Source organism: Pantoea sp. (genome assembly GCF_032114055.1).
Taxonomy (GTDB): Bacteria; Pseudomonadota; Gammaproteobacteria; order Enterobacterales; family Enterobacteriaceae; genus Pantoea.
In genome coordinates, this window is record NZ_DAMCTB010000005.1 from 61,491 (window position 1) to 118,437 (window position 56,947).

A 56,947-nucleotide genomic window follows, 5' to 3' on the forward strand; every position below is an offset into this window, starting at 1 on the left:
CTGTTGGCGGCAGGGCCGGAGATTGGTGTGAGATTGCCGTTGTGGAACCGGTGGTGGCTCGCCTCGTGTTACGTGCAGTGGCCGTTGTTGGCAGGGCCGGAGCAAAGGGCGTGATTGCCGCTGTGAGACAGGTGACGGCTCAGGGAGCCTGCACCTTACGCAAAGACGCAACCGCGCCATCCGTGGCGGGCTCAGCGCGGGCCCTCCCTGGCCCGCGATGCTTTGCTTCAGGTGCAGGCTCCCTTCGCATTACGCACAGTGGCTGTTGGCGGCAGGGCCGGAGATTGGTGTGAGATTGCCGTTGTGGAACCGGTGGTAGCTCCCTTCGCGTTACGTACAGTGGCGGTTGGTGGATGGGGCGGGAGCTTGCAGTGAGATTGCCGCTGCGGAACCGGTGGCCCCTCTGTTTTACGCAGGGCAGCCGTTTGCGGCGTATCAGGCCGGGGTCAGCGCAAATACCGGCTTACCGCGCGAGAAGGTCGCGACGACCGGCGAAATGCGCGCCACGGCTTCGGCTGAACAGCTTGCGGAAACCAGCATCATGCTTGCCTCATCACCCGGCGCAGGCCACTGCCGTTCTCCCTGCGCTGACAGCGGCAGCCTGTCGTCGGTTGCGATGGCCAGCGCCCGCGACAGCGAAAACTCATCCGATCCGCGATAGAGCTGCGCATAGAGATTCGCTTTTTCCAGCATGCTGCCAGTGCCAAATGGTGACCAGTGGTCGATCACGCTGTCGGTGCCGGTCATCACCTTGATCCCGGCCGCCTGCAGCTGCGGAATCGGCATCGTGAGTTTGCCGATGGGCAGCGTTGAGGCGACGCTGAACTGCTGCTCCGCCAGCCCCTCAATCATCTTATCCAGCGCAGCCCCCTCCAGGGTCGCCAGGGCAAAACCATGACTCAGCGTGACCCTGCCTTTCAACTGCGGATTCTTCGCCACGGTATCAATCATGTAGTGAATCGCCGCCACGCCCGCCGGAGATGTTTCATGCAGATGGATGTCGACGCCGCGCTGGTAGTCGAGCGCAATCTGAAACATCGCATCCAGCGACTTCTCCATCGCGCCGTCGACGTGAGTCGGGTCCAGCCCGCCGACATACCCGACGCCATGTTGCATCGCCTCGCACATCAGCCCATCGACCTGCGAGTGCAGCAGTCCATGCTGCGGAAACGCCACGATCTCGCAGGGAAAATCGGGATGTCGGGCCAGGGCCGCCTGCAGATGTTCCAGGCTCTGCAGGCCGCTGACCGGGTCGATGTTGCAGTGGCTGCGGGCGCGGGTGGTACCTTTCGCGTGCAGCAGGGCAATCAGGGCTTCGGCGCGCGCCTGGGAATGGGGCAGCAGTTGCGGGATCAGCACCTGTTCGCGTGCGATCATATCCATAATGGTTTTTCCCTGACGCGGACGCGGCGCCTGCCACGGACCGCCATAGAAGGTCTTATCCAGATGGATGTGCATATCCCGGGTTGCCGGCAGCAGCAGCGCATTCTGCGCATCCCAGGCGGACAGCGAACGATCCCCCTGGCCTGCGGCTGTCAGCTGGTCAATTTTGCCGTTGCGCACGCTGATGTCGTAAAGCCCGGTCCGGGTCGCCACAACCTCATTATCCTCGCGGATAAAGCCCTCCTCCAGTCGCACGTTGCACAGCAGATAGTGATCCTGGTGGGGCAGGGCGGCGGGCCGATCCGGGGGGGTAACGGGCAACGGGGCGGTGGCGGCGCTGGCCTGGCCGAGACCGGCTGCCAGCATGCCGCCAGCGGCGGTCCAGCGAACGCTTTGTCCAATAAAATCGCGGCGACTGCGTGAAGAGGTGATTGGCATCAGAGGCTCCTGCAGAGTGAATAAGGTTTTAATCTGACAAAAGCGGATTAACTCTGCTGCGCTATTTTTCACTGACGGCTATTCAATCTTTCACTGCCAGCGCAGCTGCCCGAACGCCACCAGCGACGCTGCCAGTTCGCGCTGCAGCGGATCCCGGGGTTGACGGCAGAAGAGGGCCAGTTCGAAGGTATCGATCACCGGCAGTCCCTGTTCACTCCCCAACACCCGATGCTGTGGCAGACGACAGCTGGCGGGGAGTAAGGTCAGGCCCAGCCCCTGCGCACTGGCCGCGGCCAGCGCAGCCAGACTGGCACTGCTGTAGCCAATGCGCCAGCTGCGTCCCAGGGTATCAAGTGTCTGACAGACCTCATCGCGGTACAGCCCCTGTTGAGGAAACAGCACCAGCGGCACCGGGGTCTGCTCAAAGCAGGGCCAGGCTGCGCTGTCGAGCCACAGCAGCGGCTCGGGACGCGACGCCAGCGGCCGCTCACCATAGGGCTGCTTGATCAGCATGATGTCCAGCTCTTCCCGCTGCCAGGCGCGGCGCAGTTCCACATTCATTCCGCTCATGACATCCAGCCGCAGTTGCGGATGGGCGCGACTGAAGTTCGCCAGCAGGTCAGCGGTCGGCGCGGCGAAATCTTCCGGCACGCCCAGGCGCAGGACACCGTCGCGCCACTGGTCACTCAGCACGTCATGCGCCTCTCCGTTCAGGGCAATAATCCGGCGGGCGTAGCCCAGCAGCTTCTCGCCCTCTTCGGTCAGTTGCACCTGATGCGAGGAGCGCACCAGCAGGGCTTTACCGACCATCTCCTCCAGTCGTCGCACCTGCTGGCTGACGGTGGATTGCGAGAGATGGACCCGGTCGGCCGCACGGGTAAAACTGGCCGTTTCACACACCGCCACAAAGCTGAGCAGCTGCTGTGGCGTAAACATAGGCTGACGATTCATTTTCCCACTACCTGGCAGAGTAATATTTCATTTCCAGATAGTAGCGACTGCTGTCAGTCTGGCAACGTTAAACGGTGTGGATTTCAGATGAACAGAGAGAATAATTTGCTACTGGCGGCGCTGGTTCTGGCTGGCCTGAATATGCGACCGCTGATGACCTCGGTCAGTCCGCTGCTGGAACAGCTGCGGCAGAGCATCGGCCTGTCCCCCATGGCGGCCTCGCTGCTGCCCGCGCTGCCGATGATGATGATGGGCGTGATGGCGCTGGTCAGTGCGCCGCTGATGCAGCGCTTCAGCGTGCGTAAACTGCTGACCGCCGGGTTAGGGCTGCTGTTGCTGGCGCTGGTGAGTCGCGGATTTCTCAGCGATGGATATGGGCTGGTGCTGAGTACCGTGCCGGGCGGGGCGGGCATTGGCATCGTGCAGATGGCGATGCCGGGATTGATTCGCCAGCGTTTTGGCCGTCGCAGCGCCGGAGTCACCGGACTCTGGGCGGCCGCGCTGATGGGCGGCGGCGGTATAGGTGCCGCCCTCTCGCCGTGGCTGAATAGCCAGCTTGGCTGGCAGGGCGCGCTGAGCAGCTGGGCGGTGCCGGTGATGCTGGCGATCCTGCTCTGGCTGTTTGTCCCCTCTGCACCGGTGGCCCGGGCAGAGAAAATAGCGCTGCCAGCGCTGTGGCGTAAAACCCGGGCCTGGACGCTGGCGTTGAGCTTTGGTCTGGTCAATGGCGGCTATGCCATCTGCGTGGCCTGGCTACCCGATTTTTACCATCAGCTCGGCTGGAGCGCCCAGGCGGGCGGAACCCTGCTCGGCATGATGATCGGCTGTCAGGTCAGCGGCGCGTTGCTGCTGCCGCTGCTGGCAAGAGGGCACGATCGCCGTCCGCTGCTGCTGCTGACGCTGGCGATGCAGTTCGGCGGGATGCTGGGCTTCCTATTTGCACCGCAGCTCGCGCCCTGGCTTTGGGCGGGTGTGGCTGGCTTCGGATTGGGCGGCGCGTTTCCGCTGGCGCTGGTGCTGGCGCTGGACCATCTGGAACAGCCGCAGGCCGGCGCGCGGCTGGTGGCATTCATGCAGGGTGTCGGGTTTATTATTGCGGGCAGCATGCCCTTTATCGCCGGGCAGCTTCATGCGCTCACCGGCACCTTCTCCAGCATCTGGCTGCTGCAGGCGGCGGTGACGCTGTTGCTGATTGCGCTGAATCTGCGATTCCATCCGCGCAGCTATCAGCCCGCCTTTCCGGAGGTGAATCGCTGATTTTGGTCGGACCAATCCCGATGATATTTTTTCCTGGTTCACACAACCGGAAAATAGGCGCAACTTCTGTTGCTAAGAGTTAACAATACATTAACTATCTGATGCCATAGGTCCCGGCGATGTCGCTTTGGTCTGACCAATCCGTCGGGAGCAGGGCATGCAGCGTCTGCTGCTGCGTTCCACGTCACCTCTCTTCCTCTGGAGATAATGGCATGCAGATCTGGCAACAAAACTACGATCCGCTGGGTAATATCTGGCTCTCAAGCCTGATCGCGCTGATCCCGATCCTCTTTTTCTTCTTTGCGCTGATTAAGCTTAAAATGAAAGGCTATCTGGCCGCCACCGCCACTGTGGTGCTGGCGCTGCTGGTGGCGCTCTTCCTCTATCAGATGCCTGCGGCACAGGCGCTGGCCGCCGTAGTGTATGGCTTTCTGTATGGGCTGTGGCCGATTGCCTGGATCATTGTCGCGGCGGTCTTCGTCTATAAGATCTCAGTTAAAACCGGCCAGTTCGATATTATCCGCGCCTCCATCCTGTCAATTACCCCCGATCAGCGTCTGCAGATGCTGATTGTCGGCTTCTCATTTGGTGCCTTTCTGGAAGGGGCCGCAGGCTTTGGTGCGCCGGTGGCGATTACCGCCGCGCTGCTGGTCGGGCTCGGTTTTAACCCGCTTTACGCCGCCGGTCTCTGCCTGATTGTGAACACCGCGCCGGTCGCCTTTGGCGCGATGGGTATCCCGATTATTGTGGCAGGACAGGTTACCGGACTGGACAGTTTTGCCATCGGCCAGATGGCCGGACGGCAGTTGCCGCTGCTGACCCTGATTGTGCTGTTCTGGATTATGGCGATTATGGATGGCTGGCGCGGCGTTAAAGAGACCTGGCCTGCGGTCATGGTCGCCGGAGGCTCCTTCGCTATTGCCCAGTTCCTCAGCTCTAACTTCCTCGGCCCGGAACTGCCCGACATTATCTCGTCGCTTGCCTCACTGATTTCGCTGACGCTGTTCCTGCGGGTCTGGAAGCCGGTGCGCATTTTCCGCTTCTCAGACGCAGAGGCGAAGCCGGACGCGTCACTGCAGTCCGTGAAAACGTACCGGCCAGGAGAGGTGATTCGCGCCTGGATGCCGTTCCTGTTTCTGACCGCCACCGTAACGCTCTGGAGCATTCCGCCCTTTAAGGCGCTGTTCGCCAAAGGCGGTGCGCTCTATGACTGGGTGCTGGCCGTGCCGGTGCCCATGCTGAATGAGCTGGTGGCGCGAATGCCGCCGGTCGTCGGCAGCGCCACCCCCTATCCGGCGATCTTTAAACTGGATTTGGTTTCTGCCACCGGCACCGCCATCCTGATTGCGGCGATCATCGCGATAATCTTCCTGCGCATGAAGCCCAGGGCGGCCCTGCAGACCTTCGGGGAGACGCTGAAAGAGCTGGCGCTGCCCGTTTACTCAATTGGCATGGTGCTGGCTTTTGCGTTTATCTCTAACTACTCCGGCCTGTCAGCTACGCTGGCACTGGCGCTGGCGCATACCGGGCACGCTTTTACCTTCTTTTCACCGTTCCTGGGCTGGCTGGGGGTCTTCCTGACCGGATCTGACACGTCATCGAATGCGCTGTTCGCCGCGCTGCAGGCCACCACCGCCCAGCAGATAGGGGTTCACGATGTGTTGCTGGTGGCCGCCAACACCACCGGTGGCGTGACCGGCAAGATGATCTCGCCACAATCCATCGCCATCGCCTGTGCGGCGGTCGGGCTGGTGGGTAAAGAGTCGGATCTGTTCCGCTTCACCGTGAAACACAGTCTGATTTTCACCTGCATGGTCGGGGTGATTACCACGCTGCAGGCATATCTCTTCCCCTGGATGATCCCATGACCGGTGTTGAGACCCTGGTAAAGCGCCTGCGCGCTTATATTACCGAACATCAGCTTGAGCCGGGCATGCGCCTGCCCGCCGAGCGACAGCTCTCTGCCGAGCTGGGCGTGGCGCGCTCCTCGCTCCGGGAAGCGATACAGCAGCTGATCAGCAGCGGGATGCTGGTCAGCCGCCGCGGCGGCGGCACCTGGATTCGTCAGCAGCTGGCGCCCTGGTCGGAACAGCGCATCGTTGAACCGATTCGTCAGCTGCTGCATGACGATCCCGACTACCGCTATGACATTCTGGAGGCGCGCCATGCCATCGAGGCCAGTACCGCCTGGCATGCGGCACTGCGCGCCACCGATGCTGATAAAGAGAAGCTGCAATACGCGTTTGATGCCACCCTGAAGCTGAAAGAGAGTGACGATCCCGATCTCGCGGCGCAGGCGGACGTCCGCTTCCATCTGGCGATTGCCGAGGCGTCGCACAACGTGGTGCTGCTGCAGACCATGCGGGGTTTTTTTGAACTGCTGCAGTCGTCGGTGATGCAGAGCCGTCAGCGCATGTATACCCAGCCTGCGATTTTTGCCCGCCTGACGGAACAGCACCAGGCACTGCTCGAAGCAATCCTCGCGGGCGATGCGGAAGCGGCCCGCCAGGCGGCGATGCAGCATCTGGGATTTGTCCACGCCACACTGAAAAATCTGCATGAAGATGAAGCGCGGCAGGCGCGCATCACCCGCCTGCCCGATAACGATACACGTACCCCAGAGGAATCTGACTGATGATTATTTCCGCTGCCAGTGACTATCGCGCTGCCGCGCAACGCATTCTGCCACCGTTCCTGTTTCACTATCTGGATGGTGGCGCCTATGCTGAGCACACGCTGCGTCGCAACGTAGAGGACCTTTCTGATGTGGCACTGCGCCAGCGTATTCTGAAGAACATGTCGGCGCTGAGTCTGGAAACCAGACTCTTCAACGAAACGCTGTCGATGCCGGTCGCGCTGGCGCCGGTCGGTCTGTGCGGCATGTATGCCCGCCGGGGTGAAGTCCAGGCGGCGCGTGCGGCCGATCGCAAAGGCATTCCCTTTACCCTGTCAACGGTGTCGGTCTGCCCGATCGAAGAGGTGGCTCCGCAGATCTCGCGGCCAATGTGGTTTCAGCTCTATGTACTGCGTGACCGCGGTTTCATGCGTAATGCGCTGGAGCGCGCCAAAGCCGCCGGCTGTACGACGCTGGTGTTTACCGTCGATATGCCGACGCCGGGCGCACGTTACCGCGATGCGCACTCCGGGATGAGCGGCCAGCATGCGGCGCTGCGGCGCTACTGGCAGGCGGTAACGCATCCGCAGTGGGCGCTGGATGTCGGGCTGCAGGGACGTCCTCACGATCTGGGGAATATCTCCACTTATCTGGGCAAGCCAACCGGGCTGGAAGATTATATCGGCTGGCTGGCAAACAACTTTGATCCCTCTATCTCGTGGCGCGATCTCGAGTGGATACGTGAGTTCTGGGAAGGGCCGATGGTGATCAAGGGCATTCTCGACCCGGAAGATGCGCGGGACGCGGTGCGTTTTGGCGCCGATGGCATTGTGGTTTCGAATCATGGCGGACGCCAGCTGGATGGGGTGCTCTCCTCGGCGCGTGCGCTGCCGGCGATTGCCGACGCCGTCAAAGGTGACATCACGATTCTGGCTGACAGCGGCATCCGCAGCGGGCTTGATGTGGTGCGGATGATCGCGCTGGGTGCGGACAGCGTGCTGCTGGGGCGGGCCTTTATCTATGCGCTGGCGACCCACGGCCAGCGCGGGGTGGAAAATCTGCTGAACCTGATTGAGAAAGAGATGCGCGTCGCCATGACGCTCACTGGCGCAAAATCAATCGGCGAGATCACCCGCGAATCGCTGGTGCAGGCGGAGGCGTTACTCAGCCCGCAGCTTGCGTCCTCACGTCCGCGCGCCGTGAGCTGAGTCTGCGAAAGTGAATGTATTGTCTATACTTAGTTTCTTAACCAACAGGAGGAATGACATGACCATTCATAAGAAAGGCTCGGCGCACTGGGAAGGTGACATCAAAGGTAAAGGCACGGTCAGCACCGAGAGCGGTGTACTGAGTCAGCAACCCTATGGTTTCAACACCCGTTTCGAGGGTGGCAAAGGCACCAACCCGGAAGAGCTGATTGGTGCAGCCCATGCGGCCTGCTTCTCAATGGCCCTGTCGCTGATGCTGGGTAATGAAGGCCATACGCCGCAGAGCATCGACACCACGGCTGACGTGTCACTGGACAAGAAAGGCGACGGCTTTGCCATCACCAAAGTGGCACTGACCAGTACCGTCTCTCTGCCAGGTATCGATGAGTCCACCTTCGACGAGATTATCAATAAGGCCAAAGCGGGCTGCCCGGTGTCTCAGTTGCTGAACGCGGAAATTACGCTGGATTACACCCTGAATAACTGACGGGGGCTGCGGGTCGCCTCAGGGCGGCCCGGGCGGCATTGACTGAATCACTGGTTCTGTCGGGAACCGGAACAGATGCGCCTTCGGGCGCATCTTTGCGTTCTGGCAGAGGGAAAACCGCATGGCGGATAACCAGGGGAAAAGGGGTGCCTGTTGGGCATCGCGACGACTGTGCCGGGCGGCCATCATTTGGAGCTGAAACCATGAAGGGCATGGGCCGGCAAACGCTGGGACGGCTACTGATGCGGATTATCGTGCTGGAAGCCGTTCACTTTCTGCTTACGGCTTCATGGCTGCCGTGGGGATAGCAGGTTCATACCCAGGCATCTTCACGTCGTCGGGTGCGCACATCGCTGCGTGCAATCCGGTGCGCCTTGCGCGGGTCGCCCACCACAAACTCAAAGGTTGGCGTGTAGTAAAAGGGTAACCAGCCGCCATAGCTGCTCTCCCACTCCCATCGGACGGGGCAGGGCCACAGAATGCCATCATATAAAAGATAATAAACCCAGCGTCCACCAGGACGACGGGGGCGTGATGTTTTCATGGGATTCACAACGGTAGTGGTTCGCAACAGCTTATATTTTGTACGCTAAAGCGTCAGCTTGCAATGTTGCCGTCCGCTTTATTGACGCTGGTCCTGAATCAGCGATGAACCTCACCACAGAGCAGGACCACATTTGGTCTGACTTTATGAATACGGTTCGCCATCGTTTCGCAGTCAATCCTGGTCGGATAAATGCGCTCCGAGACGGGCAGCGCATCACAGGCATCGTAACCGCATGCGCTCACTAACAACACAAATCCTATTAACATAGTTCCTCTCCTTTACACGGTCTGGTGGTCCGGACTGTGGCGCTTTTTATCCTTTTTTATCATCCAGTATAGACAAACGTGACGGGACAGCATGAACAGCGTGGGCGGTCGCCCGCCTGGCAGGGTAACAGCGGCTGGATTCAGGTGCGTCAGAAGCGAAGACGTCAGAGGTTAACCGGCAAAATACCAGGCAGGCAGCAGCGCGATCAGGTTGTTCAGCGTATGCAGGAAGATAGGCAGTGCCAGGCTGTTACTTCGCAACCGGGCGTAGCAGAGCAGCAGCGAAAAAAGTGTCAGGGCAAGCAGCGTCTGCCAGTGCACATACTGGGTATGCATAACGGCAAACAGCAGCGAGGTCAGGAGCATACAGGCGAAGCGGCTGCGGGGAGCCCACAGCAGAAAGCCCTGCAACAGGAAGCCGCGGAACAGGACCTCTTCAAACACTGGCGCCAGTAGCACGGCAGTCAGCAGCAGAATAAGCAGTGAATTACGCCCCTGTTGCGCCTGCATCACCAGCCATCCTTCCGGCTGCATGAACTGCATCTGGGCCGCCATCAGAACCAACAGCGCGCCCGTAAACAGCAACGTTTGCAGTGTGCAGAGTTCACCCAGTGGCAAATCGGTACGGCGCTGGCAGTAGAAGCGGTAGAGGGGATAGATAACAGCAAATTCAAACAGGCAGAGCACCGGCACCAGCAGGCCGTCATTACGCAGCACGCTGTAATTAGGAAACAGCGTGATCAGCATGGTAACCAGGTAATAGACCACAAAGCTGCCGACGTAAAACAGCGTCAGGGTCACTCTGTCGGAATTGGTGTTCATAGGCGACTCAGCCAGCGAAGGTTAGCGCATAGTAGCAACGCCCCCGATCGCTGTCGAGTCAGCCCGTAACAATCTTAAAGCGCTAAATTTTGACCGTGGACTAAACACCCGACCTGACCAGCCGATAACTGAGAGAACTTATTGCAGCAGCAGCCCTGTTGTCCTGCCAGCCGCCTGTTTTGAACCCTGTTTGTGTAGTGAGCACTTTTGATGACTTTTACTCCTCCGGCGCCGCCGTCAGCGCCATTCAGCCATGCCGCCGAAGATCGTACTGTCCGCTTTACGCGGCGCAGCCTGCGCACGCTTTCGCTGCTGCTGTTTGGCGTGCTGGTGCTCTCAATGCTGATGGTGTTGATGATTGCGCAGCGGCAGAACAGTATCTCGGTGGATCACGATCGGTTGCTGACGCAGCAGGCGTGGAAAAACCGGCAGGAGGCGATGATCACCGACATCCGGGACTATGCGTTCTGGGGCGAAGCCTGGCGCAATCTTCATGTCAGGGTCAATAAAGTCTGGGCGTATGATGAAGAGAACTTTGGCCCCGGCCTTTACCAGGAGTATCACTACGAAGGCGTGTTTGTGGTCGACGGTCAGGGCCGCACCACTTATACGGTGATCGATGGCAGACTCTCAGAGACGCCGCTGGAGGCCTGGCTGGGTAAAGAGGCGCAGTCGCTGATTGCCGCCAGCCGTCCGCTCAGCAACAAGGCAATTACACGGGATGTGCTGGTCAATCACACGCCCGCCATCGTGGTCGCCGCTCCTATCGGCAGTGGCAAGCTGGCCAATGTGCCGTCAGTAGCGGGACCGCCATCCGTGATGGTATTTGTGAATCTGTTCACGCCGGAAAAACTTCAGGCGCTGGGGGCGACGCTGGATGTGCGCAACCTGCGTTTGCCGGTCAGTGAAGAGGATGCGCTGCGTGAACCCCGTATGGTGCTGACGCGGCCAGACGGTGAGTCGATTGTGCTGCGCTGGACGCCAAAAATGCCGGGCTTTGGCCTGATCTGGTTTCTGCTGCCGCTGCTGGCACTGATGGCGCTCATTATCGGCATCATTACCCGGCGCGTCAGCCGTCACGCGCTCTCCAATGCCATCCTCTCTGACCGGCGCTTTGCGCTGCTGGCGATCAGTCAGCAGGAGCTGGCCAACAGTGAAGCGCGCTTTCGCGACCTCGCGGAAGCGGCATCAGACTGGATCTGGGAAACGGATGAAGAGGGCCGCCTGATCTATCTCTCGGCACGCTTCCACACCGTAACCGGGCACGACATCGCACACTGGCTGGGGCGTCACATCGATCAGCTGCTGACGCATCCGAGCCATTCGCTGGTCGCCTGGCTGCGACGTCAGGAGCAGGATGGGCAGACGATGCCGCTGCGCTGCCAGTTTATGTCTGCGCAGGGTCAACGACGTATTGGCCAGATGGTCGCGAAAACGATCTGGCATGACAGGCAACGCATCGGCTTTCGCGGCACGGTATCGGACATCACTCAGGGTATGGAAGCGGAGGCGCGCATTCAGTTTCTGTCGCGTCACGATGCCTTAACCGGCCTGTCGAACCGCATCCAGCTGCAGGAGTTTCTGGCGCTGCACCTGGAGCAGCCCGAGGGCATCATACCGCTGACGCTGATCACGCTCGATCTCGATCAGTTCAGGCCGATCAACGAAACCTGGGGCCATGCTACGGGGGACGAAGTTCTGAGTCAGGTGGCGCAGCGTCTCAGGCGCTGTATCGGTCCGCAGGAGCTGGTCGCGCGGTTGAGTGGCGATGAGTTTGTGCTGGTGCTGCGTGAAACAACTCGTGAGCGGGTTGACCAGCGGTGCGCAAATCTGGTGCATGAGATTCAGCAGCCGATCAGCTCGGGTCAGCATGTTCACTATCTCACTATCAGTATGGGGATCGCCCGCGTTCCGCAGGATGCCACCCATGCCGAAGTACTGCTGCGCATGGCTGATATCGCACTGAACGAGGCGCGTGAAGCGGGGCGTAATCAGTGGGTCTGGTATGACAATGAGATGGCCAGCCAGCGGGAAGATAAACGCGAGATGGCGCGAAGAATTGAAAAAGCCATGAAAAACAATGAATTTCGCCTGCACTATCAGCCCCGTTACCAGTTGATCTCTGGACAACTGGCCGGTGCCGAAGCGTTGATTCGCTGGCAGATTGCGCCTGATGAGTGGATCACGCCTGATCACTTTATTCCGCTGGCGGAAGAGAGTGGGCTGATTGCCAGCATCAGCGACTGGGTGCTGATGCGCGCCTGTGAAGACGCGCTGGGATGGGGCAGCGATCGCTACGTTTCCGTCAATATTTCACCGATGGAGTTCCGCACCAGCGATCTGGTTCAGCGGGTCGCAAATGCGCTGGCAAAAAGTGGTCTGCCGGCGACCCGACTGGAGCTGGAGATCACGGAGAACGTCACCTTTGAGCATCCGCAGCATGCGCTGGAAGTGATGCAGGGATTACGCTCACTGGGGGTGAGACTGACGGTCGATGATTTTGGAACGGGCTATGCGGCGCTGGGCTATCTGAAGACGTTTCCGTTTAATGGTCTTAAAATTGACCGCTCCTGGATGAAAGATTTCCCGGAGTCGCAACAGGCGCAGTCGGTGGTGGCAGGGATTATTGCGCTGGCACGCGCGTTTGCCCTGACGATCACCGCAGAGGGCATTGAGACAGAAGCGCAGCTGAATCAGCTAAAACAGCTTTCGTGTGAAGAGGGGCAAGGCTACTTCCTCGGTCGGCCAATGCCGCTGGCGGCATTCAGTACGCTTCTGGAAAGAACGGCACAGAATCAGGCTGAAACCGTTTAACGGACCTTGACCGCGACGGCAGTCATCAGCATTGCGCAGACAATAAAAATAACCAGTTCCATCATGTCCTCCTTATGGCTAAGACTATTCTTAAATAGTCTGGCTCCGCCATGCGCTTTTTTTTTGGCGCAACGTGCGATTAATCTTAAAAAATTGTGGTGGAGGTCATAAGGTTTGATACGGGAGGTCATAACTTTACCTTTCCGGGCTTCTGGCCGGCGGGCCCGTTTTGCTACGCTTAAGGGAAGTTTTACCCGTCCAACAGGAGAATGAACGTGAAATTTTATGGAAAAGGGCTGCTGGTAGCTGGCCTGTTTGCACTTACCGCCTGTCAGTCCGCTTCTCAGCCTGACACCGCGCGCGTGGCACAGGATCCTGAAACGGACCGCTGTGGTGCGTCTCAGTTTCAGAACTATGTGGGCAAACCCTTAACGGCACTGCAGGGCCAGCACTTTGAGCAGCAGGTGCGTCCTATTCCGTACAACGCCGCTGTCACTATGGACTTTAACCTCAGCCGGCTTAATTTCCTGGCCGACAAAAATGGCACTATCAGCTCAGTTTATTGTGGCTGACGGCAGCGCTGTCATCGAATTGTCATCACAGCAGGCGAGGATAGCAGGGCGTTTAAGAGACGTCCTCGTCACAATATAAATCGTGCTCGTCTTGTTTATTCCCGCTCCGGCGGGAATTTTTTTAGTGCCTTCGGGCCGGAACAGGAGCAGAGAAAATGAAACGCATTGTGGCACTGTTGCCCGCACTGTTACTCAGCAGCACACTGGTGCAGGCATCCAGTGCAGAGGCCTGGAAAAAGAGTCATGAAACCAGGGTGCAGGCGTGCATCAATGCCAGCCATCTGAGCAAAGTGCGGGTGGCGGGCGAGGCTATCGAGTATGACGACACGACGGGCTTCAGTGTTCTGCTGCTGGAGGGGCGCTACCCGCAGCGTCACATGCAGAATAAGCGTGGGCGGGAGCTGTGCCTGTTTCAGCGCAGCAGCGGGCGGGCCAGTGTTAGCGAAGCGGATAAATTGCGCTGGGTAAAGTAGCAGAAAGCATTATCCCTCTGGCTGCGTCCCGATCAGCTGAGTCAGCAGGGTGCCGTAACGTTGCAGCTGCATCTCGTCACCCTCTACTTTTAGCTTATCAATGACACGCGCGATAATGGCATTGTTGGTTGCGGGTTCTCCCGCTTCCATCAGTTCACGCAGAATGACGGCCAGCAGGTCAGCTTCAGGCGGTGTCCGCCAGTTCGGGCTGCTGAAATAGTCTCTGATAGCACGGCTGGCGCTGTCTGGTGCTGTACGCATTTCCCACCTCCGCTAAAACGGTGCCCTTTCGCCCTGATGCGAATATCCGGATATCTGTAAATAAGGCGGGTTCGCCTCAGCGTCGTCGGACGGTACCGTTTTTTGCGGAGGGCGTCGCGCCGATCAAGGAGATCGCCACACCGCCGTGGCTGGCGGTTTTTTAAACATAGAAGCGGCGCAGAGAGTTGTCAGTAACAAAATGACATATTTTTCCATATTGATGAGGTCGGGTTGAGAAACGGGGCCTTGAAGCAGCGTCTGTCAGTCGCCGGGCGGGAAAGCGGGACGGCGGATTGCGCTGAACTGTGTCTCAACCGGGCAGACAGGCGGCGTGAACCCGGGCCCGATGCCCGGCGGGCTGCTGGCTGGTCCGGAATGCAGACGGTGTTTATTGTTACCGCCGTTCTGCTGACGGTCAGTTTCCTGTTGACGCGGTTCCTGCTTAAAGAGACGGGCTACACGCCGGTGAGTAAAAAGCAAAAGGTGACGCTCAGCGGACGCGAGGTTTTCTGCTCGCGGGCTAACCTGAATGCCTCTGTTTTACCACCCGGGTGATCCAGAGGTGTAACGGCCCGGTGAGCCCCATCCTGACGCTGTCTGTCCACGAACGTTCTCCCGGCGCGGCGAATGTCGGCGGTGGGAGATTGCCGCTGGCTCTTCCTCTTCACCGCCCTGATGGTGCTGGTCAATGTGCTGTTTCTGAAGCGTGTCTACTGGCGTCCCGCGATCGGCAGGCGAATTGTCAGCTCAGCCTGCCAGCGCTGCTGCGTCAGCAAAAACTCCGGGCTGACGCTCGGACTCCAGGAGTCATCGCCACCGACTCCCATGTGACAGGCATCCAGATGCAGCCAGCAGCCCGCCTCCGGACGCAATAGGTGGCGATGGGAGGTCTCCCGCAGCTGCTCCAGGCTGAAGCGGCTCAGTGAGAACGCAAAGTCGCCGCTGACCTGCCAGCTACCGCTGTCCAGCTCACGGGTGCCGCCGCGCAGACCGTTTTCGCCCGGGAACACGTAGGGCGTGAAAAGCTGCTCCAGGGGCTGCTGCCAGCGGGAAAACTGCGCGGCCAGCTGGCGATCGGGATAGTTTTCATGCGGCCCCAGACCCAGCCAGCTTACCTGCTCCGGGATCTGCGCCAGCTGACAGCGCACGCCGATGCGCGCGGGCGGCGGTAATCCCCGTGACTGCTCAACTGCAAGCTGCAGCTGTAATTCACCCTGATCGTTGATCAGGTAACGTTTACGGCTGATAAAGGCGAGCCGGTCGCGGGCGTACCAGCCATGCTGCGTTTCAATCAACACTGACTGCGGCAGCGCATGGGCGGTCAGGGCAATCAGGCGGCTCTGCATCTGATCATAACCTGCTGCTTTCCAGCGCTCGACCCAGGCATGTGGATCGACCCGCTCCGCTTCACTGGTGCCGATATCGTTGTCCAGCGGCGCACGAATAAAGCAGTCCTGGAGAGGGGAAAGGAGCGTTGGCTGATCATCCGCCGTCCACTGCATCAGTTCACCGCTCTGGCGGGAAAAGTGCCAGCGCTGCTGCTGGTGAGTGACAACGATCTCATCGGCTGTCTCGTGCAGAACCGGCGCGTCACCTGCTTCCGGCAGCTGCGGCAGCGCCATCGCAGAGGGCAGCGCCCACTGATCCCAGGCGACACGCCAGTCAGCAGGACTCCACGCCGTCGGCTGAATCTGATAAACCGCGACATTAAGCCAGCATTCGCCCTGCAGCGCGGGCGGTGCTGGCAGCGTGATACGCTGCTGGCCCTGCGCGGCGATATCCAGCGGCACCTCTCCCTGCGCGACCACGTTCCCTGCCTGTTCGATACGCCAGCGCAGGACCTCGTTGCTGCTGTGGCGGAACAGGTATTCACTGCTGACCCTAAAGCTCAGTGGATCATCCGGATCGGCGGTAAACAGATAGAACTGCTGCGCGCGCTGCGCTTCATACAGCGCCGGGTGCGGTGTACGGTCGGCAAACACCAGCCCGTTCATGCAGAATTGACGGTCATTCGGTTTATCACCAAAGTCGCCGCCGTAGGCCTGCCACGGGTTGCCCTGATCGTCATAGCGGGTCAGGCTCTGGTCGACCCAGTCCCAGACGAAACCGCCCTGCAGGCGCGGAAACGCCCGGAAAGCCTGCCAGTACTTCGCGAAACCGCCGAAGCTGTTGCCCATGGCATGCGCATATTCACACAGGATCAGCGGACGGGTTTCGCCCGGCAGGCCAATCCACTTTTTCAGTGACCATTTCGGTACGGCCGGGAACGGCTGATCCTCATCCACCCTGGCGTACATCGGACAGATAATGTCCGTTGCAGCGGTGTCCGCACCGCCACCTTCATACTGAACCGGACGCGTGGGATCGCTGCTTTTCACCCAGCGGTAGAGCGCGTCGTGGGTGGCGCCATGCCCTGACTCATTGCCCAGCGACCAGATAATAATGCTGCAGTGGTTACGATCGCGCTGCACCATGCGCGTCACGCGTTCGCTATAGGCGGCGAACCAGCGCGGATCGTCGGAGAGCCGGTTCATCGGCTGCATGCCGTGCGTTTCGATATTGGCCTCATCCACTACATAGAGCCCGTACTGGTCACAGAGCCGGTACCAGAGCGGATGGTTAGGGTAGTGCGAACAGCGCACCGCATTGAAATTGTGCTGCTTCATCAGGGCGATGTCGCGGCGCATGTCCGCTTCCGTCACCACCTGACCCCGCTCCGGATGATGCTCATGACGGTTGGTGCCGCGGATCAGCAGCGGTTTGCCGTTCAGACAGAGCAGGCCGTTATCGATGCTGACCTGACGGAAGCCCACATCATAGGCTTCCACCTCCACCACCTGCTGATGCGCATCCAGCAGGGCCAGTGTGACGCGATAGAGATGAGGTGTTTCGGCGCTCCACAGCGCGGGCTGCTGCACAGGCAGGCTGAGCAGAGCGCGTTCGGGGTAGTGACCCCGCTCGTCGATAATGGCACTGCCCAGCGGCTGCTGACACTGCGCAATCTGCATTTCACCGCGCCACAGCGTAAGGCGCAGCTGGCAGCCTGAAGTGGCCGTTGCGGGCAGGGCAACCCGGACCCGGGCGCGCAGCTCAGCATGGGAAAATTCCGGGCTGAGCCGGGTTTCCAGCTGCACATCCGCCAGATGCACCTGCGGCTTATGCAGCAGCGTGACGTCGCGGAAGATGCCGCTCATCCGCCACATATCCTGATCTTCCAGATAACTGCCGTCACTCCAGCGCAGCACCATTACCGCCAGCCGGTTCTGGCCGGGCCGCAGCGCGCCGCTCAGGTCAAATTCAGCAGGCAGACGACTATCCTGCGAGTAGCCGATCCACTGGCCGTTGCACCAGAGGTGGAAGGCGGAGTTGACCCCGTCAAAGATGATGCGGGTCTGTCCGGAAACAAGCCACTCCGCATCCGGCACAAATGTGAGCGAGTAACATCCGGTCGGATTGTCCGCTGGCACAAACGGCGGAGTGACCGGAATCGGATACTGTACGTTGGTATAGATGGGCGCATCAAAGCCGTGCATCTGCCAGTTGGCCGGAACGGGCAGGGTAGTGGCGTCCGGCAGATCCTGCAGCAGCCAGCTGGCGGGCACCGCCTCAGGCTGCGCAAAGTAACTGAATCCCCACTCTCCGTTGAGGTTGCGCAGTGAGGCAGACGGGCGGTCATCGCGGGCGGCCATTTCATCCCGCCAGCTGGCAAACGGCGGGTGAGCATCCAGCCGATGCAGTGAGGTGACTACCGGGTTTTCCCAGTCGCGCCGGGAGAGAATGTCGCTGAGAGCTGCATGAGAGCGTGTCATGGGCGTATCCTGTAAATGTAATACGCTCACAATGCGCAAAATTGCGCAGGCTGTAAAGCGTCCACCGTCCCGATTCAGACAAATAATGTTCCTGTAAAAGCCGGCGGATTGTGATGATTGTGTCTGCTTACTGCGGGTAAACCGTTAAGTCTGGTCAGCAGAGATGAATAGCGGCCGAATGCGGAGAAATCTCACTTGTTGCCATGCGGGCGGCTTCATACACTCTGCCCGATTTTATCACTCTGAGGTGACTATGATTCGAATCGTTAAGCTGGCTGCCATTATGGCATTGGTCGCGACGTTAAGCGGCTGCCTCTTCCCGCCGCCGGGCGGAGGGGGCGGAGGTGGCTGGGGCGGACCGGGCGGCGGGCCAGGCCGCGGATTTACCCATCCCCGTTAAGCTGAGTTTCTGTTGCCGAAGCCCTGAGCAGCCGCGCGGTCAGTCCGCAAAACGTTTCGCCCGCAGGGACAGCCTTAACCGGCTGAGAAAAATGCAGAGATGCGGCCTAACTCTCTGAAAAAGGGGCTGTTACCCTCTGTTTTTTTAGCCAGCGTGATGATAATTTCAGCGTTCCATCCTCGCTGAGGCAACGGTATGAAAAACCTGATTGCTGAGTTACTGGTTAAGCTGGCTGAAAAAGAGGCAACAGCCAAAGAGCAGGTGGCGCAGATCGAGGCGCTGGAAATTGTCGTTACCGCCCTGCTTCGCAAGCTGGATCCGCAGCAGCATCGCGAGATTACGACCACCATCAATACCGCCATGGCCCATGTAGCCGATGATGACGATAATGCGCAGCTGCTGCGCGATTATATCGATAAGTTGCTGCGCCATCCGCGCCAGTAACCCGTCCGGCGTCCGCCGGGAATGGGATCTTCACGTCACTTTGACATGAAACATTTTCCGCTCTGCTTATTCACTGCCAGAATAAAAGGGAACAACCCACGCTGGAGATAACAGGATGAAAGTCGGTGTAATGGCAATAATGATGGCCGGTCTGCTGGTGAGTGGCGTAGCGGGTGCGGCAGAAAAAACGCCACAGCAGGAGAAGATGGCCCTCTGTAATCAGCAGGCAAAATCACAGGATCTCAAAGGGGATGCGCGCAAAACCTTTATGAGCGAATGCCTGAAGAAAGAGAGCAAGCTCTCACAGATGTCACCGCAGCAGATGAAAATGAAAAACTGCAACGGTGAGGCCGGTGAGAAAAAGTTAACGGGCGATGCACGTAAAACCTTTATGAGCCAGTGCCTGAAAAAGAGCTGATTGTTCCCCGGCCACCGTGGTGGCCGTTTCTCCGCAGCCTCTCATCCTGTTTAAATTTCTTTATTAAACAAGAGATTAAAATTCTGACAAACATTCTGCAGCAGCCTTCCCGCTTCCTTTGCCACACTTACTGTTTGTGAGGGTTTACGCAGAACGCTGTTCTGCCACGCCGCCCCCATCCAAACCGTTAAAGGAGCCCTGCCGTGAATTATCAATTTATCGTCGACCTGAACGATCTGCCCCAGCGACAGCCGGTTAAAAAAACGCTTGGCGAAGTGGATCTGCTACTGATCCGCGACGGTGATCGCGTCCGCGCTTACCAGGCGAAATGTCCGCACGCGGGCGCCCCGCTGGAGCAGGGAGCGATCTGTGGTGACCGGCTGGTCTGTCCGTGGCACAAAGCTGCCTTTCATCTGGCCGATGGTAAAATGTGTGAACCGCTGGCGCTGGCCGATCTCAAACAGTATCCGCTGCGAATCGAAGAGGGGCGGGTGCTGGTTAATCCAAAAGCGATGTCGCCTGCGGCGCCGATTGGCAGCGGCGCTGCCGCGCCGGTCTATGTGGTGCTCGGCGGCGGCGCAGCGGGCAGCGCGGCACTGTGGCGTCTGCGTCACGACGGCTTTAAAGGCCGGCTCATTCTGGTTGAGCGCGAAGCCGACGCGCCCTACGACCGCACTGCACTGACGAAATTTGTGCCCTCTGGCAAAATGGCGATCGACGAGGTACCCCAGCTGCTGAAAGCCGATGTGCTGGATCACGTTGAACGCATTCAGGCCCGGGTGAGTCAGCTTGATGCACAGCAGAAACGGCTGATCCTGGACAATGGCGCGACGCTGAACTTTGACAGGCTGCTGATCGCCAGCGGCGCCGCGCCGGTGCTGCCTGAGCTTCCGGGCCGCGATCTGGCGGGCGTCCATCTGCTGCGCAGTAAAGCGCAGACGGATGCGCTGCTGAAAGCGGTGGATGCTACCCACAAGATTGTGATCATTGGCAACAGTTTTATCGGCACCGAACTGGCGTCGGCGCTGCGTAATCGTGATATTGATGTCACCGTGGTTGCCCGTCAGGCACTGCCGTTTGCAAAACAGTTCGGCGATCAGATTGGCCGCTATTTTTATCAACTGCATGAGCAAAACGGCGTGAAGTGGGTGCAGGGCGAGATCGAAGCCCTGGAGGGTGAGCAGCAGGTCAGTGGCGTCCGGCTCAAAGGCGGCCGGCAGATCGCGGCCAGCGTGGTGCTGTTTGCCACCGGCGTCAAACCGGTCACTGACTTTATCCACGATCTGCCGCTGGCTGAGGATGGCAGCCTGCAGACGGATGAACAGTTGCGGGTCGCTGACGCAATCTGGGCAGCCGGAGACATCGCCACGTATCCATCAGCGCAGGGGCCACTGCGCATCGAGCACTATCGTGTAGCACATCAGCAGGGACAAACCGCCGCCTGGAATATGCTGGATCAGGGCATCGCATACGATCGCGTGCCGTTTTTCTGGACCGCCCAGTATGGCACCCGTTATGAGTATCTGGGTCATGCCAAAGAGTGGGATAATTTTCAGCTGCTCGGCTCGCTGGAGGATAAAAAGTTTGTGGCATTATATGGACAGCAGGGGAAACTGGCCGCGATCTGCTCGTGCGGCCTCTACACGCTGACGGCTGAACTGATTGAACGGATGCAGCAGCCAATGACGCTTGAGGAAGCGGCGGCGCTCTGCCAGCCACACCTCAGTTAAACCAGAGGCAGGGCGACGGTGCGAGCCGGATCGTCCTGCGTTATTTCTCTGCCTGTCAGTTGCGGCTCAGCGCCTCGGACTTCGCCATGCAGTGCTGCATCGCTTCAATGACCGCCGAACGCATCCCTTTCTGTTCCAGCACGTTGACCGCCTCAATGGTCGTACCGCCAGGCGAGCAGACCATATCCTTGAGTTCGGCAGGGTGCTTGCCGGTGGTCAGCACCATCTCGGCTGCGCCTTTCACCGCCTGCGCCGCAAACTGGTAGGCCTGGGCGCGTGGCATGCCGCCAGAAACGGCCGCATCCGCCATCGCTTCAATAAACATAAACACATAAGCCGGTGCAGAGCCGCTGACGCCGACGACGGCGTGAATCAGATATTCATCCACGACGGCCGCTTTGCCAAAGCACTCAAAGATCGCCACAATCTCGTCAGTTTCTGCCTGTTCGACCAGCACATTCGGCGTCACTGACGTCATGCCCTGGCTGACCAGCGAGGGAGTATTGGGCATCGCCCTGACAATTTTACGGTCATAACCCAGCACCGACGAAAGCGAGTCGAGCGTGACACCTGCCGCAATCGACACCACCATCGCCTCTTTTTTCAGGCTACCGGACAGCTCTTTCAGGACTTTCAGAATCACATTCGGCTTCACCGCGCCGAACAGAATATCCACTTCACGCGCCAGCGCATCTGCGCTCTCCGCCGCACGGATACCATACTGCTCCGCCAGCGCCTGATTCGTTTCAGCTTTGCGATCAAAAATCAAAATATCTGACGGGGTGACTTTTCCGCTTTTCACCAGTCCGCCGATGATGGCCTTCGCCATGTTTCCGCCGCCGATAAACCCGATTTTTTTTGTCAGCATCGCTATCTCCTTAAGACAGTCGTCATTTTGTTATCAGGCAGCTTACTTCAGCCAGCCTGAATAACAAGTCAGCGTCACGTCCGGGAAATGCAGCGCAAATAAAATTTGCCATTTACACTTAACCCGGCAAGATCTGAATCTTCTCTGACTGTAAGGAATTAAGATGTCTATCTGGGTCGATGCGGATGCCTGTCCGAATGTGATTAAAGAGGTGCTCTATCGTGCGGCGGACCGCACCGCGACCACGGTCACCTTTGTGGCGAATCAGTTCCTGCGCGTACCGCCATCGCCTTATCTGCGCACGTTGCAGGTGCCTGCCGGGTTTGATGTCGCGGACAACGAGATCGTCAGACGTGTGCAGCCTGGCGATCTGGTGATCACTGCGGATATTCCGCTGGCGGCGGAGGTCATCGGGAAGGGGGCGGCGGCGCTTAACCCGCGCGGCGAACGTTACTCACCGGCGACGATTCGTGAACGCCTGACCATGCGCGATTTTATGGATACCCTGCGGTCAAGCGGCGTGCAGACCGGCGGCCCCGCGACCATGAGTCCGCGTGACCGCCAGCAGTTTGCAAATGAGCTGGATAGCTGGCTCACCCAGCAGAAGCGGGGCAATTAAACGAAGCTGTCGTCGTCGTCGAAATCGCCGCCGCCAAAATCGTTGAGATCGCCGTTGCTGGCATAATCCGTGTCCCAGCCGCTGTTCTGATCCAGGAAGCTGCTGTCGTTGCCGCCGCTGAAACTATCGGCCTGATCATCGCCACCGTTAAAGGTGTTGAGGTTATCGTTGATTTCGGGCAGCGGCGGTTCGTTGATAATGTTGACGATCTCCTCTGGCTGCGAGTGGTGGAACATGCTGGTCAGCATATCCGCCATCACCACGCCGCCCGCGACGCCCACGGCCGTCTGCAGAGCGCCGCCCAGGAAGCCGGTGCCGCGCGGTGCGGCGGCCTGCGCAGGCGCATACTGCTGCTGAGCCGGTTGCTGCGGTGCACTGTTCCACGGCGACTGCTGCTGTTGCTGAGCAGGCTGCTGCTGGCGTGAACCGCTGCCAAACAGGCCCGACAGAAAGCCGCCGCTGCTCTGCGCAGGCTGTTGCTGTTGCTGCTGCTGCAGCTGAGTGACCTGGCTTTCCAGCGCGGATATTTTCTCATTCAGCTTTTTCAACGCCGCTTCCTGAATCAGGATCGCCTGCGCCATGTAGTAAGGCGCGCCAGGCTGGGTCTGAAGATGCTGGTTTATCAGTTGTTCCGCCGCGGCATCCCGCGCCACGGTCTGGCTTTCAGCCTGTTTCAGACGGCTGAACAGCCCTTCGATCAGTTGTTGTTCTTCGCGTTGCATGATGACTCTCCTGTGGCGATGGTTAACAGTATATGTGGGCGCGAGTAAGAAAAGTAAAATCGGGGCGGTAAGCAAATATTGCCAGTTTCATTTCACCCCGGTTTTGCGCCGTTTTTACCGCCCGTTTCGGGGGGTGATGCACAAAGTGTGCATGGGTTTCGCCTTGAAAAGATAGAGATTATCGCTGTTAAGGGGACGAAAATGCGTAAATCGTGCCTGATGGGTGGAGGCCATATTCATTTCCAGTTATCATGCGTCGCATTAATCAGCTCACCATGCAGCCGCATCGCGCGGTCAGGCGGAGGAACGGCCCTGATGTCACTACCCATCTTTTTGATTGGCGCTCGCGGTTGCGGCAAAACCACGGTCGGCCACGCGTTGTCGCAGGCGCTGGGCTATGCCTTCACGGATACCGATCACCATCTGCAACTCAGCACGCAGCGCAGCGTGGCGGAGATTGTGGCGGAGGAAGGCTGGGAAGGGTTTCGCGCCCGTGAAACGCAGTCGCTGCAGGCCGTCACCGCACCGCGCACCGTCATCGCCACCGGTGGCGGGATGGTGCTGGCTGAAGAGAACTGCCGCTTTATGCAGGAGCAGGGGCAGGTTATCTGGCTCAGCGCATCGCCGGAGATCCTGGCTGAGCGGCTGGAGAGCGAGCCTGAAGCGGCTCAGCGTCCGACCCTGACCGGGCGGCCCATCGCAGATGAGATGAGTGATGTGCTGCGTGAACGCGCGCATCTCTATCAGGCCGCGGCGCATCATCAGGTGGATGCCATGCAGTCACCTGAACGCGTGGTGGAGGCGATTCTGCTTTCGCTCTCTATGGCACGTGCCAGCTGACCTCAGATTATTCCCGCTTCCGTCCCGCTTCAGACACCATTGTCTATACTGATCCTATGGCAGGCAGCAGCCTGTCCTGTGGAATGTTATTCAGACAAGAGGGACACAGTATGCCGACAAGACCACCCTATCCGCGTGAAGCGAAAATCGTGCCTGTTGAGAAGGGCCCTGAAGGAAAGAAAGTCACGTTTTATGAACTGCGTGCCGATCACCCCAAACCCAATTCGTTAATCAGTGAGCATGAGACGGAAGAAGAAGCGCGTGATGCCAAAGAGCGCTATGAAGACGTCGAAAAAGAGTAAATGCTGATGCTGGCAGGGACGCCGGCCTGTTATCCCGCCGCGACTCGCTCGCCGGGGCAGATCTGACCGCTGCCTGACCTCGCTTTTCATTCATCTCTCTGCTTATTCCATTCTGTTCCTTCACGCCACGCTCCGCTCAGAATTGCTATTAGCTCACCGCGCATCCCGGCGCAACAGATCACAAACGGCCATGATTTCGCGTGACAGATCAGCGGGTTCCCTTCTACACTGCCAGACACACAACATGTGCTCTGGAGAACGGTTATGCTCAACGTAAGTGAGTATTTTGACGGAAAAGTTAAGTCTATCGGTTTTGATAGTGCGAGCACGGGCCGTGCCAGCGTGGGCGTGATGGCGGAAGGTGAATACACCTTCGGAACCGGCCAGCCGGAAGAGATGACCGTGGTCAGCGGGTCGCTTAAGGTGCTGCTGCCTGGCGAAACGGAGTGGAAATGGTTTGAAGCGGGGTCAGTGTTTAACGTGCCCGGCCACAGCGAATTTCATCTGCAGGTTGGTGAACCCAGTGCCTATCTCTGCCGTTACCTGAAAAATTAAAAATAGGGCCGCTCAGCGGCCCTTTTAGTTGGCGGTAAACTGATTCAGGCCGCCATGAATCAGCATCGCGTACAGATAACCCGGCCAGAAGAGAGAAGCGATTCGCCGCCCGAAAACGACGCTGCGTGTTGAAACAGCGCAACGTCAGACCCGTTCACGGTCGCACCTCAGAGATGAGGGGCGTCATTGCACAGATCAGGCTGTCCTGAAGGGGATGTTATCGTCTTGCCGGACTTACCCGATTTTCTATGCGGGCAGGCTCGCAGGGCCAGTGCAGGCACACAGCCCGCACTGAACAGGGATTAACGCTGGGCTTCGCCGCCCAGTGCTTCCACCAGATTGCTGGTCAGAGCCGCCAGTTCGCTGGTCATCAGAATAAAGTCCGCATCAAAGCGCTGCGCAAAATCTTCGCGGTCGATATCGTCGTTCTGGTCGCGCAGCGTATCGCTGAACTTCAGGCGCTTCACCGAACCATCGTCGGCCAGCACGAACTGAATACGCTCCTGCCAGTCGAGGGCCAGTTTGGTCACGACTTTGCCCGCTTCAATGTGGTTGGCGATCTCATCGCACACCAGATCCTGTTTCTTACAGCGGATTACGCCGCCATCTTCCAGCAGGGCTTTCAGCTCCGCTTCATCCATCAGCGCAAAACCGGCGGGCAGATCGCCCGAGCGTACCCATTCGGTCAGGGTCAGCTCAATCGGATTTTCCAGCGTCAGGGGCACAACCGGCAGGGAACCCAGGCTTTTACGCAGCAGCGCCAGCGTATCTTCCGCTTTTTTCGCGCTGGCACAGTCCACCATAATCAGGTTATTAACGGTGTCAATCCACATAAAGGTCTGGCTGAAGCGGCTGAAGGCGCGCGGCAGCAGGCTGTGCAGCACTTCATCTTTCAGCGAATCTTTTTCAGTCTTCTTCAGCTTACGGCTCTGCTCCGCTTCCAGCTTGTCGATTTTCGCTTCCAGCGCCTGTTTCACCACCGGCGAGGGCAGGATTTTCTCTTCTTTGCGGGCGCAGATAACGATCTGACCCTTGTTTTCATGGGTCAGGGCGTCGCTGCGGTTGCCCATCGGCGGGACCCAGCCCATCTTGCTCATATCCTGACTGCCACAGGGTGAAAACGTGAAAGCGTCGAGCTGTTTTTCCATCTCATCTGCGGACAACGGAATGTCACGATTCAGACGATAAACCATCATATTTTTAAACCACAACATCGGGATTCCTTACCGTAGCGCGATCGGGCGCACAAGTCTGCGAGAGTCAGCGCGCATGATAACGAAACATGGGCGTGGTTTCATTGCCTTTCCGGCAGACCCCTTTTACTGTATTTCTCACCTGACTCATCAACGAGGAATTCACCTTGCGTATAGGCATCGATCTCGGCGGCACCAAGACAGAAGTCATCGCGTTGTCGGATAAGGGAGAAGAGCAGTTCCGACACCGGGTGAATACCCCGCGTGATGATTATCAGGCAACCGTTCAGACGATTGTCGATCTGGTTATCCTGGCCGAGCAGAAAACCGGCAAAACCGGCACGGTCGGCATCGGGATCCCTGGCTCGCTCTCGCCCTACACAAAACGGGTAAAAAATGCCAACTCGACCTGGCTGAACGGTCAGCCGCTGGATAAGGATCTGGCCCGGATGCTGAACCGGGAGGTGCGCATCGCCAACGACGCCAACTGCCTGGCGGTATCGGAAGCCGTCGACGGGGCCGGGGCTGGCAGATCGGTGGTGTTCGCCGTGATCATCGGCACCGGATCGGGCGCAGGCGTCGCGATCAACGGGGAGTCACGTATCGGGGGCAACGGCAACGCCGGTGAATGGGGCCACAATCCGCTGCCGTGGATGGATGAGGATGAACTGCGCTATCGTCAGGAGGTGCCCTGTTACTGCGGTCAGCAGGGCTGCATAGAAACCTTCGTGTCCGGCACCGGCTTTGGCGTCGACTACCAGCGGCTGAGCGGGGTTCAGCGTAAAGGGGCGGAGATCGTTGCGCTGCTGGCGCAGCAGGATCCGATCGCCGAGCTGGCGATGAGCCGTTATGAGATCCGGCTGGCGAAATCGCTGGCGCATGTGGTGAACCTGATCGATCCCGATATCATCGTGCTGGGTGGTGGCATGAGCAATGTGGATCGTCTCTACCAGACTGTGCCGCTGTTGATGAAAAAGTGGGTTTTTGGCGGCGAGTGTGAAACGCCGGTTTGTAAGGCGCAGCATGGCGACTCCAGTGGCGTGCGCGGTGCGGCATGGCTCTGGCCGCTGAACAGCTGATACCCGGCTTGCTGCAGAGGATCCAGCGCCTGGCTCCAGGCGCTGGATCGTTTATCTCTGTTGCGCTACCCTGGCGTGGCTATTCGCCCACCAGCATACTGTCCTGCGGGGCCCGATCGCGCTGCGTTTTGGTCGCCAGAAAGTAGAGCCAGCCCGCCAGCATAATGGCGACAAATAGCGCGCCAATCACCGGATTAAACCACAGCATCGCCAGCAGGCAGAGCACCGACAACAGCAGGGCGATGCCCGGCACCACCGGATAGCCGGGGGCGCGAAAACTGCGGACCATCTCTGGTGCACTGCGGCGCAGTTTAAACAGGCTCAGCATACTCATGATATACATCACAATGGCGCCAAATACTGCCAGGGTAATCATCGCCGCCGTCAGCGTCATTCCCTGCAGATTAATCACGCCGTCACTGTAGATCGCCGCAATACCTACCACGCCGCCGAGAATAATAGCCCGGTGTGGCGTGCGGAAACGCGACAGTTTTGCCAGCGAAGGGGGCAGATAGCCCGCGCGTGCCAGGGCGAAAAACTGCCGTGAGTAGCCGAGGATGATGCCGTGGAAGCTGGCAATCAGGCCAAACAGGCCGATCCAGACCAGTGTATGCATCCAGGCCGAATGTTCGCCGACAATCATTTTCATCGCCTGCGGCAGCGGATCGTTGATATCGGAGAGTCTGCGCCAGTCACCTGCGCCGCCCGCCAGCAGCATGACGCCAATCGCCAGCACCACCAGCGTCAGAATGCCGCTGATCCAGGCGCGTGGGATGGTCCGCTTCGGATCTTTCGCCTCTTCAGCCGCCATTGCCGCGCCTTCAATGGCGAGGAAAAACCAGATGGCAAAGGGAATCGCAGCAAAGATGCCGGAGAAAGCGGGCAGACCGAAACTGTCGCTGCCTGCCCAGCCATGTGCGGTGAAGTTGGCCAGGCTGAAGCCGGGTGAGACGACGCCCATGAACACCAGCAGCTCCAGCACCGCCAGCACGGTCACCACCAGCTCAAACATCGCGGCCAGCTTCACGCCGAGAATATTCAGCGTCATAAACAGCAGATAGGCGCCCACCGCTGCGGTTTTTGGGTTGAGCGCGGGGTACTGCACGTTGAGATAGGCGCCGATAGCCATGGCAATTGCAGGGGGCGCAAAAACAAACTCAATCAGCGTCGCCAGACCGGCGATCAGCCCGCCAGTTTCGCCAAAGGCGCGGCGACTGTAGGCAAAAGGGCCGCCCGCATGGGGAATCGCGGTAGTCAGTTCGGTGAAGCTGAAAATAAAGCAAATATAGAGTGTGGCGATCAGCAGGGTGGTCACCAGAAATCCCAGCGTGCCTGCAACGGCCCAGCCATAGCTCCAGCCAAAGTATTCGCCTGAGATCACCAGGCCAACTGCAATTCCCCACAGATGCAGCGTGCCCAGCGTGGGCTTGAGTCTGTCTGTCATACCGTTATCCCCGTTGTTGTCACTCTTACATGGCGCTACACCGCCATGACGCTAAAGCAGTGATAATGCCGAAGCCCTGCGCGCCGCGACTTGACACGGGCGCAGTGATTTCTGTCCTGCGCGGTCAACTCAGCGGCGGCAACCGGGCCGGCTGCACGCTGCGGTCAACTTTGTCTCTTCTGCAGTCAAGCAGTGATACGTCCGGCGACGCATGCTGAGAAAACGCAAGTGACCAGGAGCCGGAATGATGAGCGCTAAACAATATGACAATCTGACAGATTCCCAACTTACCCTGATGGCACAACAGGCGCTGGCCTGCTATCCCGCTGCGCTGCAGGGCACGCTCAGCCTGCTGTGTCGTTCAGAGAATGCCACTTTTCTGCTGCGGGCCGCTGGCCGGCGTTATGCACTGAGGCTGCACCGCGGCGATTATCATCAGAAAGCGGATATCGTCAGCGAACTGCTGTGGCTCGATGCGCTACGCGAAACCGGCATCATGGTGCCGGAAGCGGTGCCGGACAACACGGGCGAAAAGGTCCTGACGCTACGGCTGCCGGAGGGCGGCGAGCGGTACGTCGTGCTGTTTCACTGGATTGAGGGGGAGATGCCCACCACCGACGTCGATCCCCGCGCGTTTCAGCAGCTCGGGCAGATTACCGCACGGCTGCATCAGCACAGTAAACAGTGGCAGCCGCCTGCGGGTTTCTGCCGCATTATCTGGGATCACGACACCATGACCAGCGCCCGCAGCCACTGGGGACGCTGGCAGGATGCGCCCCATCTCAATCCCGCCGATCACGGCGTGGTAGAAGAGGCCATCGCGCAGGTGGGATCGGCGCTGGCACAGTTTGGCAAAGGATCGGATCGCTACGGTTTGATCCACGCCGATCTTCGGCTGACCAATTTGCTGCTGCACAAAGGAGAGACGCGGGTGATCGACTTTGACGACTGCGGGCTGGGCTGGTATCTGCACGATCTGGCGGCCGCGATCAGTTTTGTTGAGCACCATCCGCGCGCGCCAGAGTGGATCGGGCACTGGATCCGCGGTTATGAGCAGGTGGCGCATATCAGCGATGCGGAGATGGCGCTGCTGCCGGCGCTGCTGATCCAGCGCCGTATCCAGCTCACCGCCTGGGTAGGATCGCATGCGGAAACGGAGATGGCGCGCAGCCTCGGGCCTGAGTGGGCCAGCCACTCGGTGCGCCTCTGCCGCCGTTATCTGGATGGCCGCACGCTGCCGGTCGGCGACTGATGCACCAGCGGTGGGCATGACTGCGCCGCTGCAGTGCCGGTTATCAGGCTTCTGCGCTCACCGGCCCGCCCGCAGGCCGCGTTCAGGGCCGAGGGGACCTGGTATGGAACTTGCTCAAAGATCAGTGAGGGTGATCCACCTGAATCTGACAGAGGCGACCATGAATCCGACACTGATAAAACCCGATGCGTTTGCTGCCTGCTCTGCCGCGACAGGGGCAGGCAATCACGGTGTGCTGGCTGCGGCGGCGACCGGATTAAGCGAGTTTATTCATACGCAGGGTGGCGATGCCGATCGCATCTTCGGCATCAGCGGCATCGATCCGGAACGGCTGGCCAGCCCGACGCTGAGCCTGGGGCTGGTGAACTACTGTCGGGTGCTGGAAGAGGCGGCGCGTCACTCCGGATCTGATAACTTCGGTTTGCACTACGGCAGGCAGTTTAAACCGCAGTCATTAGGCCTGATTGGCTACATCGGTCTCTGTTCGGACACGCTGGAACAGGCGCTGCAAAACGTGGTGGCCGCGTTTCCCTGGCATCAGCATGACACGCTGACCCGGCTGGTGGATAAGGGCGAGTGCTGGCGGCTCGACTATCAGGTGCGGCACGGCGCGATCCTCTCCCGCCGTCAGGATGCAGAGCTGACGCTGGGCATGTTTATGAACCTGATCCGCCACGTCGCGGGCCGCCATTGGGCCCCGCGTGAGGTACATTTTGAGCATCCGCGCCCCGGCCAGTGGCACGATCACGGCAAAGTGTTTGATGCGCCGGTCTGGTTCGATCAGCCGTTTAACTCACTGGTGATCCCAAAGCGCGATCTGCGGCGCGCCATGCCGGAAAGCGATCCGATTCTGTTGATGGTGATGCAGGATGCGATCCGGCGACTCAACCGTGGCACGCCGCAGCAGAGCATGATCGAGCAGGCGCGATCGCAGGTTAACTTATCGCTGATGCAGGGCGAGCCGGTGCTGGAGGAGGTGGCCGATAAACTCGGCCTGTCGAGCTGGTCACTCCAGCGGCGACTGCGTGAGGAGGGCAGCAGCTTCAGCGCGCTGGTGGACCAGGTGCGCTGCGAAATGGCCACGCACTATCTGCAGCAGAAACAGTTGCCCATCTCGGAGATGGCCCTGCTGCTGGGCTATTCCGAAGTCAGCGCCTTTTCCCGCGCCTTTCGCCGCTGGTTTGGCATCAGTCCGCGTCAGTGGCGGCAGGAGGGATTGGCCAGCTAACCCTAAGGCGCAAAGCCGAACCACGCCGGCTGATCCGGCTGCGGTGGGGGCGGCAGATCGCGGCTCTGTGCCACCAGCTGCCAGGCGCGCAGGCAAAGCGCCTCGTTGCCTTCGGTTTGCGTCACCGCATAACGTCCACTCTGCTGCCACTCCATCCGGACCAGACATTGCTGGCCCGCATAGCGCGCCGCATCGCTGAACTGCCGGTTCAGGATCGGCTGCATCTGATGAGTCCAGTGACAGGATTTGCTGTCAGGGTTCTGAGCGATATCGCAGAGATTTGCCACGCTATTCTTTTGTGTGACAGCGCCTTGCTGACAGGCGCTGAGGGTCACGGCAATCATCACCCCAGGCAACATTCTGCTCATTACATTCATTAACGTCATTCAAATAGCCCAATTCCCTTAAAGATCCGGCGGTCTGCTGCGGACAGTCTACAGACCGGCCTGATGAATGCTATGGCATTCCTCCGACTGTCGGCAAAACCGGAATTTACCGCCCCGCAGCGGATGAGGTTTTATTTAATTCATGGATTAGAAATCCAGAAAAAAATATGCCTGTGCTGCACTCTCACTGTTAACCGCGTCGCTGGTCAGCGGCTGTGCCACCAAATCTTCGCAGACTATCCAGGCACCACAACCCGATTAAGGCAACGCCCAGGCGGTCAGCGCGACCACGGGTGCGCCCGCGCCTGTTACCCCTGTGGCAGCTCCAGCTGGCTGTAACCCAGTCCGTTCATTTTGCGGACTTTAATCTGCACCGGAATACGCTCTTTCATCGCCTCGACGTGGCTGATCACCCCGATCGTTTTGCCGCTGGCGTTGAGCGCATCCAGCGCATCCAGTGCGGTGTCCAGTGTGCGGGCATCCAGTGTGCCAAACCCCTCATCAAGAAACAGCGATTCAATGCGTGTTTTATGGCTGACCAGATCGGACAGCGCCAGCGCCAGCGCCAGGCTGACCAGGAAACTTTCGCCACCCGACAGGGTGCGGGTATCGCGCGCCGCATCCGCCTGCCAGGTATCAACCACATCCAGCTCCAGCTGATCCTGGGCCCGGCGCTGCAGCAGATAGCGACCATGCAGCCGGTCAAGCTGGCGGTTCGCCAGCGCCACCAGGTGATCCAGCGTTAATCCCTGAGCGAAACGCCGGAACTTATCACCGCTGGCGGAGCCAATCAGGTCGTTGAGCAGGCTCCACTGCGCCAGCGCCGCGCCTTCCTGTTCAATCTGCACCATCAGGCTCTGCTGTCGGGCACGAAGGCTGGCATCGCTCTCCAGCTGCTGCTGAATCTGGCCCTGCTGACTGGCGTTGTCGCGCAGGGCCAGCCGTAACTGCTCCAGCTGCTCTGCCAGCGCCGCAGCCGATTCCGGCATCGCGGCGGGTCTGGCCTCCTGATGGGTGGCCAGCCGCTGATCCAGATCCGCCAGACGGGCCTGCTGCTGCTGATAGTGCTGGTCAAGCTGCTGCAGCTGCTGGCGCAGTTGCCGGACCGTCTGCTCATCCAGCAGTGCCGCGCGCAGTTGCCCTTCATCCGCGAAGCCGGCGTGCCCGAGGGCCTGATGCAGGGCAGTGTCCGCCTCCGCTCGCTGTTGACTGAGACGCTGACGCTGCGTTTCCAGTGCCGAGCACTCACCCTGCAGGCGACTGACCTCCGCCTGGGCCTGCTGCAGGGCGGTCAGCTGCTGCGCCAGCTGCTCATCGCACTGCTGAACCTGCGCCTGCAGCTGCTGACGCGCATGCGCGACATCGCGATCGCCAAACAGCGCCTGACGTTGCTGCCGCATCTCACTGAGCTGCGTCTGACTCTGCTGCTGCTGTTGCAGACGGGCCGCGAGCTGCTGCTGTTCCTGCTCCGCCTGCTGCTGCAGGGCGGCGAGCTGAGTTTCCCCTTTAAGCAGTTGCGGCTGGAGGTTAGCGAGCAGTTGCTCACTTTCCTGCCATCGCTGCCAGCGACGCTGCTGCGTCGCCAGCCACGTTTCACGATCGGCGGCGGCGGGCAGAGCCAGATCGTGGGCGCTGAACTGCTGTGCCAGGCGGCTCTGCAGCGCCTGCCACGCCTCCTGCTCCTGCTGCTGGCGCTGTTGCAGCGCCTCCAGCGACTGCTGCAGGCTGGCCAGCGACTGCTGCGCGAGCTGTTCAGCCTGCTGATGCTGCTGCCAGGCCTGCGCCTGCTGAAGATAGTGATCTTTCGCGGCCTGACGTGCCTGTTCGGCGGCCTCCTGCGCCTGGCGCTGCTGCTCAAGCTGGCTTTCCCGTTCGCTTTGCTGCTGCTGCCACGCGGCCAGCGCCTCGCCATCAGCAACCGGGAAGGTGAGTGCCAGCTCACGGCTCAGCGCCTGCCATTGCTGCTCAAGCCGATCGAGCTGTTGCTGCGTCTGTGCGATCTCCTCGCGCAGGGTCTGCTGCTGCAGCGCGGACTGCTTTAGCTGCTCCCCTCTGGCCGTGCCCGCTTCGCGCAGGGCTTCGGTCTGCTGCTGCAGCGCGGCCCAACGCTGCTGGTTAGCACTTACTTCCAGCGAACGGTAGGCCTCGACAGCGGGATGCGTACAGGAGCCGCAGAGCGGACAGGGCTGATCGGCCGTGAGGCGGGCGCGGTAATCGCTGAGATCGGCGATCTGCTGCTCCAGCGCACAGATTTTTTCAACATCATCCAGCTGCTGCTTTTCGCGTTTCCACGTCTCGCGCAGGGCCTGCAACTCCGCCTCGCTCTGCTGATGCGCTTTTTCCAGTGCGCTCAGGCGCTGCTGGCGCTGGCCGAGCTGCTGGTGCAGTGGCTGCCACTGCGTGGCGAGCAGCAGCAGTTGCTGACGCGCCGGGCGGTTGTGCTGCAGCTGGTTCAGCGCCTCGCGCAGCGCCGCGGGTGGATGCTGCTCCTGAAGCGAAGTCAGTACTTGCTCTGCTTGCGTCAGCGCCGCACGAGCCTGTTGCTCCGCCTGCTGACGCGGCAGCGCCTGCTCTGCCTGCTGCTGTTGCTGCGCCTGCTGCGCGGCGATCTGCTGTTGCTGCTGTTCAGCCTGCTGTGCCAGGCTCGCCAGCGTCGCCTCACGCTGAGCCAGCAGCGCGAAGTTCTCCTGCCAGACGGGCAGGGAGGCGCCCCACTGCGCCAGGTCGGCCAGCTGCAGCCGTAACTGATGCTGTTCAGCCAGCGCCTGCTGCCAGTCGGCGACCTGACGCGTCTGCGCCGCCAGAGTCAGCTGCGTCTGATTCAGATGCTGCTGCTGGCGGCTGTTCTCCTGCTGCTGTTCTGAGAGCTGCTGCTGGCGTGTCGCGATCTGCTGATCCAGCGGCAGCACCTGATCGGTCAGCAGACTTTCCTGCTGCTGCTGTTCCTGCAGCGCCTGCTGGCGCGCAGTCTGGATGGCGGCGTAGTGCTGCTGATGCTGCTGCTGCCGTTGCTGCGCCTGCTCTGCGGCCGCCGTGAGCTGCTGACAGCGGCTCTCCGCCTGCTGCTGGTCGCTGTGCAGCGTGTCGCGCTGCTGCAGGATGCCGCGCAGTTTTTCTGCCGGTTCGCTGCGGGCCAGCCGCTGACGGTCACTCTCTGCCGCCTCTGAGGCCGCCTGCGCCTGCTGAACCGCGGCCTGCGCCTGCTCACGTTCCTGCTGAAGCTGCTGCGTCTGCTGCAGCCACTGCTGCTGCTGCTGCGCCTGCTGATAGTGTGTGCTGAGCCGCTGTTCGGCGTCGGTCAGATCGGCAAGCTGCTGCTGTAGCGCCGTACGCGCCTCGTCATCCAGCAGTGCCATCGCGCCCGCCTGAGTGCGCAGCAGATCCAGCCGGGTCTTCGCCTCTTTGTGGCGCTCGTAGATTGCGGTGGAGATCAGGCCGTAAACCTCGGTGCCGGTCAGCTCCTCCAGCAGTTCGGCGCGTTCGCTGGCTTTCGCGTTGAGAAAGGCGGCGAACTGTCCCTGAGAGAGCATCATCGAACGGGTAAAGCGTTCGAAATCGAGTCCGGAAAGGGTTTCGATCAGCTTTAGCTTGTCACCGACTTTATCGGCAACAATCACGTTGTCGGCGCAGCGCGCCAGCTCCACGCGCGGTGCCTGCAGCTTGCCGTCGGCGGTGCCGCGTGCGCGATTCTGGCTCCAGAAAGCGCGCCAGGCTTCACCTTTAATCTCAAACTCCACTTCGGCCAGGCATTCCGCGCAGTCGCGGGTCATCAGCGCATTCTGGCTCTGGGATATCGCCCCCAGGCGTGGCGTCTGGTGATAGAGCGCCAGGCAGATGGCGTCCAGCAGGGTGGTTTTACCGGCGCCGGTAGCACCGGTAATGGCGAACAGACCGTTGCTGGCAAAGGGTTCGGCACGAAAGTCGATGAACCATTCACCGCGCAGGGCATTGAGGTTTTTAAACCGGAGCGTGAGGATTTTCATTGCGTCTCTTCCATGGCGGCCAGCGTCTGGCGGAACAGGGTGGTCATCTCGTCGATCTGCGTCTCATCCAGCGCCTCATCCAGCGCCAGGCGGCGGGCGAAGACCTCCTCTACCTTCAGCTCATTCAGGGTTTCATTGTCGAGCCGCGCCAGGCTCTGCTGCCGCTGTTCACGACTGCGGCGCAGCAGCAGAACCTCCACCGGCAGCGCGGCGGTCAGGCTCTCGACCTGCCGCTGCAGGTCACTGAGGTACTCCTGGGTGGTGACTTCAATATCGAGCCAGGTGGGCTTCGCCTGCGGAACCGAACTGAAGGCGTTGAGCTGGTCGGCAATCTGCGCCAGCGATCCTTTCAGCATCTGCATCGGCTGCGTCTGTGGCACCACCAGCGGCGTGACAGCGTGCAGGCCGCTGGCCGTCAGCTCCAGCAGAAAGACGCTTTTTTCACTGCCCAGCTCATCAAAACTCAGCGGAATCGGCGAGCCGCTGTAGCGAATATGTTCGCTGCCTGCGACGCGCTGGGCGCGATGGATATGGCCCAGCGCGATATAGTCAGCCGCCGGGAAGGCGCTGGCGGGGAAGGCGTCCAGCGTACCGATATAGATGTCGCGCACCGAATCACTCTGGCTGACGCCGACGGTGGTGAGATGGCCGGTCGCGATGATCGGCAGCGCATGGCCCAGCGCCTGAGCGGCCGCGAAACGCTGCTGATAGTGATCGGCGATTGCCTCCAGCAGCGAGGTCTGCTTGTCCCGGCCCGACTGGCCCGCCCGGCTGCGCAGGATATCGCGCGGACGCAGATAGGGAATGGCGCACAGCAGCGCGCCCGGTTCGCCCTGGCGGGTCGTGAGCAGCAGCACGTCGTCGTTCTCCTGCGGCGTGGCGATCACCCGGGTATTCAGGCAGGCGAGCAGTTCACGCGACTCATTCAGCGTCGCGACAGAATCGTGGTTGCCCGCCAGCACGACCAGCTGGCAGCCCGTGGGCTGCAGCGCCACCACGAAGCGGTTAAACATCTCGCGGGCATAGCTGGGCGGGGTTCCGGTGTCAAACAGATCGCCCGCAATAATCAGCGCATCCACCTGATGCTGTTCAATCTGAATCAGCAGCCAGTCGAGAAACGCCTGATGTTCCGCCGCCCGGCTTTTGTTGTAGAAGAACTGCCCCAGATGCCAGTCCGCAGTATGAATAATGCGCATGATAACTCCCTGCCGTTGTGATTCGCCCGGCGATTATACGGGCTCTGCGGCCAAAGCAAAAAAATGTCGTGGTCCTGTCATAAATGATTTTTCAGGAGGTTACAGGCAGGTTATGTTTTTCATAAAAGTGTCACAAATCTGACGCATAATGGCGCCGCGAATCTCAGTGACAGCCGTCATAATCTGCAGGAGTAATAATGGCTAAGCGCATTCTGGTTGTGGAGGATGAAGCCCCCATCCGCGAAATGTTGTGTTTTGTTCTGGAGCAGAACGACTATCAGCCGATTGAGGCGGAAGATTATGACAGCGCCGTGGGCAAGCTGATTGAACCCTGGCCCGACCTGATTTTACTGGACTGGATGTTACCCGGCGGCAGTGGTATTCAGTTTATCAAACACCTGAAACGTGAAGCGATGACGCGTGATATCCCGGTAATGATGCTCACCGCGCGCGGCGAAGAGGAAGATCGGGTACGCGGGCTGGAAGTCGGCGCCGATGATTACATCACCAAGCCTTTCTCACCGAAAGAGCTGATGGCGCGCATTAAAGCGGTGATGCGGCGTATTTCGCCCATGGCCGTGGAAGAGGTGATTGAAATACAGGGGCTGAGTCTGGATCCCTCCTCACATCGCGTGATGTCTGAAACCACGCCGCTGGAAATGGGCCCCACCGAATATAAGCTGCTGCACTTCTTTATGACCCACCCGGAACGGGTTTACAGCCGTGAACAGCTGCTCAACCATGTCTGGGGAACCAATGTCTATGTGGAAGATCGCACGGTCGATGTTCATATTCGCCGTTTACGTAAAGCGCTGGAACTCTCCGGCCACGATCGCATGGTACAAACCGTTCGTGGAACAGGGTATCGTTTCTCTGCCCGCTACTGAACGGAGCTGTTACCGTGCTGGAACGCCTCTCCTGGAAGAGATTACTCGCAGAACTGCTGCTGGCCTGCCTGCCAGGGCTGCTGCTGGGCTTGCTGTTAGGCGGTCTGCCCTGGTGGTTGCTGCTGAGCGTGCTGACGGTGCTGTTGTGGCATTTTCACAATCTGATGCGGCTGTCGCACTGGCTGTGGCTTGACCGTACCATGACGCCGCCCACCGGGCGTGCCAGCTGGGAGCCGCTGTTTTATGGCCTCTATCAGATGCAGCTGCGTAACCGGCGGCGGCGGCGTGAACTGGGTCATCTGATTAAGCGCTTCCGCAGCGGGGCCGAATCGTTGCCGGATGCGGTGATTCTGACCACCGAAGAGGGAACCATTTTCTGGTGTAATGGACTGGCGCAGCAGCATCTTGGCCTGCGCTGGCCGGAAGATAATGGCCAGAATATTCTCAACCTCCTGCGTTATCCGGAATTCTCCCGCTATCTCCGCCAGCGCGATTTTGACAAACCGCTGACGCTGGTGCTCAACAACAAACTGCACATGGAATTTCGCGTGATGCCTTACAGCGAAGGGCAGTGGCTGCTGGTGGCGCGCGACGTCACGCAGATGCATCAGCTGGAAGGGGCTCGGCGCAACTTCTTCGCCAACGTCAGCCATGAGCTGCGCACACCGCTCACGGTGCTGCAGGGCTATCTTGAAATGATGAATGACGCGGTGATGAGCGAGCCTTCGCGCAGTAAAGCGCTGCATACCATGTCGGAGCAGACGCGACGGATGGACAGTCTGGTTAAGCAGCTGCTGACGCTGTCGCGCATTGAGGCCGCGCCGGCCATCGATCTGAAAGAGAAGGTGGATGTGCCGGTGATGCTGAAACTGCTGCAGCATGAGGCGGCAACGCTGAGCGGCGGGCGGCACGAGATCCGTTTCCATACCGATCCTCATCTTAAGGTGTTTGGCAACGATGAGCAGCTGCGCAGCGCCATCTCCAACCTGGTTTACAACGCCGTCAATCACACGCCAGCGGGCACGCGAATTGATATCAGCTGGCTGCGCAGCAAGCAGGGGGCAACCCTGCGGGTGTGCGACAACGGGCCGGGTATCGCCCCCGAGCATATTCCGCGGCTGACCGAGCGTTTCTATCGCGTCGATAAAGCGCGCTCCCGGGCCACCGGCGGCAGCGGGCTGGGGCTGGCGATTGTGAAACATGCGCTGAGCCACCACAACGCGCGGCTCGACATCACCAGCGTACCGCACAGCGAAACCTGTTTTACTTTTACGCTGCCAGCAAGGTTGATTGTCAGCGGCGTGATGCAGGAGAATGCCGTTCATTAATCGCTGCCGGATCTCCCTGATGCGCTTCCTTCTTTTACTGATTGTGACTCTGCTGCCGGGTCTGGCGGTGGCCCAGCCCGGCGCGCTTGCGGGTAACCTGAGCAGTGTGGGCTCTGATACGCTCGGCTATCTGATGACGCTGTGGAGCGAAGATTTCAGCCGTCAGGTGCCAGGCGTAAACGTGCAGGTACAGGCTTCCGGCTCTTCGACCGCGCCGACCGCGCTGGCGGCGGGGGCGGCGCAGCTCGGTCCGATGAGCCGCCCGATGCAGGCTGATGAACGTCAGGCCTTTGAGGCGCGCTACGGCTATCCGCCGCTGGCCGTACCGGTGGCGATGGATGCGCTGGTGGTGGTCGTCAATCAGCGCAATCCGCTGCAGCAGATTGCGCCGCGTCAGCTTGACGCCATCTTCTCGGTGACGCGCCTGTGTGGCGCGCGCAATGTGCCGCTGCGCTGGGGCGACCTCGGCCTGACCGGGGCGCAGTGGCGCAGCCGCCCCATCCAGCGCTATGGCCGCAACTCTGCCTCGGGCACCTGGGGATTCTTCAAGCAGCAGGCACTCTGCCGGGGCGATTTTCGCAGCGACGTCGCGGAGTTTCCCGGCTCGGCTGCGGTGGTGCAGGCCGTCGCCGGCAATGCACGCAGCATCGGCTACGCCAGTTTCGGCTTTCACCTCAGTGGCGTAAAAATGCTGGCGGTGACCAGTGAGCAGGGGCAGGCAATCGTCCCGGATGCCGATGCCATCCGCAGCGGCCGCTACCCCTGGGCGCGTCCGCTCTATCTCTACGTCAATAAAGCGCCCGGTAAACCGCTGCCGCCGCTGGTGGCGGCCTTTCTGCAGCAGGTGCTTTCGGCGCAGGGACAGCGGCGCGTCAGCGAGGCCGGTTATCTGCCGCTGTCGGAAAGCCAGATCGCCCAGGCCCAGGCTTCCCTAAAATAACTCCGAACATGAATTAATTTCATCATCACTGAATTTTCTTCAGTTGCAGCCGCGCCGTGGGCGTGCCACTCTGTGTTCAGACATTTAGCCATCCAGATGGCTATTTATATCAGAATGCAACTATTTCCTGCCGTCATTACCGGCAGGCGAGAAAGGAGTGATCATGCAAAGAGAAACTGCCCCGTTCCGTGCCGACACCGTCGGCAGCTTCCTGCGACCTGCCGCCATTAAACAGGCGCGCGAGCAGTTTGCAGCTGGTGAGATCGATGCCGCTGCGCTGCATGAGGTTGAAGATGCGGCAATTCGTGATGTGGTCGCGAAACAGCGTGAAAATGGCCTGAAGGTGGTCACAGATGGGGAGTTTCGTCGCGGCTGGTGGCATTTCGACTTCTTCTATGGCCTGCAGGGCGTTGAGCGTTATGAGGCGGAGCAGGGCATTCAGTTCAATGGCGTGCAGACCAAAGCGCATGGCGTGAAAGTGGTCAGCAAACTGGGCTTCCCGGCCGACCACCCGATGCTCGATCATTTCCGCTTCCTGCAGAGCATTGCCGGTGATGCGGTGCCGAAGATGACCATTCCCAGCCCCAGCGTGCTGCACTTCCGTGGCGGCCGCAAAGTTATCGACGCGGAGGTTTATCCGGATCTGGCCGACTATTTCAGCGATCTGGCGCAGACCTATAAAGCGGCTATCCAGGCGTTTTATGATGCGGGCTGCCGCTATCTGCAGCTGGATGACACCGTCTGGGCTTACCTCTGTTCTGACGATCAGAAACGCGATATCCGGGCGCGCGGTGACGATCCGGACCAGCTGGCGCAGACTTATGCTCAGGTACTGAACACCGCACTGGAAGATAAACCTGCCGATCTGACCGTCGGCCTGCATGTCTGTCGCGGCAATTTCCGCTCCACCTGGATTTCAGAGGGCGGCTACGGACCGGTAGCGGAGATCCTGTTCGGCAGCGTCAACGTGGATGCTTTCTTCCTGGAGTATGACAACGCCCGCTCCGGCGGCTTCGAGCCACTGCGGTTTATCAGGCCCGGCCATCAGCAGGTGGTGCTGGGACTGATCACCACCAAAGTGGGTGAACTGGAGGATCCGGCGCAGGTGAGAATCCGGCTGGAGGAAGCAGCGCAATATGTCAGTCTGGATCAGATCTGCCTGAGCCCGCAGTGTGGTTTTGCCTCCACGGAAGAGGGCAATAGCCTGAGTGAAGCTGAGCAATGGCAGAAGATCCGTTTAGTGGTCGATATCGCAAAACAGGTCTGGTAAGCCTGTAACGTTGTGCAGACAGGCGCGTAAAACGCGCCTTTTGTGTATCTGAACGGTCATTTATGCGGAGATTTCTCACGCCCTGATGACTTTTCAGGCACATCATCTTGTGTGCCTGCTGCAAAAATTAACGCTATCCTCTGCCTTTTGGAAAAAGGGCGGGATAACCTTCTGGTTTTCCGATCCCGTATTGCCTTTCACCGCTATAAACGTTTTACTTAGCGCCGTTGTCGATCCACCCCTCTGTAAACAGAATAACAGCAGATTAAACTACCTGCGCGCCAGCCCGTGACGGACACAGTGCTGTGACATTGTCAGTCGTCGCGGTTCAGACGCAGCGAGGGGGACAACACGAACTCAACTTCCACCGCAACATCAGTGACAGGCCGTATGACACATCGTTTAACTTCGAAGGACATTCTCGCGCTGGGCTTTATGACATTTGCCCTGTTCGTTGGCGCGGGTAACATCATTTTCCCGCCTATGGTGGGTATTCAGTCTGGTGAACACGTCTGGACTGCCGCACTTGGCTTCCTGCTCACCGCCGTCGGCCTGCCCGTGATGACCGTCATCGCGCTGGCGCGTGTGGGCGGCGGCGTCGATGCGCTCAGCACCCCGATTGGCAAAGTGGCGGGCATCGTACTGGCGACCGTCTGCTATCTGGCTGTCGGCCCGCTGTTTGCCACCCCACGCACCGCCACCGTCTCGTTTGAGATGGGCATTGCGCCGCTGACCGGTGAAGGCCCGCTGCCGCTGTTTATCTACAGCCTGATCTACTTCGTGCTGGTCATTGGCGTGTCGCTCTATCCCGGCAAACTGCTGGATACCGTGGGCCACTTCCTGGCGCCGCTGAAAATCATCGCCCTGACTGTGCTCGGAGTAGCCGCGCTGCTCTGGCCGGCAGGTGGAACCATTACCGCGACCGCCGATTATCAGCGTGCAGCTTTCTCCAGCGGTTTCGTTAATGGCTATCTGACTATGGATACCCTGGGCGCACTGGTCTTCGGCATCGTGATTGTGAACGCGGCCCGTTCACGTGGCGTGGAAAATGCGGCGCTGCTGACCCGCTATACCGTGCTGGCTGGCCTGATCGCCGGTCTGGGCCTGACGCTGGTCTACCTCTGCCTGTTCAAACTGGGCGCAGGCAGTGGCGCACTGGTGGATCAAAACGCCAATGGCGCCGCGATTCTGCACGCTTATGTTCAGCACACCTTCGGCAACATGGGCAGCTTCTTCCTGGCCGCGCTGATCTTCGTCGCCTGTATGGTGACCGCCGTGGGCCTGACCTGTGCCTGTGCGGAATTTTTTGCGCAATACTTGCCATTGTCGTATAAAACGCTGGTGTTTATTCTGGGTCTGTTCTCTATGGTGGTGTCGAACCTCGGCCTGAGCCACCTGATTCAGATCTCTATCCCGGTACTGACGGCGATCTATCCGCCCTGTATCGTGCTGGTTGTGCTGAGTTTCACCCTGAACTGGTGGAACAAAAGCAGCCGGATTATCGCACCGGCGATGCTGGTCAGCCTGCTGTTTGGCATTGTTGATGCGATTAAAACCACCGGGTTTAAAGATATGCTGCCCGCTTTCAGTCAGCATCTGCCGCTGGCCGACCAGGGTCTTGCCTGGCTGCCGCCATCACTGGTGATGCTGCTGATTGCCGCTGTTGTCGACCGGGTAAAGGGACCTGAACAGGTTGCCGTTCACTCGTAACAGAGAGCGCTGATTCTTCTTTAACCACGGGCTTGCCCGTGGTTTTTTCATTTCACAGGTACAGGTTGTTATGCAAGAAACCAATAAGCTCAAACGCGGACTGAGCACGCGCCATATCCGCTTTATGGCACTGGGATCGGCGATTGGCACCGGGCTGTTTTACGGTTCCGCTGATGCGATAAAAATGGCCGGACCGAGCGTGCTGCTCGCCTACATCATCGGCGGGGCCGTGGCTTACATCATCATGCGCGCACTGGGTGAGATGTCGGTGAATAATCCTCAGGCCAGCTCTTTCTCCCGCTACGCCCAGGACTACCTGGGGCCGATGGCGGGCTATATCACCGGCTGGACCTACTGTTTCGAAATCCTGATTGTGGCGATAGCGGATGTTACCGCCTTCGGCATCTATATGGGCGTCTGGTTCCCGGAGGTGCCGCACTGGATTTGGGTGCTGAGCGTGGTGCTGATCATCGGCGCGGTCAACCTGATGAGCGTGAAGGTGTTCGGCGAAGTGGAGTTCTGGTTCTCTTTCTTCAAGGTCGCCACCATCATCGTGATGATTCTGGCCGGTTTTGGCATGATCATCTGGGGGATTGGCAATGGCGGTCAGCCGACCGGCATCCACAATCTCTGGAGTAACGGCGGCTTCTTTGCGCACGGCGTGGTGGGTATGCTGCTGTCGCTGCAGATGGTGATGTTTGCCTATGGCGGCATTGAGATTATCGGGATCACCGCCGGTGAAGCGAAAGATCCGGAGAAGTCGATTCCGCGTGCGATTAACTCCGTACCCTGGCGCATCCTGGTGTTCTACGTCGGTACGCTGTTTGTGATTATGTCGATTTATCCGTGGAATCAGGTTGGCACCGCAGGGAGCCCGTTTGTGCTGACCTTCCAGCATCTGGGGATCGCGGCCGCGGCCTCTATCCTCAACTTCGTGGTGCTGACGGCCTCGCTCTCGGCCATTAACAGCGATGTGTTTGGCGTGGGCCGTATGCTGCACGGTATGGCACAGCAGGGCCATGCGCCGAAGATCTTTATGAAAGTCTCTTCGCGCGGCATTCCATGGGTGACGGTGGTGGTGATGATGTTTGCCATGCTGATCGCGGTCTACCTTAACTACCTGATGCCGGAAAAAGTGTTCCTGGTGATCGCCTCCCTGGCAACCTTTGCAACGGTGTGGGTCTGGATCATGATTCTGCTGTCGCAGATAGCGTTTCGCCGCAAAATCGGCAAAGAGGCGGCCAGCAAACTGCACTTCGCTCTGCCTGGCGGCAGCTGGACCGCAGGCGTCGGCGTTGCCTTCCTCTGTTTTATTATTGCGCTGATTGGCTACTTCCCCGACACCCGCATTTCGCTCTATGTGGGGCTGGTGTGGATCCTGCTGCTGCTGGCAGGCTACAGACTGGTGCGTAAGCCTCGTTAATCTTCCGTTCTGCTCTCCCGGCCCCGGGGGAGCAGAACCAATTATTTCCCGCCTCTGCTTTATCCTCTGTTATTTGTGTGATCCCCGGCACAGCATTCCGTTTCGCCGCCGATGCGGCATGTCGCTGAAATAATATTGCGTGGTGTTCTGCGATTTATTTTCGCGACGGCGGGCGGAAGGGGTTATTTCATTAAGCGGTTATTATCACAGACGAAAAATGCGGAGAGCCGGACAGGCGTGACCACGCAACAGCGCGCAGCGGGCGGGCAGTGAACAGCAAGTGTGCGGACATGGAAAATAAAAAACGGCGAAACCAGTCGCCGAAAGAATCAAAGAATTACAGGAAAAAATAATTATAAAGGGATGATTGACGTAACTATCGTAAAACAAAAAAGAGGGGGCTGATAGCCAGCGCGTTTTAAATAAGAAAAGGTCGGAATGGCGTTAATTAACGGTAATTAACATTATTCAGGCCGCCGGAAAGCTTCGGCCTGAATTTGATTAGCCACAGACTCAGGGCAATATAACCGAAACCGGCAGCGTAGCGCGGTTATCCAGGTTTTTGCGCAGCTGATTCAGCGTGGATTGATAAGGGCAGAGCAGGCCCACCTCTGTGACCCTGCAGTCGGGCTGATGCCACTCCTGACGTAACAGCGGATGTTTTTCATCAACCGGCTGCAGCTGACGGATCGCATCCAGACTCTGCGCCTGAAAATAGAGGCGCAAAAACCGTTCGCCGCTGCGGGTGTCGCGCCAGCGCTCCAGCACCAGACTGCTGCCGGGTGGAATGTTGCCGCGTGCATAACCGGCGAGCTGCCAGCTAAAGCCCATCAGGGTGCGTACCATTGCGATATTAGTGTCGTGCCCGACCAGAATGAACCAGCGGGCAGACGAACGTTCATCGGCGATCGTCTCCAGCAGAGCGTTAAGCAGGATTGAGCCGCGACGCTGAGCCAGATAGAGGAGGTCATTGCTGAGATCGTAGTTAGCGGTCAGCAAGGGCAGCAGCGCGGTGATCTGCGCGGCGGAAGTAATATGCCCCCAGGCGAGCTGATCGAACGGCAGATTTTCGCTGTAACCCAGCCGCAGTGTCTCCACCATGCTCGCCATCGCGCTCAGCCCATAAACGTAACTCCCGCCGCTGCGGGTCTGTCGGAGCGCCCAGGGCTGATCGAAGAAGGTGCAGGCACTGGCGGGCGGGCAGACGGCGGCTTTCAGCTGCTGAATCGCGGGTTGCAGCTGCTGCTGCAGCTGCGCCAGATCGCCCGCTTTCTGCTGTTTAGCCGCCAGCTCCCGGGCCGGGTCGCCCCGGGTAATTGCCAGTTTTTCACTCTGAAACAGCGGGTCGGCGTCACCCGCCACAGCGTGCACCGGCACGCCGCAGCCGGGAAAGGCGCCGTCAATGAGTGCCGCGCCGGTGGCGCGGGTGCGCTGCAGCGGACTGGCACGCACATAGACCTGGGTCGCATCCGGACAGCCTGCCGCCAGCAGACCAAGCTGGCGATAGTGCTCGCCTTCCCAGCGGCCTTTATTGACCACCGCACTGTAGCCATGACCGGTCAGCTCGCCATCGGCCGTGCTCCACTGCGTCCAGGGCTGCTGGCTGGCGGCTTCAATCTCTTTGCGGTTGCCCGGCGTCGGCGGGCGGACACCGTGACGGCTCAGTTCGACCACTTTTTCCAGCTGATACGTCGCCGCCTGGGCCGCCGGACTTGCCAGCCAGAGAGACGTGAGGATCAGCGCGCAATGGTACAGGGCAGGTCGCTTCATTTACTCATCCAGTGCGCTGTTACCGGTCAGCGCTTTGATCTGGGGATAAAGCGTTGCATTGGCCAGCAGCACCGGGTTACCGTTTTTCAGCCCCCCATTGCCCAGATAATCGTTGGTGACACCGCCCGCTTCGCGCATCAGAACAATGCCCGGCAGGCTATCCCAGGGGTGCATGTGCGCTTCGTAGTAACCAATCAGACGACCGGCCGCCGCCCAGGCACTGGTCAGTGCGCCCGAACCGATGCGGATAAACATGCCGCCCTGAGCGATCAGCCCGTTAATCAGATGCGAAACGCTTTCGCCCGCTGTCCGGCTGGAGTTACTGATGCCGAGCAGCCCCTCATTCAGCTGTGTCGCGCCATGAACCTGCATAGGATGTTCATTGAGCCACGCGCCCTGACCGGCGCGGGCGTGAAACAGCTCCTGATGATTGGGATCGCAGACCACACCGATAACCGGTTCACCCTCACACACGACCGCCAGCGAGACGCACCAGTTTGGCAGTCCGTTGACGAAGCAGGCGGTGCCATCGATCGGATCGACAACCCAGATAAAAGGGGCACCCTGAACCTCGCCGCCGCTCTCTTCACCATAGACGGCATCCTCCGGAAACCGTTCGGCGATTAAGCTCTTAATCAAGGCTTCCACGTTGCGATCGGCCTCGCTGACCACGTCCTGCAAATCCCTTTTGTGTTCCACCACCAGTGTCTGACGCTGCTGATACCAGGATAAGGCCCGGCTGGCCGCCGCACGGGCGATGTCGCAGGCGTAACGGTAACGCGCGTCAATTTCAGAATGCGAAGCGGATGACATCTTTTCCTCTTATGATTTTTTGCCGTATCGAACGGAAGGCGCGCCTGAACAGGCGGTCTGGCTGAGATATTAACTTAACTACTGTTAAGAAAGGCTTCATTAAGCCGCAGATGACGTGTAATGGCAAGATGGGGCGGAAGCGGGCGACGCTTTTTCAGCAGACAAAAGCGGGGCGTCGCCAGCCCGGTAGCAGGGGATCGGGTTTTACAGGGTTTTGTCGGTCGCCTGCGTCATTAAACGCGGATAAAAATCAAAAAACAGCGTTTCCAGCTGATCGTAATGCTGGGTGAAATCGTGGTAAGAGTCGCGCAGCGCCGCCAGACGGGGACGACGGCTGGCCATGCCATGCAGCACCCGCTCCAGCCGTCCGGCCTCGGCATAGTGTTCAAACCAGCGCTCGCGCCACATTACCGCATTAAGGTGCTGAAATTCAGAGGGCGTATCGCGCAGCTGCGGCACGATCTCCTGCTCGGCGGCGGCGGAAAATTGCGCCAGCGTCTGGTCAGGGGTGAACGCCTGCCAGTGGCGGGCCAGAAAGTGGTCCCAGATGACATCCAGAGTGATCGGTGCCACGCGGTACGTTTCCGCCCGGAACAGCTGGCGGGCGGTGCGTACCTCCGGCAGCGCATCGGTCATGACGTCGAGACGACGGTGCATGAGAATGCCGTCTGCGACGGGCGCAGACCAGTGCTGGTGCGGGTTACCCCGGACGAAGTCGGCCATCAGATTGCCGAGTAAGGAGCTGTCGGCCAGCCGGGCCAGATGGAGATGAGCAAGAAAGTTCATGCCGCATTATAAGCTGAACTGCCTTTGCGCAGCCAGTTGTTCAGAATTGGTCGATTTTCCGCTAAACTGTGCCGCCTGTTTTTGCCTGAGAAAGAACATTTCAATGCGTGTCGCCGATTTTGCTTTTGAATTGCCCGAATCCCTGATTGCTCACTATCCCCAGGCGCAGCGCAGCGGCTGTCGTCTGCTGTCGCTTGAGGGTCCCAGCGGTAACCTGTCGCACGGTGTGTTTACCGATGTGCTGGATAAGCTCAATCCAGGTGACCTGCTGGTGTTCAACAATACCCGGGTGATTCCGGCGCGCGTCTTTGGCCGTAAAGCCAGCGGCGGCAAAATCGAGATGCTGGTCGAGCGCATGCTGGACGACAAGCGCGTACTGGCCCACGTGCGCGCCTCAAAAGCGCCGAAACCGGGGGCTGAGCTGCTGCTGGGCGAAGATGAGAGCGTGAAAGCGACCATGGTGGCACGCCACGATGCGCTGTTTGAGATTGCGTTCGATGACGAGCGCGCCGTGCTCGATATCCTTAACAGCGTTGGCCACATGCCGCTGCCACCCTATATCGACCGTCCGGATGAAGAAGCTGACCGCGAACTCTATCAGACCGTCTACAGCGCCCGTCCGGGTGCCGTGGCGGCCCCGACGGCGGGACTGCACTTTGACGAACCGCTGCTGCAGGCGCTGAAAGAGAAGGGCGTCGAAATGGCCTTTGTCACGCTGCATGTCGGCGCGGGCACTTTCCAGCCGGTGCGCGTCGAGACCATCGAAGAGCATCACATGCATGCCGAATATGCCGAAGTGCCGCAGGAGGTCGTCGATGCGGTACTGGCCTGTAAAGCGCGCGGCAACCGGGTCGTTGCCGTTGGCACCACCTCCGTCCGTTCGCTGGAGAGCGCCGCCAAAGCGAGTCAGGATGCCCTGATTGCGCCGTTCTTCGACGATACCCAGATTTTTATCTATCCGGGCTATGAGTATCAGGTGATCGATGCGCTGATCACCAATTTCCACCTGCCCGAATCGACTCTGATTATGCTGGTGTCGGCCTTTGCCGGTTACCAGCACACCATGGCCGCGTACCGCGCAGCCGTGGCTGAGCAGTATCGCTTCTTCAGTTACGGAGACGCGATGTTTATCAGCAAAAATCCGCAGGCGCCGCTGGAAAACGTGGGCGACTGATTTATCAACCGATAGCCGGATTTGCCCTCAGGCGATGAAGGCTATCTGCATCGGACTGTTTCTCCGATGGAGGCTTTGTGAAATTTGAACTTGATACTACAGACGGGCGCGCGCGCCGTGGCCGTCTGATTTTCGATCGCGGCGTGGTGGAAACCCCGGCGTTTATGCCTGTGGGCACCTATGGCACCGTGAAAGGCATGACGCCGGAAGAGGTGCAGGAGACAGGCGCGCAGATCATTCTGGGCAACACCTTCCACCTCTGGCTGCGTCCGGGCCAGGAGATTATGAAACTGCACGGCGACCTGCATGACTTTATGCAGTGGAAAGGGCCGATCCTGACTGACTCCGGCGGTTTCCAGGTCTTCAGCCTGGGCGATATCCGTAAAATCACCGAGGCGGGCGTTCACTTCCGTAACCCGATCAACGGCGATCCGATCTTCCTCGATCCGGAAAAATCGATGGAGATCCAGTATGACCTCGGGTCCGACATCGTGATGATCTTCGATGAGTGTACGCCTTATCCGGCGGACTGGGACTACGCTAAACGCTCGATGGAGATGTCACTGCGCTGGGCGAAACGCAGCCGCGACCGCTTCGACAGCCTGGGCAACAAAAATGCGCTGTTTGGCATTATCCAGGGCTCGGTTTACGAAGATTTACGAGATGTCTCGGTGAAAGGTCTGGTAGAGATTGGCTTTGATGGGTACGCTGTGGGCGGCCTGGCGGTGGGTGAGCCTAAGCAGGATATGCACCGTATTCTTGAGCACGTCTGTCCACAGCTGCCGCAGGATAAACCGCGTTATCTGATGGGGGTCGGTAAGCCGGAAGATCTGGTTGAAGGCGTCCGTCGCGGTGTCGATATGTTTGACTGCGTGATGCCTACCCGCAATGCCCGAAATGGTCATCTGTTTGTGACGGAAGGCGTGGTGAAAATCCGCAACGCCCGCTACAAAGATGACACTGCGCCGCTGGATGCAGAGTGTGATTGTTACACCTGTCGCAATTACAGTCGTGCCTACTTGTATCATCTCGACCGTTGTAACGAAATACTGGGCGCGCGCCTGAATACTATCCACAATTTGCGCTACTACCAGCGTCTGATGGCAGGTTTACGCCAGGCCATCGAAGAGGGTAAATTAGAGCGCTTTGTAACTGAGTTTTACCAACGGACGGGCAAAGAAGTTCCGCCATTAACGTCTGACAATTCATCAATGAGGGAAATTTAATGAGCTTATTCATTTCTGACGCCGTGGCCGCAGCAGGCGCACCGTCTCAGGGAAGTCCGTATTCTCTGGTGATCATGCTGGTGGTGTTTGGTCTGATTTTCTATTTCATGATCCTGCGTCCGCAGCAGAAACGTGCGAAAGAGCACAAGAAGCTGATGGACTCTATTTCCAAGGGTGATGAAGTGCTGACCAGCGGTGGCCTGGTGGGTCGCGTAACAAAAGTCTCTGACACGGGCTACGTAGCGATTGCGCTGAATGACACCAATGAAGTGGTCATTAAACGTGATTTCGTCGCCGCCGTGCTGCCTAAAGGCACTATCAAGGCGCTGTAATTCTTTCTTCCCTAAGGGAACTGCCGTGTTAAATCGTTATCCTTTGTGGAAGTATGTAATGCTGGTCGTCGTGATTCTCGTCGGCCTGCTCTATGCGCTTCCCAACCTGTATGGTGAGGATCCGGCCGTTCAAATCACTGGCGCGCGCGGAAGCGCCGCCAGTGAGCAGACGTTGGATCAAATTCAGTCCGCATTAAAACAAGATAATATCCAGAGCAAATCCGTTGCGCTGGAAAACGGGGCGATCACCGCGCGTTTCGCCAACACGGATGTGCAGTTACGCGCCCGTGAAGCGATCATGAAAGCGCTGGGTGACAACTACGTTGTCGCGCTGAACCTCGCACCCGCAACGCCACGCTGGCTGTCCCTGCTGTCCGCAGAGCCGATGAAGCTCGGTCTTGATCTGCGGGGCGGTGTGCATTTCCTGATGGAAGTGGACATGGACACGGCGCTCAGCAAACTGCAGGAGCAGAATGCCGACACGCTGCGTAGCGACCTGCGCGCCAAAAACATTCCTTACACCAACGTCAACAAAATCGCGAACTACGGCGTGGAAATTCGTTTCCGTGACGCTGCCAGCCGTGATGCCGCGATCTCCTGGCTGAGTTCACGTCATCAGGATCTGGTGATCAACAGCAGCGGCAGTGACGCACTGCGTGCCACTATGAGCGATGCCCGTCTGAGCGAAGCGCGTGAATATGCGGTTCAGCAGAATATTACTATTCTGCGTAACCGTGTGAACCAGCTGGGCGTGGCGGAACCGCTGGTGCAGCGTCAGGGTTCTGATCGCATCGTGGTCGAGCTGCCGGGGATTCAGGATACGGCGCGCGCCAAAGAGATTCTGGGCGCAACCGCAACGCTGGAATTCCGTCTGGTTAACACCAGCGTGGATCCGGGGGCAGCGGCCAGTGGCCGTGTACCGGGCGACTCGGAAGTGAAGAAGATGCGTGATGGTCAGCCGGTCGTGCTCTATAAGCGGGTGATCCTGACCGGTGACCACATCACCGACTCAACCTCCAGCATGGATGAGTACAACCAGCCACAGGTAAACATCTCACTGGATGGTGCGGGCGGTAACATCATGTCGAACTTCACCAAGGACAACATCGGTAAGCCGATGGCGACCCTGTTTGTGGAGTATAAAGACAGCGGTAAAAAAGATGCCAACGGTCGTTCCATTCTGGTGAAGCAGGAAGAGGTGATTAACGTCGCCAATATCCAGTCCCGCCTGGGGAACAGCTTCCGTATCACCGGTATCAGCAACCCGAACGAAGCACGTCAGCTCTCGCTGCTGCTGCGCGCCGGTGCGTTGATTGCGCCGATTCAGATTGTGGAAGAGCGTACTATCGGACCGACCATGGGTCAGCAGAACATTACCCAGGGTCTGGAAGCCTGCCTGTGGGGTCTGCTCGCGTCGATCCTGTTTATGGTGATCTTCTATAAAAAGTTTGGTCTGATTGCGACCAGCGCACTGCTGGTAAACCTGGTGCTGATTGTCGGCATTATGTCCTTGTTGCCAGGTGCGACCCTGACCATGCCAGGTATTGCCGGTATCGTGTTAACGCTGGCGGTAGCGGTGGATGCTAACGTACTGATTAACGAACGTATTAAAGAAGAGCTGCGCAACGGGCGCTCGGTTCAGCAGGCAATTCATGAGGGCTACAAAGGCGCCTTCTCCAGTATTGTCGATGCGAACGTCACGACCCTGATCAAAGTTATTATTCTTTACGCGGTCGGCACCGGTTCGATCAAAGGTTTTGCGATTACCACCGCAATTGGTATCGCGACCTCAATGTTCACCGCGATTATCGGTACCCGTGCCATTGTTAACCTGGTTTACGGTGGCAAACGCATCAACAAGCTGTCTATCTGAGGAGTGCGTTGTGGCACAGGAATATAACATTGAGCAGTTAAACCACGGGCGTAAAGTCGTCGACTTTATGCGCTGGGATAAACTGGCTTTCATCATTTCGGGACTGCTGATCCTGGCGGCGATTGCCATCGTGAGCGTGCGTGGCTTTAACTGGGGCCTCGATTTCACCGGCGGTACGGTGATTGAGATCGCGCTGGAGAAACCCGCCGACCTTGACACGCTGCGCAGTGAACTGGTGAAAGCAGGCTTTGACGAGCCGCTGGTGCAGAACTTTGGCAGCAGCCGCGACGTGATGGTGCGTATGGCGCCGGTAACCGGCGGTGCCGGCACCGAGTTAGGCAATAAAGTGGTCTCGGTAATTAACCAGACCACCCAGCAGAACGCGACCGTTAAGCGCATCGAGTTCGTTGGCCCGAGCGTGGGCAGCGACCTGGCGCAGGCGGGGGCGATGGCGTTACTGTCTGCACTGATTGCGATTCTGATCTACATCGGTTTTCGCTTTGAGTGGCGTCTGGCACTGGGTACGGTACTGGCGCTGGCGCACGACGTGATTATTACCTGCGGTCTGCTGGCGCTGTTCCGCATTGAAATCGACCTGACCATTGTCGCCTCGCTGATGTCAGTCATTGGTTACTCGCTTAACGATAAAATCGTGGTGTCAGACCGTATTCGTGAAAACTTCCGCAAGATCCGTCGCGGCAGTGCTTACGACATTACTAACGTCTCTCTGACTCAGACGTTAAGCCGTACGCTGATTACCTCGCTGACGACGCTGGCGATGATCCTCATCCTCTTCATCTTTGGCGGTGCGTTGCTGAAAGGCTTCTCACTAACCATGTTGATTGGTGTGACGATTGGTACGATTTCATCTATTTATGTCTCTTCGGCGCTGGCGCTGAAGCTGGGCATGAAGCGTGAACACATGCTGGTTCAGAAGGTGGAGAAAGAAGGCGCCGATCAGCCTTCAATCCTGCCGTAATGAGCATCGCGTAATAAAAAAGGGCAGCCCTGTGGCTGCCCTTTTTTTTTGCATCGCTGACCTAGGGGGGCGCGGATGCCGCAGGATGGGTCGGGACGGGGGTGTCTTCGATCACATTGTGTACCCGGACATAACCTAACTGTTCGGGTGTCAGACCGCTGAGCCGCAGCGGGATAGACGCCGAATGCTGTGGCAGCAGTGAGGCCGGCAGCGCAACTGTCTGGCTCAGACTGCCCCTGTTCAGCGGTTTACCGGTTGCCGGATCGCGTTCACCCCAGATGACGGTCGCATGCAGGGCGGGCAAAGGCCGATCGTCCATTGAGCGGACAGAGAGGGTCGCCCGCGAGCCGCTGGCTTCGGCGGTGACCGGCGACAGCGTCAGCCGCAGTATGCCGAAACGGGTCTGAAGCGCCACCGGCGTGTTTGCCAGCGGCACCAGCCACGCACCCTGTTCCGAGTGGCTGTTAAGCTGCCCCTGAATCTCCAGCGCACTGGCCTGCGTGGTCAGATGCTGCATCTGCTGATTCAGCTGAGTGACTTCCTGATGCAGCTCGCTGACCTGCGGGTTACTGGCCGTTGTACTGCAGCCGCTTAGCGTAACCAGCGAAAATGCGACCGGCGCCCAAACCAACCTGTTCATAAGTTATCCTTGTCCGTTATTTGGGAATACGTAAAACCTGACCGGGATAGATTTTATCAGGATGAGAGAGCATCGGTTTGTTCGCCTCGAAAATCTTGTTGTATTCATTGGCGTTACCATACACCTCTTTGGAGATGGCGCTCAGCGTGTCGCCTTTTTTCACGGTATAAAGCTGAGATTCGGCCGCGCTGTCGGTAACAGTAACCTTGTCTTCCACTTTGGTAATACCTGCGACGTTGCCTGCCGCGATCAGGATCTTCTCTTTCAGCTCCTGCGACAGACCATCGCCGGTGACGGTCACGGTGTCACCATTGACCTTTACATCCACTTTGTCACTGTCGGGTAAGCCGAGTTTATTGATGTGATCCTGCAGCTTTTTATTCTGGTCATCACCGCCATGCACGGCATCCCATAATTTTTCACCGGCTTCTTTCACAAAGTTAAACAGTCCCATATAACCTCCAGTATGTGAGTGGAAAATTTTTGATGTCGCCTGTAAAGCGTAGTCCGTTTTGCGGCAGACGAAATTCAACGTCGTTTATCCTGCGATGCGAATCCCAGGAAAGGCACGGAAGAGATTTTGTTGATCAGCAGTTCGCGTTACACTATCTGGCCCATCACTCTCGCGTCAGGAAACGTCATGCATTGCCCATTCTGCTCCGCTGTGGACACCAAAGTGATTGATTCTCGTCTGGTTAGTGAAGGATCTTCGGTGCGACGCCGCCGCCAGTGTCTGATGTGTCATGAACGCTTCACGACCTTTGAAGTGGCGGAACTGGTGATGCCCCGCGTGGTGAAAAGTAATGATGTGCGCGAACCCTTCAACGAAGACAAAATGGCCAGCGGGATGATGAAGGCGCTTGAGAAGCGTCCGGTCAGCGCCGACGCAGTTGAGAGCGCCGTTAACCATATTAAAACTCAGCTGCGCGCCACCGGCGAACGTGAGATCCCCAGCAAACTGATTGGCAATCTGGTGATGGATGAGCTGAAAAAGCTCGATAAAGTCGCCTATATTCGCTTCGCTTCGGTTTACCGCAGCTTTGAAGACATTCGTGATTTTGGCGAAGAGATCGCCCGGCTACAGGATTAAACCATGGACGAACGCTATATGGCGCGTGCGCTGGAGCTGGCGCGACGCGGTCGCTTTACCACCATGCCAAACCCCAACGTTGGCTGCGTAATCGTACGGGATGGCGAAGTGGTGGGGGAGGGCTGGCATCAGCGTGCCGGTGAACCTCATGCTGAAGTCCACGCGCTGCGGATGGCGGGTGAAAAAGCGCGTGGCGCAACCGCCTATGTCACACTTGAACCCTGCAGTCATTATGGCCGCACGCCGCCCTGTTGCGATGCGCTGATCGCCGCCGGTGTGAAACGTGTTGTGGCTGCCATGCAGGACCCCAATCCCCAGGTCGCCGGCCGTGGACTGCATCGCCTGCATCAGGCGGGCATCGACGTCAGTCACGGCCTGATGATGGCCGACGCGGAGGCACTGAACCGCGGCTTCCTTAAGCGGATGCGCACCGGCTTTCCCTGGGTTCAGCTTAAGCTGGGCGCGTCACTGGATGGCCGGACGGCAATGGCCAGTGGTGAAAGCCAGTGGATCACCTCAGCGGCGGCCCGTCGCGATGTGCAGCGACTACGCGCACAAAGCGCTGCGATCCTCAGCAGCAGCGGCACGGTGCTGGCGGATGACCCCGCCCTGACGGTGCGCTGGTCCGAACTGAACGATGACACCCTGGCCCTGCTGGATGAACAGCCACTGCGCCAGCCAGTGCGGGTCATCATCGACAGCCAGAATCGCGTGACGCCACAGCATCGGATTATTTCGCAGCCGGGTGAAACCTGGCTGATGCGCCACCAGCCGGATCAGCAATGCTGGCCAGAGGCGGTAACGCAAATTGCGGTGCCACTGCGCGAGCAGCAGCTGGATCTGGTTGCGATGATGATGCTGCTGGGACAGCGCCAGATCAACAGCGTCTGGGTAGAAGCAGGTGCAACCCTGGCGGGTGCCCTGTTGCAGGCGGGCGTCGTCGATGAGCTAATCGTCTATCTGGCGCCTAAACTGTTAGGCCATGAAGGGCGCGGCCTCTGCCAGCTGCCCGGACTCAGCCAGCTGGCTGACGCACCGGCTTTCCGTTTCAGTGATGTCCGGCAGATTGGTGATGATTTACGCCTGACACTGACACCGCAATAGCATGGTCGGAAAAGCGAGAGCACGCCGCCCAAGAGTATGATAGAATCCGCCCCCCTGCGCGGGGCTAACCAAACCCCTGAAAGGATAAGTATGAAAGTTATCGAAGCTGCTGTTGCAACGCCTGAGGCCCGTGTTGCCATCGTCATTGCGCGTTTTAACAACTTCATTAATGACAGCCTGCTGGATGGCGCAGTTGATGCCCTGAAACGCATTGGCCAGGTCAAAGATGACAATATCACCGTCGTCTGGGTGCCGGGCGCCTATGAATTGCCACTGGCAGCCCGCACGCTGGCTAACGCCGGCAAACACGATGCGATTATCGCACTCGGCACGGTGATTCGTGGTGGCACCGCTCACTTCGAATATGTGGCGGGTGAAGCCAGCTCCGGTATCGCCAGCGTCGCCATGAACAGCGATATTCCTGTCGCGTTTGGCGTGCTGACCACTGAAAGCATCGAGCAGGCCATTGAACGTGCCGGTACCAAAGCGGGTAACAAGGGTGCTGAAGCGGCACTGACTGCGCTCGAAATGATCAACGTATTGAAAGCCATTAAAGCCTGATTTTTGTAAGGGGAATTTTGTGAAACCTGCTGCTCGTCGTCGCGCCCGTGAGTGCGCTGTTCAGGCGCTTTACTCCTGGCAGTTGTCGAACAACGACATTGCCGATGTGGAATACCAGTTTCTGGCGGAACAGGACGTCAAAGATGTCGACATTACCTACTTCCGCGAACTGCTGTCCGGTGTGGCGACCAACAGTGCGTATCTGGATGGACTGATGAAGCCCTATTTGTCACGTCAGCTTGAAGAGCTGGGACAGATAGAGAAAGCGATTCTGCGTATCTCGCTCTATGAGCTGAGTAAGCGTGATGATGTGCCCTATAAAGTGGCCATCAACGAAGGCATTGAGCTGGCGAAAGTCTTCGGTGCCGAAGACAGTCATAAATTTGTTAACGGCGTGCTGGATAAAGCCGGTCCACAAATTCGACCCCATCGCAAATAAATGAAAAGGCCGGCTTGCCGGCCTTTTTTCATAGAGGGTTA

The 56,947-nt window shown here is 59.0% G+C and carries 54 protein-coding genes; 34 read left to right on the forward strand and 20 right to left on the reverse strand.

Annotated features, from left to right (window positions below; genetic code table 11):
• Positions 1-435: 435 nt before the first annotated feature.
• Both RT657_RS10255 and RT657_RS10260 read right to left on the reverse strand, forming a co-directional pair.
• A complete protein-coding gene (locus tag RT657_RS10255) occupies positions 436-1,821 on the reverse strand; it encodes an amidohydrolase (protein ID WP_313654283.1) in 1,386 nt (461 codons plus the stop codon).
• Between the two features lie 90 nt (positions 1,822-1,911).
• Positions 1,912-2,772: a LysR family transcriptional regulator gene (locus RT657_RS10260; RefSeq protein WP_313654285.1), complete on the reverse strand. Its 861-nt coding sequence runs from the start codon at positions 2,770-2,772 to the stop codon at positions 1,912-1,914.
• A gap of 87 nt (positions 2,773-2,859) precedes the next feature.
• Here RT657_RS10260 and RT657_RS10265 point away from each other — a divergent pair, with 87 nt between their 5' ends.
• The 5 genes from RT657_RS10265 (at position 2,860) to RT657_RS10285 (ending at position 8,338) form a co-directional block, all read left to right on the forward strand.
• Entirely contained in the window at positions 2,860-4,029 is a 1,170-nt protein-coding gene (locus RT657_RS10265; protein WP_313654286.1) for a cyanate transporter, read from the forward strand.
• Positions 4,030-4,241: 212 nt separating this feature from the next.
• Positions 4,242-5,897, forward strand: coding sequence for an L-lactate permease (gene lldP / locus RT657_RS10270; protein ID WP_313654287.1), 1,656 nt, complete (start codon positions 4,242-4,244; stop codon positions 5,895-5,897).
• A complete protein-coding gene (gene lldR, locus RT657_RS10275; protein WP_313654289.1) occupies positions 5,894-6,664 on the forward strand; it encodes a transcriptional regulator LldR in 771 nt (256 codons plus the stop codon). Before lldP ends, lldR begins: the two co-directional genes overlap by 4 nt.
• Positions 6,664-7,851 (forward strand): FMN-dependent L-lactate dehydrogenase LldD, encoded by a 1,188-nt coding sequence (lldD, locus tag RT657_RS10280; protein WP_313654292.1) that lies wholly within the window; start codon positions 6,664-6,666, stop codon positions 7,849-7,851. Before lldR ends, lldD begins: the two co-directional genes overlap by 1 nt.
• Before the next feature lie 58 nt (positions 7,852-7,909).
• Positions 7,910-8,338, forward strand: coding sequence for an OsmC family protein (locus tag RT657_RS10285; RefSeq protein ID WP_313654295.1), 429 nt, complete (start codon positions 7,910-7,912; stop codon positions 8,336-8,338).
• A gap of 313 nt (positions 8,339-8,651) precedes the next feature.
• Here RT657_RS10285 and RT657_RS10290 read toward each other — a convergent pair whose 3' ends face one another.
• The 3 genes from RT657_RS10290 to RT657_RS10300 all read right to left on the reverse strand — a co-directional run bounded on the left by RT657_RS10290 (position 8,652) and on the right by RT657_RS10300 (position 9,973).
• Positions 8,652-8,882 carry a hypothetical protein gene (locus RT657_RS10290; protein ID WP_313654296.1) on the reverse strand — a complete coding sequence of 77 codons (231 nt, stop codon included), beginning with the start codon at positions 8,880-8,882 and terminating at the stop codon, positions 8,652-8,654.
• 98 nt (positions 8,883-8,980) lie between these two features.
• On the reverse strand, positions 8,981-9,151 hold the full coding sequence (locus RT657_RS10295; RefSeq protein ID WP_313654297.1) for a hypothetical protein: 171 nt from the start codon (positions 9,149-9,151) through the stop codon (positions 8,981-8,983).
• A 171-nt stretch (positions 9,152-9,322) separates the two neighbouring features.
• On the reverse strand, positions 9,323-9,973 hold the full coding sequence (locus tag RT657_RS10300; protein WP_313654298.1) for a type II CAAX endopeptidase family protein: 651 nt from the start codon (positions 9,971-9,973) through the stop codon (positions 9,323-9,325).
• Positions 9,974-10,183: 210 nt separating this feature from the next.
• Between RT657_RS10300 and RT657_RS10305 the strand changes: the two genes are divergently transcribed.
• Positions 10,184-12,787 carry an EAL domain-containing protein gene (locus RT657_RS10305; RefSeq protein WP_313654300.1) on the forward strand — a complete coding sequence of 868 codons (2,604 nt, stop codon included), beginning with the start codon at positions 10,184-10,186 and terminating at the stop codon, positions 12,785-12,787.
• On the opposite strand, the gene RT657_RS10310 is transcribed toward RT657_RS10305, so the two are convergent.
• Positions 12,784-12,978: a hypothetical protein gene (locus tag RT657_RS10310; protein WP_313654301.1), complete on the reverse strand. Its 195-nt coding sequence runs from the start codon at positions 12,976-12,978 to the stop codon at positions 12,784-12,786. The genes RT657_RS10305 and RT657_RS10310 overlap by 4 nt on opposite strands.
• A gap of 84 nt (positions 12,979-13,062) precedes the next feature.
• On the opposite strand from RT657_RS10310, the gene RT657_RS10315 reads away from it, so the two are divergent.
• On the forward strand, positions 13,063-13,359 hold the full coding sequence (locus RT657_RS10315) for an I78 family peptidase inhibitor (RefSeq protein WP_313654303.1): 297 nt from the start codon (positions 13,063-13,065) through the stop codon (positions 13,357-13,359).
• Positions 13,360-13,514: 155 nt separating this feature from the next.
• Positions 13,515-13,832: a hypothetical protein gene (locus RT657_RS10320; RefSeq protein ID WP_313654304.1), complete on the forward strand. Its 318-nt coding sequence runs from the start codon at positions 13,515-13,517 to the stop codon at positions 13,830-13,832.
• A 9-nt stretch (positions 13,833-13,841) separates the two neighbouring features.
• On the opposite strand, the gene RT657_RS10325 is transcribed toward RT657_RS10320, so the two are convergent.
• Complete coding sequence (locus tag RT657_RS10325; RefSeq protein WP_313654305.1) at positions 13,842-14,093, reverse strand: biofilm development regulator YmgB/AriR family protein; 252 nt, start codon at positions 14,091-14,093, stop codon at positions 13,842-13,844.
• 710 nt (positions 14,094-14,803) lie between these two features.
• Positions 14,804-17,902 carry a beta-galactosidase gene (locus RT657_RS10330; RefSeq protein ID WP_313654306.1) on the reverse strand — a complete coding sequence of 1,033 codons (3,099 nt, stop codon included), beginning with the start codon at positions 17,900-17,902 and terminating at the stop codon, positions 14,804-14,806.
• A gap of 253 nt (positions 17,903-18,155) precedes the next feature.
• On the opposite strand from RT657_RS10330, the gene RT657_RS10335 reads away from it, so the two are divergent.
• The 4 genes from RT657_RS10335 to RT657_RS10350 all read left to right on the forward strand — a co-directional run bounded on the left by RT657_RS10335 (position 18,156) and on the right by RT657_RS10350 (position 20,894).
• Positions 18,156-18,302 (forward strand): hypothetical protein, encoded by a 147-nt coding sequence (locus RT657_RS10335; RefSeq protein ID WP_313654307.1) that lies wholly within the window; start codon positions 18,156-18,158, stop codon positions 18,300-18,302.
• 195 nt (positions 18,303-18,497) lie between these two features.
• Positions 18,498-18,746 carry an anti-adapter protein IraP gene (gene iraP / locus RT657_RS10340; protein WP_313654308.1) on the forward strand — a complete coding sequence of 83 codons (249 nt, stop codon included), beginning with the start codon at positions 18,498-18,500 and terminating at the stop codon, positions 18,744-18,746.
• 115 nt (positions 18,747-18,861) lie between these two features.
• A complete protein-coding gene (locus tag RT657_RS10345; protein WP_313654309.1) occupies positions 18,862-19,164 on the forward strand; it encodes a PsiF family protein in 303 nt (100 codons plus the stop codon).
• Between the two features lie 203 nt (positions 19,165-19,367).
• The gene (locus RT657_RS10350) at positions 19,368-20,894 is read left to right on the forward strand and encodes an FAD-dependent oxidoreductase (RefSeq protein ID WP_313654312.1); all 1,527 of its coding nucleotides are present in this window, start codon (positions 19,368-19,370) and stop codon (positions 20,892-20,894) included.
• 55 nt (positions 20,895-20,949) lie between these two features.
• Here RT657_RS10350 and proC read toward each other — a convergent pair whose 3' ends face one another.
• Complete coding sequence (gene proC / locus RT657_RS10355; protein WP_313654314.1) at positions 20,950-21,762, reverse strand: pyrroline-5-carboxylate reductase; 813 nt, start codon at positions 21,760-21,762, stop codon at positions 20,950-20,952.
• Positions 21,763-21,925: 163 nt separating this feature from the next.
• On the opposite strand from proC, the gene RT657_RS10360 reads away from it, so the two are divergent.
• On the forward strand, positions 21,926-22,381 hold the full coding sequence (locus RT657_RS10360) for a YaiI/YqxD family protein (RefSeq protein WP_313654316.1): 456 nt from the start codon (positions 21,926-21,928) through the stop codon (positions 22,379-22,381).
• Here the strand turns inward: RT657_RS10360 and RT657_RS10365 are convergent.
• Positions 22,378-23,103: a DUF2076 domain-containing protein gene (locus RT657_RS10365; protein ID WP_313654317.1), complete on the reverse strand. Its 726-nt coding sequence runs from the start codon at positions 23,101-23,103 to the stop codon at positions 22,378-22,380. The two genes, RT657_RS10360 and RT657_RS10365, sit on opposite strands and share 4 nt — an antisense overlap.
• A 315-nt stretch (positions 23,104-23,418) precedes the next feature.
• On the opposite strand from RT657_RS10365, the gene aroL reads away from it, so the two are divergent.
• The 3 genes from aroL (at position 23,419) to ppnP (ending at position 24,800) form a co-directional block, all read left to right on the forward strand.
• The gene (aroL, locus tag RT657_RS10370) at positions 23,419-23,943 is read left to right on the forward strand and encodes a shikimate kinase AroL (protein ID WP_313654318.1); all 525 of its coding nucleotides are present in this window, start codon (positions 23,419-23,421) and stop codon (positions 23,941-23,943) included.
• Positions 23,944-24,053: 110 nt separating this feature from the next.
• Entirely contained in the window at positions 24,054-24,245 is a 192-nt protein-coding gene (locus RT657_RS10375; protein WP_313654319.1) for a YaiA family protein, read from the forward strand.
• Between the two features lie 264 nt (positions 24,246-24,509).
• Positions 24,510-24,800 (forward strand): pyrimidine/purine nucleoside phosphorylase, encoded by a 291-nt coding sequence (gene ppnP / locus RT657_RS10380; RefSeq protein WP_313654320.1) that lies wholly within the window; start codon positions 24,510-24,512, stop codon positions 24,798-24,800.
• 302 nt (positions 24,801-25,102) lie between these two features.
• Here ppnP and rdgC read toward each other — a convergent pair whose 3' ends face one another.
• Positions 25,103-26,014 carry a recombination-associated protein RdgC gene (rdgC, locus tag RT657_RS10385; RefSeq protein ID WP_313654322.1) on the reverse strand — a complete coding sequence of 304 codons (912 nt, stop codon included), beginning with the start codon at positions 26,012-26,014 and terminating at the stop codon, positions 25,103-25,105.
• Between the two features lie 146 nt (positions 26,015-26,160).
• Here rdgC and mak point away from each other — a divergent pair, with 146 nt between their 5' ends.
• Complete coding sequence (gene mak / locus RT657_RS10390; protein WP_313654324.1) at positions 26,161-27,072, forward strand: fructokinase; 912 nt, start codon at positions 26,161-26,163, stop codon at positions 27,070-27,072.
• A 79-nt stretch (positions 27,073-27,151) separates the two neighbouring features.
• Here the strand turns inward: mak and eat are convergent, their stop codons facing one another.
• Positions 27,152-28,516: an ethanolamine permease gene (gene eat, locus RT657_RS10395; protein ID WP_313654326.1), complete on the reverse strand. Its 1,365-nt coding sequence runs from the start codon at positions 28,514-28,516 to the stop codon at positions 27,152-27,154.
• 247 nt (positions 28,517-28,763) lie between these two features.
• Here eat and RT657_RS10400 point away from each other — a divergent pair, with 247 nt between their 5' ends.
• Positions 28,764-29,768 carry a phosphotransferase gene (locus tag RT657_RS10400; protein ID WP_313654645.1) on the forward strand — a complete coding sequence of 335 codons (1,005 nt, stop codon included), beginning with the start codon at positions 28,764-28,766 and terminating at the stop codon, positions 29,766-29,768.
• 160 nt (positions 29,769-29,928) lie between these two features.
• On the forward strand, positions 29,929-30,996 hold the full coding sequence (locus RT657_RS10405; RefSeq protein ID WP_313654328.1) for an AraC family transcriptional regulator: 1,068 nt from the start codon (positions 29,929-29,931) through the stop codon (positions 30,994-30,996).
• A gap of 2 nt (positions 30,997-30,998) precedes the next feature.
• On the opposite strand, the gene RT657_RS10410 is transcribed toward RT657_RS10405, so the two are convergent.
• The 3 genes from RT657_RS10410 to sbcD all read right to left on the reverse strand — a co-directional run bounded on the left by RT657_RS10410 (position 30,999) and on the right by sbcD (position 36,561).
• Complete coding sequence (locus RT657_RS10410; protein ID WP_313654329.1) at positions 30,999-31,364, reverse strand: cell envelope integrity TolA C-terminal domain-containing protein; 366 nt, start codon at positions 31,362-31,364, stop codon at positions 30,999-31,001.
• Positions 31,365-31,690: 326 nt separating this feature from the next.
• The gene (locus RT657_RS10415; RefSeq protein WP_313654330.1) at positions 31,691-35,365 is read right to left on the reverse strand and encodes an AAA family ATPase; all 3,675 of its coding nucleotides are present in this window, start codon (positions 35,363-35,365) and stop codon (positions 31,691-31,693) included.
• Complete coding sequence (gene sbcD, locus RT657_RS10420) at positions 35,362-36,561, reverse strand: exonuclease subunit SbcD (protein ID WP_313654332.1); 1,200 nt, start codon at positions 36,559-36,561, stop codon at positions 35,362-35,364. The genes RT657_RS10415 and sbcD overlap by 4 nt, the downstream gene beginning before the upstream one ends.
• Before the next feature lie 197 nt (positions 36,562-36,758).
• Here sbcD and phoB point away from each other — a divergent pair, with 197 nt between their 5' ends.
• The 6 genes from phoB to proY all read left to right on the forward strand — a co-directional run bounded on the left by phoB (position 36,759) and on the right by proY (position 44,119).
• Complete coding sequence (gene phoB / locus RT657_RS10425; RefSeq protein WP_313654335.1) at positions 36,759-37,448, forward strand: phosphate response regulator transcription factor PhoB; 690 nt, start codon at positions 36,759-36,761, stop codon at positions 37,446-37,448.
• A 14-nt stretch (positions 37,449-37,462) separates the two neighbouring features.
• A complete protein-coding gene (phoR, locus tag RT657_RS10430; protein ID WP_313654337.1) occupies positions 37,463-38,776 on the forward strand; it encodes a phosphate regulon sensor histidine kinase PhoR in 1,314 nt (437 codons plus the stop codon).
• Positions 38,777-38,795: 19 nt separating this feature from the next.
• Positions 38,796-39,716 carry a PstS family phosphate ABC transporter substrate-binding protein gene (locus RT657_RS10435; protein ID WP_313654339.1) on the forward strand — a complete coding sequence of 307 codons (921 nt, stop codon included), beginning with the start codon at positions 38,796-38,798 and terminating at the stop codon, positions 39,714-39,716.
• A 163-nt stretch (positions 39,717-39,879) separates the two neighbouring features.
• Positions 39,880-40,986 carry a cobalamin-independent methionine synthase II family protein gene (locus RT657_RS10440; protein WP_313654341.1) on the forward strand — a complete coding sequence of 369 codons (1,107 nt, stop codon included), beginning with the start codon at positions 39,880-39,882 and terminating at the stop codon, positions 40,984-40,986.
• Between the two features lie 390 nt (positions 40,987-41,376).
• Positions 41,377-42,696, forward strand: coding sequence for a branched-chain amino acid transporter carrier protein BrnQ (gene brnQ, locus RT657_RS10445; protein WP_313654343.1), 1,320 nt, complete (start codon positions 41,377-41,379; stop codon positions 42,694-42,696).
• 70 nt (positions 42,697-42,766) lie between these two features.
• Complete coding sequence (gene proY, locus RT657_RS10450) at positions 42,767-44,119, forward strand: proline-specific permease ProY (RefSeq protein ID WP_313654344.1); 1,353 nt, start codon at positions 42,767-42,769, stop codon at positions 44,117-44,119.
• A 513-nt stretch (positions 44,120-44,632) separates the two neighbouring features.
• Here proY and RT657_RS10455 read toward each other — a convergent pair.
• The 3 genes from RT657_RS10455 to RT657_RS10465 all read right to left on the reverse strand — a co-directional run bounded on the left by RT657_RS10455 (position 44,633) and on the right by RT657_RS10465 (position 47,488).
• Entirely contained in the window at positions 44,633-45,889 is a 1,257-nt protein-coding gene (locus RT657_RS10455) for a histidine-type phosphatase (RefSeq protein WP_313654345.1), read from the reverse strand.
• The gene (locus RT657_RS10460; RefSeq protein ID WP_313654346.1) at positions 45,890-46,702 is read right to left on the reverse strand and encodes an inositol monophosphatase; all 813 of its coding nucleotides are present in this window, start codon (positions 46,700-46,702) and stop codon (positions 45,890-45,892) included. It lies immediately after the preceding gene.
• Positions 46,703-46,906: 204 nt separating this feature from the next.
• Positions 46,907-47,488 (reverse strand): ACP phosphodiesterase, encoded by a 582-nt coding sequence (locus tag RT657_RS10465; protein ID WP_313654348.1) that lies wholly within the window; start codon positions 47,486-47,488, stop codon positions 46,907-46,909.
• Positions 47,489-47,591: 103 nt separating this feature from the next.
• Here RT657_RS10465 and queA point away from each other — a divergent pair, with 103 nt between their 5' ends.
• From queA to secF, 5 genes are all read left to right on the forward strand, one after another.
• Positions 47,592-48,662 (forward strand): tRNA preQ1(34) S-adenosylmethionine ribosyltransferase-isomerase QueA, encoded by a 1,071-nt coding sequence (queA, locus tag RT657_RS10470; RefSeq protein ID WP_313654350.1) that lies wholly within the window; start codon positions 47,592-47,594, stop codon positions 48,660-48,662.
• Between the two features lie 77 nt (positions 48,663-48,739).
• Positions 48,740-49,888 carry a tRNA guanosine(34) transglycosylase Tgt gene (gene tgt, locus RT657_RS10475; RefSeq protein WP_111140010.1) on the forward strand — a complete coding sequence of 383 codons (1,149 nt, stop codon included), beginning with the start codon at positions 48,740-48,742 and terminating at the stop codon, positions 49,886-49,888.
• On the forward strand, positions 49,888-50,220 hold the full coding sequence (gene yajC, locus RT657_RS10480; protein ID WP_009091760.1) for a preprotein translocase subunit YajC: 333 nt from the start codon (positions 49,888-49,890) through the stop codon (positions 50,218-50,220). Before tgt ends, yajC begins: the two co-directional genes overlap by 1 nt.
• Positions 50,221-50,245: 25 nt before the next feature.
• Positions 50,246-52,093 carry a protein translocase subunit SecD gene (secD, locus tag RT657_RS10485; protein ID WP_313654351.1) on the forward strand — a complete coding sequence of 616 codons (1,848 nt, stop codon included), beginning with the start codon at positions 50,246-50,248 and terminating at the stop codon, positions 52,091-52,093.
• 10 nt (positions 52,094-52,103) lie between these two features.
• Positions 52,104-53,072: a protein translocase subunit SecF gene (gene secF, locus RT657_RS10490; RefSeq protein WP_313654352.1), complete on the forward strand. Its 969-nt coding sequence runs from the start codon at positions 52,104-52,106 to the stop codon at positions 53,070-53,072.
• A gap of 61 nt (positions 53,073-53,133) precedes the next feature.
• Here secF and RT657_RS10495 read toward each other — a convergent pair whose 3' ends face one another.
• Positions 53,134-53,712 (reverse strand): DUF3251 domain-containing protein, encoded by a 579-nt coding sequence (locus tag RT657_RS10495; RefSeq protein ID WP_313654353.1) that lies wholly within the window; start codon positions 53,710-53,712, stop codon positions 53,134-53,136.
• Positions 53,713-53,728: 16 nt separating this feature from the next.
• Complete coding sequence (gene lysM / locus RT657_RS10500) at positions 53,729-54,166, reverse strand: peptidoglycan-binding protein LysM (protein ID WP_313654355.1); 438 nt, start codon at positions 54,164-54,166, stop codon at positions 53,729-53,731.
• Positions 54,167-54,352: 186 nt separating this feature from the next.
• Here lysM and nrdR point away from each other — a divergent pair, with 186 nt between their 5' ends.
• From nrdR to nusB, 4 genes are all read left to right on the forward strand, one after another.
• Entirely contained in the window at positions 54,353-54,802 is a 450-nt protein-coding gene (nrdR, locus tag RT657_RS10505; RefSeq protein WP_009091750.1) for a transcriptional regulator NrdR, read from the forward strand.
• A 3-nt stretch (positions 54,803-54,805) separates the two neighbouring features.
• Positions 54,806-55,906, forward strand: a complete 1,101-nt coding sequence (gene ribD / locus RT657_RS10510; protein WP_313654357.1) for a bifunctional diaminohydroxyphosphoribosylaminopyrimidine deaminase/5-amino-6-(5-phosphoribosylamino)uracil reductase RibD — start codon at positions 54,806-54,808, stop codon at positions 55,904-55,906.
• Positions 55,907-55,996: 90 nt separating this feature from the next.
• Positions 55,997-56,467, forward strand: a complete 471-nt coding sequence (gene ribE / locus RT657_RS10515; protein WP_111140005.1) for a 6,7-dimethyl-8-ribityllumazine synthase — start codon at positions 55,997-55,999, stop codon at positions 56,465-56,467.
• Between the two features lie 19 nt (positions 56,468-56,486).
• On the forward strand, positions 56,487-56,906 hold the full coding sequence (nusB, locus tag RT657_RS10520) for a transcription antitermination factor NusB (protein ID WP_313654359.1): 420 nt from the start codon (positions 56,487-56,489) through the stop codon (positions 56,904-56,906).
• The last annotated feature ends 41 nt before the right edge of the window (positions 56,907-56,947 follow it).

Coding starts and splice junctions, on each gene's coding strand:
- nrdR (WP_009091750.1), top strand. CDS start 54,353: ATGCATTGCCCATTCTGCTCCGCTGTGGACACCAAAGTGATTGATTCT.
- proY (WP_313654344.1), top strand. CDS start 42,767: ATGCAAGAAACCAATAAGCTCAAACGCGGACTGAGCACGCGCCATATC.
- lldR (WP_313654289.1), top strand. CDS start 5,894: ATGACCGGTGTTGAGACCCTGGTAAAGCGCCTGCGCGCTTATATTACC.
- ribE (WP_111140005.1), top strand. CDS start 55,997: ATGAAAGTTATCGAAGCTGCTGTTGCAACGCCTGAGGCCCGTGTTGCC.
- lysM (WP_313654355.1), bottom strand. CDS start 54,166: ATGGGACTGTTTAACTTTGTGAAAGAAGCCGGTGAAAAATTATGGGAT.
- RT657_RS10495 (WP_313654353.1), bottom strand. CDS start 53,712: ATGAACAGGTTGGTTTGGGCGCCGGTCGCATTTTCGCTGGTTACGCTA.
- RT657_RS10285 (WP_313654295.1), top strand. CDS start 7,910: ATGACCATTCATAAGAAAGGCTCGGCGCACTGGGAAGGTGACATCAAA.
- RT657_RS10310 (WP_313654301.1), bottom strand. CDS start 12,978: ATGACCTCCCGTATCAAACCTTATGACCTCCACCACAATTTTTTAAGA.
- RT657_RS10335 (WP_313654307.1), top strand. CDS start 18,156: ATGATTCGAATCGTTAAGCTGGCTGCCATTATGGCATTGGTCGCGACG.
- RT657_RS10360 (WP_313654316.1), top strand. CDS start 21,926: ATGTCTATCTGGGTCGATGCGGATGCCTGTCCGAATGTGATTAAAGAG.
- RT657_RS10265 (WP_313654286.1), top strand. CDS start 2,860: ATGAACAGAGAGAATAATTTGCTACTGGCGGCGCTGGTTCTGGCTGGC.
- RT657_RS10260 (WP_313654285.1), bottom strand. CDS start 2,772: ATGAATCGTCAGCCTATGTTTACGCCACAGCAGCTGCTCAGCTTTGTG.
- RT657_RS10255 (WP_313654283.1), bottom strand. CDS start 1,821: ATGCCAATCACCTCTTCACGCAGTCGCCGCGATTTTATTGGACAAAGC.
- yajC (WP_009091760.1), top strand. CDS start 49,888: ATGAGCTTATTCATTTCTGACGCCGTGGCCGCAGCAGGCGCACCGTCT.
- RT657_RS10345 (WP_313654309.1), top strand. CDS start 18,862: ATGAAAGTCGGTGTAATGGCAATAATGATGGCCGGTCTGCTGGTGAGT.
- aroL (WP_313654318.1), top strand. CDS start 23,419: ATGTCACTACCCATCTTTTTGATTGGCGCTCGCGGTTGCGGCAAAACC.
- phoB (WP_313654335.1), top strand. CDS start 36,759: ATGGCTAAGCGCATTCTGGTTGTGGAGGATGAAGCCCCCATCCGCGAA.
- iraP (WP_313654308.1), top strand. CDS start 18,498: ATGAAAAACCTGATTGCTGAGTTACTGGTTAAGCTGGCTGAAAAAGAG.
- ppnP (WP_313654320.1), top strand. CDS start 24,510: ATGCTCAACGTAAGTGAGTATTTTGACGGAAAAGTTAAGTCTATCGGT.
- queA (WP_313654350.1), top strand. CDS start 47,592: ATGCGTGTCGCCGATTTTGCTTTTGAATTGCCCGAATCCCTGATTGCT.
- rdgC (WP_313654322.1), bottom strand. CDS start 26,014: ATGTTGTGGTTTAAAAATATGATGGTTTATCGTCTGAATCGTGACATT.
- RT657_RS10465 (WP_313654348.1), bottom strand. CDS start 47,488: ATGAACTTTCTTGCTCATCTCCATCTGGCCCGGCTGGCCGACAGCTCC.
- RT657_RS10455 (WP_313654345.1), bottom strand. CDS start 45,889: ATGAAGCGACCTGCCCTGTACCATTGCGCGCTGATCCTCACGTCTCTC.
- RT657_RS10435 (WP_313654339.1), top strand. CDS start 38,796: ATGCGCTTCCTTCTTTTACTGATTGTGACTCTGCTGCCGGGTCTGGCG.
- RT657_RS10375 (WP_313654319.1), top strand. CDS start 24,054: ATGCCGACAAGACCACCCTATCCGCGTGAAGCGAAAATCGTGCCTGTT.
- RT657_RS10440 (WP_313654341.1), top strand. CDS start 39,880: ATGCAAAGAGAAACTGCCCCGTTCCGTGCCGACACCGTCGGCAGCTTC.
- RT657_RS10460 (WP_313654346.1), bottom strand. CDS start 46,702: ATGTCATCCGCTTCGCATTCTGAAATTGACGCGCGTTACCGTTACGCC.
- RT657_RS10290 (WP_313654296.1), bottom strand. CDS start 8,882: ATGAAAACATCACGCCCCCGTCGTCCTGGTGGACGCTGGGTTTATTAT.
- RT657_RS10415 (WP_313654330.1), bottom strand. CDS start 35,365: ATGAAAATCCTCACGCTCCGGTTTAAAAACCTCAATGCCCTGCGCGGT.
- RT657_RS10400 (WP_313654645.1), top strand. CDS start 28,764: ATGAGCGCTAAACAATATGACAATCTGACAGATTCCCAACTTACCCTG.
- eat (WP_313654326.1), bottom strand. CDS start 28,516: ATGACAGACAGACTCAAGCCCACGCTGGGCACGCTGCATCTGTGGGGA.
- RT657_RS10405 (WP_313654328.1), top strand. CDS start 29,929: ATGAATCCGACACTGATAAAACCCGATGCGTTTGCTGCCTGCTCTGCC.
- RT657_RS10330 (WP_313654306.1), bottom strand. CDS start 17,902: ATGACACGCTCTCATGCAGCTCTCAGCGACATTCTCTCCCGGCGCGAC.
- RT657_RS10325 (WP_313654305.1), bottom strand. CDS start 14,093: ATGCGTACAGCACCAGACAGCGCCAGCCGTGCTATCAGAGACTATTTC.
- RT657_RS10295 (WP_313654297.1), bottom strand. CDS start 9,151: ATGTTAATAGGATTTGTGTTGTTAGTGAGCGCATGCGGTTACGATGCC.
- proC (WP_313654314.1), bottom strand. CDS start 21,762: ATGCTGACAAAAAAAATCGGGTTTATCGGCGGCGGAAACATGGCGAAG.
- RT657_RS10365 (WP_313654317.1), bottom strand. CDS start 23,103: ATGCAACGCGAAGAACAACAACTGATCGAAGGGCTGTTCAGCCGTCTG.
- lldD (WP_313654292.1), top strand. CDS start 6,664: ATGATTATTTCCGCTGCCAGTGACTATCGCGCTGCCGCGCAACGCATT.
- brnQ (WP_313654343.1), top strand. CDS start 41,377: ATGACACATCGTTTAACTTCGAAGGACATTCTCGCGCTGGGCTTTATG.
- lldP (WP_313654287.1), top strand. CDS start 4,242: ATGCAGATCTGGCAACAAAACTACGATCCGCTGGGTAATATCTGGCTC.
- ribD (WP_313654357.1), top strand. CDS start 54,806: ATGGACGAACGCTATATGGCGCGTGCGCTGGAGCTGGCGCGACGCGGT.
- RT657_RS10300 (WP_313654298.1), bottom strand. CDS start 9,973: ATGAACACCAATTCCGACAGAGTGACCCTGACGCTGTTTTACGTCGGC.
- RT657_RS10410 (WP_313654329.1), bottom strand. CDS start 31,364: ATGAGCAGAATGTTGCCTGGGGTGATGATTGCCGTGACCCTCAGCGCC.
- RT657_RS10305 (WP_313654300.1), top strand. CDS start 10,184: ATGACTTTTACTCCTCCGGCGCCGCCGTCAGCGCCATTCAGCCATGCC.
- sbcD (WP_313654332.1), bottom strand. CDS start 36,561: ATGCGCATTATTCATACTGCGGACTGGCATCTGGGGCAGTTCTTCTAC.
- RT657_RS10320 (WP_313654304.1), top strand. CDS start 13,515: ATGAAACGCATTGTGGCACTGTTGCCCGCACTGTTACTCAGCAGCACA.